This is a genomic window from Acinetobacter sp. YH12105 (assembly GCF_013419095.1).
GTDB lineage: Bacteria > Pseudomonadota > Gammaproteobacteria > Pseudomonadales > Moraxellaceae > Acinetobacter > Acinetobacter pseudolwoffii.
Genome location: NZ_VPAU01000015.1, coordinates 1 through 57,671, shown reverse-complemented (window position 1 = coordinate 57,671; position 57,671 = coordinate 1). Strand labels below are relative to the sequence as shown.

Sequence of the window (57,671 nt, the reverse complement as noted above, 5' to 3'; positions counted from 1 at the left end):
GCACAGTAGTGTTGCAGCAATGTCCCCTTGATCGAGTGGGCATTACTTTTAAAGCCATGCAAATAAATAATATTCATGAACTACCAACAAAAAACCCATTCATCATCAAAATTTAATTTAAAAAATGTGAAGTACACTACAATATCAGACCCGTTAATTACTTAAATTGTCTGACAAAAAAGCCAGAAGTATTCTGTAATTCTCGCTATTTTAGAATGAAGGCCTCAATATCTGGAAACTCGACAAGAAAAAGAATTTATACCGCGAAGTTCTTTAAAAAGAAAGATGACAAATCATGCGGCTCATTGAAAGGACAGCATCAGATGCCAAGTTTGACACCGTTACATGAAACCTATTGTCGCTGGGACCGAACCCCACCGAGTCAGGCCGATGTACTGGAAGGTCTGGCGCAGCTGGTGACGACGCGCTTTAACGACGTGATTCAGGAACTGATCAAGAGTATTCAACGTGAAATTTTAATGAGTATTTTTGGTTTAAGTGAAAATAATTCACAAAAAATTCAGAATATTCCATCGATTGCCCGGCTCTATCAAATGTCCTATGACATGCTGTTTCATTATGGCAATACCCTGATTGCACCCGGTCTACGCCAGATTATTGAACGTTTTCCCAAACTGCATAATAAGCCGCTGACGCCCTCCTTGCATTTTCTGGTCAGTGCCTTAAATGGCATTATTGGGGATTATCTGCTGAAATATCAAAACCCTTTGGCCTTGCCCATGGTGATCTATGATCATTATGGCTCATTGCAAAATGGTGAGCTGAGCGGACGGATTACCCTGTTTGTACATGGCTTATGCATGAACCATTTAGACTGGTCAAATCGAAAATATGAAGGGATTGGAGAAAAATTACTGGCCCAGCGCGACCGCAATACCATGCTGTATCTGAATTACAATACTGGTCGGCGAATTTCAGCCAATGGCCGCAGTCTGGCCAATACCTTGCAGGATCTGGTCGCTCGCAATCCGAGAATTACCAGTATTGACCTGATCGGGCATAGCATGGGAGGTCTGGTCTCTCGTAGTGCGCTGTTTTATGGCAAGCAGAATATGTATGGCTGGATCAATATGGTGGAGAATCTGGTCTGTCTCGGCTCACCACATCATGGTGCTGTTCTGGAACGTTTTGGGTTTAGCTTGCAGGACAAACTTGGACATTTCCCGCTGATCCGGCTGATTGGTCATCTGGTCAATATTCGCAGTAACGGAATTCTGGATTTACGCCATGGCAGCGTCCGTGATGATGACTGGGAGCATAATGCGCTTCGGATCGGCTTTATGGATGACAACCGTAAACCTGCCCCGATCCCGTCGCATATCGACACCTATCTGGTTGCAGGTACGATCGAATTTGAAAACCGCAAAAACAAGACCCTGCACGTGATTGGCGACTATCTGGTCAGTATCAAAAGCGCTTTGGGCGAGCATCCCAATCCGCGTTTCCAGCTCAAAGTTCCGGATGCCCACAAGGCTATTTTCTATGGCTTGAACCATTTCGAGATTCAATATCATCCGCTGGTCGCCGAACAGGTGGCACGCTGGTTCTATCCAAGTGTAGAAGATGAAGCCTTTGATCAAATTCGTGAATATACAATTGATCTGGAAAGTCTGGAAGGTATTGCCCTGACTTAACTTTCAGCGCATTAACAAGCCCTCAATTGAGAACTTGTTAATGCGAACTTATTAATATTTATCTCTGAGCCGTTTAACCGGTGCAGTTTTATATTTGCGCAGCAGTTGCCATAGACTGACCAGCAATAAAATACTAAAGAAGATCAGAGACCAGACCGGCAAAGATTGCCCCAAGAAAATCCAGTCAATGGTGGCACACTCGCCAGAACCATTGAGTACCTGTTGCAATACCGACTGCATTGGCAAGGTTTCCAGCCAGTATTCCAGGCCAGGACCACAGCTCGGCACCTGATCCGGTGGCAGATTCTGTAACCAGACATGCCGGGCAGCGACGCCCACAGACCATAAAATACTCAGCGAACCTAGCAAGGCATAGAGCCGCTTCATGATATTGGATTTAGGGTTATGCAGACATGCGATGAGTGAAATGATCCCCAGTCCAATTAATCCCACACGCTGAAACACACAGAGTGGACAAGGCGCCAGGCCCTGTACATGCTCAAGATATAAGGCAAATGCCATTCCAATGACAGCAGCCAAAAATAACATACCACTCACGAAGCGATAACCCCATTGCATGGTGAATCCTCTTATTTTTTATCGATATTGGGCTAAATAATCAGCAAAACTGACGCTGCTATCTTGCTCGAGTTGCTGTTGTTGCTGCAATGACTTTTGTGACATTTCTTCAAAATAAGCCAGTGTTTCCGGGCTAAGCTGGTGTGCTTCATAAACACTGCTATGTTGCTGAGCCAGATGCTGGCCAAAGTGCCACATACTGCCTTGAGTGCGTGTATCGCCCACCACCAGGGCAGATAAAGTTGCATCAACTTCATCGACCCGGATCTGCATCATCTTCATGGCATTGCTATACAGGTCGGTTGCATAGGTCTGATTGAGCAGCTCGGCCAGAGGCTGCATGCGTTGCAGATGTATGGCACACCAGTCTTCAATCGGATAGCATTGACCATCTGCCAGAATTGCAGCATTCGGCGCACGGCCACGATTTACCACTTCGGTCTGATTCTGCTCAATGATCTCCTGCTCCTCACCGAAAAGTGCTGGACTGTCCTGCAATAAACAATACAAGGCCACCACTTCCAGGAAGCCGGCGGTGTCTTCATTGATGCCAATCGGGCTATATGGATTGACATCGACTGCCCGCAGCTCGACATAGGCAATCCCGCGATTTTCCAGCGCTTGAGATGGGGTTTCACCCTCTTGTGGCACCTGCTTCGGACGTACCAGACTGTAATATTCATTTTCGATTTGCAGCACATGATCATTGATCTGAGTCGGCTGGCCATCTGCTGCATTTAGTCCAAGACGACTAAAGGGTTTATACGGCGTTTTGACTGCTTTTTGCAGTCCTTCTAGATAGTCTTGCAAGTTATTATAGTGAATGCCGAGCTGTTTCTGGGCTGAGTTCTGGTAGCCAAATCGTCCCATACGCAATGCTGTCGCATAAGGGGTATACAGGGTGCCTTTTACCAAGGGCAATAGATGATGATCACGACCGGTCATAAAGCACTGGCAGACTGCCGGACTGGCACCGACCAGGAACATCACCAGTGGGGTCAGACGAATAAAGTTACGGATCAGTCCCATATAGCGGTGGCTGCGATAATCCTGCAGGCTTAAGTCCTTGAGTGCTTCATCCTGCTCCTGCTGCTGTAAGGCTTCGAACAGATGATCCGGGAAAGACAGGTTATAATGCACCCCTGAAATGGTCTGCATACGGCGACCATAACGCACCCCCAAGCCATGACGATACAAGGTTTTAAATAAGCCGATATTCGAGCTGCCATACTGCGCCAACGGAATACTTTCATCGCGGCTATCCAGCATGCAGGGCATTGACATCGGCCAGAGTTTTTCCTCATTTTCCAGATGACGATGCACAATCGCGTGAATATCAGTGAGATAGTCCAAGGCTTTTTTGATCGTGTCCTGCGGCGGCGTAATAAACTCCATTAAGGCTTCAGAATAGTCTGTGGTGATATGTGGATGAGTCAAGGCTGAACCCAAGGCACGCGGATGCCCTGCCTGTGACAGGAAACCATCACTCTGCATACGTAAGCTTTCACGCTCAATACCACGCAGCATGCCTTTGATGAGTGACGACTCTACCCAGGTCGGTAACACATTTTGGGAAGTCGGTTCAGGTTGACTCATTACAATCTCGCTTAAAGGGGCTAAACTATTAAATTAAAATCATCAGTTTAATCAGTATACCGTGATTTCATGCCGGCACATGACAGGCCGCCTACTTTTCAGGCAAACTATTGATTTTTAATTTGGCAATTTTTTAACACAAACTTCCTCTATAAGACATGTGAAATTTGTGATTTTATAATTAAATGAGCAGAGGCAAACAATAAAGCATATGAATTATCAAGATTTTTTAGACTTCTGGTTTTCCCCGGCCGCAGAACCGAACTGGTTTGTTAAAAGCGCCGCCTTTGATGCCTTACTGGCTGAAAAGTTTAGTGTCTTGCATCGGCAGGCCGCACAAGGCGAATTATGGACCTGGCGAGAAACGCCAGCAGGCCGGGTGGCCGAAATCATTATCCTGGATCAGTTATCCCGTAATTTATATCGCAACGATCCACGTGCTTTTGCTCAAGATGGTATGGCTTTGGTCCTGGCGCAGGAAATGATCCAGTTAAAACTCGATCAAGCGCTTGATCCAGTCTACCGCCGTTTTTTATACATGCCCTTTATGCACAGTGAGTCAACACGTATCCATGAAGTGGCATTGCAGCTGTTTGAAGCGCTGGATAATCCAACTGTGTTGGACTATGAGCTAAGACATAAAGTGATTATTGACCGTTTCGGACGTTATCCGCATCGAAACCAGCTTTTAGGCCGGGAATCGACAGCGGAAGAATTAACTTTCCTGACCCAGCCAGACAGTAGTTTTTAAGAGTTTTTAAGCTCCGCTATCTGGACTGGATCATTGCATCAGGAGATCGAACATGAAATATACCCTCTGCGGGCTGGCTCTCATTGCGGTACTGGGTCTGAGTGGCTGTGCAACGACACCCTCAAAGCCTTTAAGCTTTGATCAGTTGGGCCGCTACAGTACCACGCCCCTCAACAGCAACACCTATCGGATTGGGTTTCAGGCCCGGCCCAATATGAGCTTTGGCACGGCTGAGGAAATTACCCTGCTCAAAGCCGCGCAGACCACTGTGCAAAATGGCTTTCAGTTCTTTAGAGTGCTGAATGATCCAAGTAATCGTACCCAGCAACCGCCACGTCAGGCGATCGTCTATCCGGCACCGAGCTATTATCCATATGGTTATTACCGTCGCTATCCGGGGTTCTGGCCAGACCCGTTCTATGACCGTCCTTATACTGTCACCCTGGATCCTGCTCAGGTGGCCTATACCATTGAATGCTTTAAAGCCGGTCAGGCACCTAGCGATGCTTTCGATGCGCGCTTGATTTTACAGTCACTTGGGACTAAATATGGTCTAAGTCCATCCGGCGCAGTGCTGCAACCGCAACCGGCCAATCCCTCTTGACAGGATGATCTATGCAGACAGAGCGTATCTCACCGAGCTTACAACGCAGTAAACGTTTTGCGACCATCGCGCTGGTGGTCGCGGTACTGATCTGGTTGGCACTCATGCTTGCTGCCAAGCTGCTGCCCGAATATGTCTGGCTGATTCATATCCTGATGCTCTCTGCAGAAGCCGGTGTGGTCGGTGGTCTGGCTGACTGGTATGCGATTACCGTACTGTTCCGTAATCCTTTTGGCCGCTTGCCGATCCCGAAATTTTTACGTGACCATACTGAAATTATTCCCCGCAACAAGGCCCGTATTGCAGAGTCGATGGGCCGTTTTGTGCAGGAAAATTTTCTTTCTCCGCAAATTGTACAGCGCAGTCTGGCCAGTACCGACCTGAGTCTGGCCGCGGGGCGTTGGCTGGCCAATCCGCAAAATAATGCGCAAGTGACTCAGGTCATTCAGCAAACAGTGCCTAAAATTTTTGAATTTGTCGGACAGCAACAGATTGCCGGCTTTATTCAGAGTAACAGCGTGCAATGGGTCAAAAATACCCAGATCAATACCCTGGCCAGCGAAATGTTGCGTGCGGTACTGGATAATGATTTCCATCAGGATGTGCTGCAGCGTGGCCTCGATGTGGTACATGCCTGGATGAGCTCACATCCGGAACAAACCCGGGAACTGACCCGCACCCTGTTTAAAGAAATGGGCGTCTGGCGTCTGGCCAAAGGTGCCAGCTGGATCGGCATTGATGTACAGCAACGCAGTATTGATTCTGTCATTCAACGGGTGGAAGCCATGCTGGCCGACCCGGATCATCCGTGGCGGCTGAAAATTGAGGAGATGGGACAAAACTGGATGTTGCAGCTGGCGGATAATGACAGTGAAGCAAGTCGTCGCCTGAATGAAACCAAAGATGCCTTACTGGACAGTCCACAAGTGCTGAATTTTATCAGTGGTGCGGTGGTGATTTTATGTGATGCGATCAAAACCGACTTGCAGAAAGCCGATTCCGGTATTGCTGAAAATCTCAGGATTGCCATTCAGCAAGTGGGAGAAAACATTATCTCGAATGCCTCAGTCCGTGAGCTGTTGAATAAACGCCTCAGCGCGATCGCGGTTGACCTGAGTGACCAGTACAGTGAAAAAGTGATTCGCTTTATCAGCGAACGCATTCACGAATGGGATTCCAGCGAGATGATCGACAAGATTGAAAATGAAGTCGGCGGTGACCTTCATATGATCCGGGTCAATGGCGTTGTGGTCGGTGCCTGCATCGGTCTGGTGTTGGGGATCATTCGTGCAGCGGTCGAACATCTGCTTTAAACAATAAGCCCTGCCTTAATCCATCATCCTTTAACCCGTGTGAAGCCCTTCAGCTTCGATCTGGCGATTCTGAAGGAAATTTATTTTGGTGCCTGAGGGCCGGACATATCGACCAGTAGCCCGGTAAACTTGCGTACAAAGGGCAATAAGGTCACCACAATCGGAAAGGCAATCGCCCAGGAAATCATCCAGTTATGGAACCAGAGTGCCATAAAGCCTTCAATCCAGCCCAGATTACGCAGCATATTGATCATGGAAATGATGCCACTCATCAGGCAAGACAGGATAAAAGGCACAATAATCAAGGCCCATTTTGCAGGAAGTTTAGGAATATCACCGATAATGGTCGGACGTTGTGGTGCAGCCACGGCATGCTCTTCTTACTATTCTCAGATGACTAATATAAGCCAAATATCGCACTGTGGCGCAGTGTTTTTTTTATGGGCATTTTTAAGCTAAAACTGCTTGTATTTTCATGAGATTCATCCAGTGATTCTGCATTTATTCAGCCCAAAATTTCCGACTAAGTGACCCGCTCCTTTTGATTCCCTAGAAATGCGTTTACCTAAAGAGCATGAAATTTGCTATATTTGCTGTTTTTCTGCGACATTTATTTTCGACTGATTATGAACACGGCAATCCAAGCAGCTCTAGAACATGCAGTGCAATCCCTTCAAGCTGAAGGTGTCCTCCCATCTGACTGGAAAAACAGCAGTAGTTTGACGCGTACCAAAGACCGAACACACGGTGATTTCGCCTCAAATATCGCGATGATTGCCTCTAAAGCTGCGGGTATGAAGCCGCGTGATTTAGCAGAAAAAATGCTTGCTGTTCTTCCTGAAGTGGCAGATATCAGCAAAGCGGAAATCGCAGGTCCTGGTTTTATTAACTTCTTCCTCAATGCAGACCAGCGCTTTGTGGTACTCGATCAAATTCAAGCACAGCAAGATGCTTATGGTCGCACCCAGGTCAATGCGGACAAACGCATTCAGGTTGAATTTGTCTCTGCCAATCCGACCTCTAGCCTGCACGTGGGTCATGGTCGTGGTGCCGCGTATGGCATGACCGTTGCCAATCTTTTAGAGGCGACTGGTGCCAAAGTAGATCGCGAATACTATGTCAATGATGCTGGCCGTCAAATGGACATTCTGGCCACTTCAACTTACCTGCGTTATTTAGAGTTAAATGGTCAGGAACTGGTCTTCCCGAAAAATGCTTACCAAGGCGACTATGTCAAAGAAATCGCGCAAAGCATTATTGACCAGGATGGCGATGCTTATGTCCGCCCGGTTGCGGATGTGTATAAAGATGTACCGGAAGATGTGCAATTCGCTGCTGAACTGGATGCAGATGGCAACAAAGTGGTGGTGTCTGGCGATAAAGAAAAACACATTGATGGTTTGATCTTTAATTCTCAGGCGTTGATTGGTACAGGCTACCGTGTCTTCCTACAGGCAGCACTCAAAGCGATTCTGGACGATATTAAAGATGACCTGGGCGAATTTGGTGTCACTTTCAACCAATGGTTCAGCGAAGAATCATTAACCGACAAAATTGAAGAAGCCTTACAGACCTTAGATCAACGTGGTTTCCTGTACGAAAAAGATGGCAATATCTGGTTCAAGTCGACTGAATTTGGTGATGAAAAAGACCGTGTAGTGAAACGCCGTAATGGCCAGACCACCTACTTTGCCTCTGACATTGCCTATCACCTGAATAAATTACAACGTGGCTATACCAATATTATTGATATCTGGGGTTCAGACCACCACGGTTATATCGCACGTGTAAAAGCAGCGATTGATGCGATGGGCTATGACTCGAAGAAATTAACAGTGCTTCTGGTTCAGTTTGTCAGCCTGTGGCGCGGTGGCGAGATGGTACAAATGTCATCTCGTTCAGGTCAGTTCGTGACCTTGCGTGATCTGCGTAAAGAAGTCGGCAACGATGCTGCACGTTTCTACTATGTGATGCGTAAATCTGAACAACACATCGATTTCGATCTAGACTTAGCGGTGTCGCAAAGCAAAGACAATGCTGTGTATTACATCCAGTATGCGCATGCCCGAATCTGCCGTATGTTAGAAAAAGCGGCCTCTACAGGTGTGAATTTTGACGCTGCGGCAGCGCGTAGTTTGGCTGCCCGACTTGAGCTGGATGCTGAAACCGAAGTTCTGGCTAAACTGGCTGCCTATCCAGAAATTCTGGTGCGTGCTGCAAACAGCCATGAGCCACATCAAATCGGCAACTACCTGAAAGAGCTGGCAGCCTTGTTCCACGGCTGGTACAACGACAATAAGGTACTCGGTGATGATGCTGAACTGACTCAGGCGCGCTTACTGTTATCAGTGAACGTACGTCAGGTATTGCGTAATGGCTTAGAACTTTTAGGTGTGTCTGCGCCTGAGAGCATGTAAGCAAAGCACCGCTTTGCATGCTCGCAAGGCGAAAGCTTCGCTTGAGTAAGCATGTATAGATTGTTTTGCATGCTCGCAAGACAAAAGCTCTACTCGAAGCCACAACGAAAACTGTTGTTTTAGCTGTTCAGAAAATACCTGGCTAGATTCTGCCAGCTATTTGAAAAAATAGCTCAAGTATAAATCTGGTGTGCAGTTTGATCTAAATAATGACATTTGGATCTTAATCACATAGGATGAAATAATAGTCAGGCATAACCACTGTTATGCCTTTTCTATGAGGCAACCCCATATAGAGGAAATCCCAAGTGTTTGGAAAAACGCAACGCGGTGTATCTGAAAGACCGAATAAGCCTAAAAAGCCACTGATTCCGACCTGGCTCGGCACACTCGTGATCATTTTAATCGTGTTGAGTTTTTTAATGGCACTGATGTTGTGGAAGCCATGGGAACCGGTTAAGCCTAAAACTCAAACGACTACAGCATCTGTCCAGGAAGAAGACACCAATAAGGATTACCGTTTTTACGATTTGTTGCCACAACAACAAGTAACTCCGATTCCTGAACAGGCGGTACCTGAAGCTAAAAGACAGGATACTGTGGTGATTGTAGAAGCACCTCGACCTGAAGTTCCTGAAGCTGCAGCAAGCACCGAACCTGGCTTGGAAGTCAGCGAAGCACCGGTTACAGCTCCGGTCAGCTATATTCTGCAAGTACGCAGCTTTGATGATCCGGATCAGGCCGATGCCCGCCGTGCGGAAATTATTCTGAATGGCCTGTCTGCTGATGTGGTCAGAAGCGTAGAAAATGGCAAAGTCTGGTATCGCGTGGTCTCAGGCCCTTATGACTCGGCTGATGCGGCACTGATTGCCCAGCAGACCTTGCAACACAGTGGCATTGATTCGATTGTGGTGAAACGCTAAAGATTTAAATGAGAAAAAGCGCCTGATGGCGCTTTTTTTGTATCCTTCCCTCTTTGGAAAAGGGTGAGGAGCATTGCTCCGCAAGGGAGGATTTATATCATTCAGGATTAATCCCCCTCGATCCCCCTTTGAAAAAGGGGGAGGATACAAGAGGCTAAAATCTTTAAACCGTATGCCCCAATGCTTCACCCATATTCACCAAAGAATTGGCCTTGAACGCGGCATCCCACTGCATTTTATGTTCTTCAAATAAAATCACTGCAGTTGAACCAAGGTAGAACCGGCCCAGTTCAGCACCCTTTTCCAAATATAAATTATGCTGGTTCAATTCAATACGACCAGATGGCTTCACTTTGCCGGTGGCAACAGTTTCAATACCGGCCACAATCATCGCGCCGACCAACACTACTGCCATACGGCCAATTTCCGTATCAAACAGGCAGACCATGCGTTCATTGCGGGCAAACAGGCCCGGAATATTTTCTGCAGTCACCTGATTCACCGAGAACAGCTCGCCTGGGACATACAATGTTTCCGTCAAGGTGCCGGCAAATGGCATATGCACCCGATGATAATCACGCGGCGATAAATACACGGTCGCGAACTCACCATTTTTGAAGGGTTCAGCCAGTTGCGGGTCAGCAATCAGCGCTTCTACAGTAAATTTCTGGCCTTTGGCCTGGAATACATCACCATTTTCAATTTTACCCAACTGGGAAATTGCACCATCTGCTGGCGAAACAATACTGCTAGTATCTGGATCAACTGCACGGACACCCTCTTTCAGGGCACGGGTAAAGAATTCATTAAATGATTTGAATTTCAGTGCATTAGCCTGTTCAGCAATCGACATATCAATGTCGTACTGTGCCTTAAAGGCGCTAATTACCGCTGTTTTGATAATCGGGTTTTCGCTGGCTGCAACTTTACCCACCACACGAGACAAGCGATGTTGCGGGACTAATCGTTGAGCTTTAATAAAAAACTGCTGTTTTAAACGTGATGTGATGCTCAAGATGGCAACTCCCCTGTGGCGATTGGACTATCGAGGCGGTTGCCCCATTCACTCCACGCACCATCATAGGCTCGAATTTTCCAGCCCAACAGGCGACCTAAAATATAGGCCAGACCTGAACGGTGATGGGACTGGCAGTACACCACAACTGGCTGATTTAAATCGAAACCGAGTTGTTCCAGACGCTGCTGGGTACGTGGTAAGGGGTGCAATTTTAAATGATTTTCACGGTTAAGGGCAGTACTCCATTCAAAATGACGAGCTCCCGGAATATGACCACCGCGTCGCGCTGCCAAACGCAGACCGGTATATTCATCTTCAGTCCGGCAATCCCAGAGTTGAACTCGTTCATTTTCAACAAGCTGGCGCAATTCAGCATAGTCAATCTGAAACGATGCTTTATTCTCAAGATTGACAGGAACCAAGTGACTCACCGGGTTAAATATTTCCTGATCGGAAGAGGTCGGCAAACCGGCACCAAGCCAGGCATGAATACCACCATTTAGCAAGCTGGTATTTTCGAAACCCAGACAATGTAGATTCCAGAGCAGACGCCCTGCCCATGCACCGCCCTCATCATCATAGGCCACGACATGATATTCAGGTGAAATATTCAGATAATTAATTAAGGCCTGCAAACCTTCCGCGTCCGGTAATAAGCCCATGCTATATTCATCCTGACGCACCAGCATTTTTGGCTTTAAATGAAGTGCATGCGGAATATGCAGCTGTTCATACACAGAAGCACGACTCAGGTCGACAATACGAAGTTTTTCATGACCCAAATAGGGAACTAAATCTTCTGCCTCAATCAGCAGGCCAAAATTAAAAGCTGCAGCGGTCATCGTTATCATGGCTATTATTAGACAAATCCTGTTGATCTTAGCACAGCTCGTTTTTACACTTATGCGCTTTCTTTTAAGACTGTTAGCAGAATTTTAGATAAACCACTGTTTAAAATCAGCAGATCTAAAAAAACCGCCTCTGGATAGAAGCGGTTTTTCAACATGCCTTAGGCCGGTTCGTTGATCTCGAATACCTGACGTAAATAGGCCAGAAAAGTATCATTATCAGTCATGGTTTTACCCGGACTATCCGAGATTTTTGCCACAGACTGACGGTTACATTCCACCAACTTCAGCACGATATTTAAGGGGGTTTGTCCCATATCATTGGTCAGGTTGGTGCCAATTCCGAAGCTGACCTGAAAGCGGTCTTTAAAGTACTGATGCAATTTCCAGGCTTTTTCCAGACTTAAACCGTCACTGAAAGTCAGCATCTTGGTTTTGCTGTCAATTTTCAGCTTTTTATAATGCGCATAAGCCTTGTCACCCCAAACATAGGGATCACCACTGTCATGACGCAGGCCGTCAAACAGTTTGGCAAAATACAGGTCAAAATCACGCAGGAAAGCATCCATACCGACCACATCAGTCAGGGCAATGCCTAAATCACCACGATATTCCTGTACCCAGGTTTCCAGTGCAGATTTCTGAAAATTACGCAGACGTACATCAAGCGCCTGGAAAGCTTGCAGGAATTCATGCGCCATGGTGCCAATCGGGGTAATTCCCAATTCTTTCGCCAATAACACATTACTGGTACCACGGAAGACATGTGGTGCAGCCTTGTTGAATTCTTCTACCACATGCTTTTGCCATTCGAAACTATAACGGCGACGTGTCCCAAAATCCGACACTAAAAATGGCGGATCATGTGGATGTTGCGATGCATCGTATTCTTTTAATAATTGTATTTTCGCCTGTAAACGGCGCTCACCTTCAGCCAGCACTTCAGGACTACGGATCCGGCTAAAATACAGTTCATTGACAATTGCCAGTACGAAGATTTCAAACATCATCGCCTGAACCATCGGGCCTTCAACTTTAATGTCTAAACGACTTTCGCTATCGATGCTGGCTTGAATAAAACGGCGTTTCAGTTGAAACAGTTCCAGATAATCGACGAAATCACTCTTGATAAAACGCAGACTTCTTAAATATTGCAACTCGTCTTCTTTGAAGTTGAGCTGACACAACAGATCAAGTTGATGATTGAGATCATCCAGAATATCCGTCAGTGGATAGACTGTATCTTCCAGATTACGACAACGAAAATGGTAGACACTATGCGTTTGCGGAAACTTGTGTAATACCACTTGTAACATGGTGAATTTGTACAAGTCAGTATCTAACAGGGAACGGATAATTGGAGCCATAACTAAGGAAATATCGCTGTGCTTATCTCAACATTAAAGCATAAAATTTTATGCAATATTGCAGGATTTACGTACAGCTAGCTGAATTCGCGACAAAAGTATCAGAGTATAAGGGGTATTATTTCGGCAACTGGCCTGGGGTTTTCCCCTGTTCTTGAATAATTTTCTGCAGCTGTTTTTCCTGACCAATCACCTTGGCAAATTCGGCTGTGGTCTTTTGCCCGGTCTGCTTGGCTTGGGCATCACAGTCGACCTGACGCAGCTGTTTGGCAATCGCAAATTCCATTTTAAACAGTGCCCCCATCAATGCGGTATTGCCTTTATTGTCGCGGGCGCAGCGATCAGCCCCATGATTGAGCAAGGTCGTCACAATAGTTTGATGGCCATAATAGGTCGCCATCATCAGTGGGGTAAAACCGGCACTATTGCGTACATCAACCGGAAAACCATACTTTAGAAATTCATGAATCACTTCGTCATTGCCGGTTTTGGCTGCGGCAAAAAACAATGCAACTAATTCCTGTTGTGAGCTCATCTGAACATTTTCCACAGTTTTAGCGGGGGAGGAGATCTCCTTGGCGGTGGCCACGTTTGCGAACATGGAACCTATCGCGAGAATACTGGCTAAAACTGCATGCTGCATAGCTTTCATGATGAACTCCAACAGAAATCAAATAGAGACATGAATCGAAAATGATTCTATTCAGATTAGATAAGATGAGTAAAACGTAGTGCCTGTAGAACTCCCCCTAGGGTGCAGGAAAGGTTTGGAGTTCTACAGGACTTTGCGGAGGTGAATTCTTAAACCCTAGTCACCAATCCTGATCGACCAATCAAAATCAGTCTTTGAGTTGTGCTGCTTTGGCTTTGACCGTTGCGATGTTGCCCTTCACCGCTTTGGTCATACGTGTACCGTAGTCGGTATCTGCCTTGTAGAAATAAGACAACATGATGTGCTTGGTTTCTGAATCTTTTACTGCACCTAAGTCCGCAGCCAGGTTCATAATCAAGTCATCTTTCTCTTTGGCAGTATACGAACGGTACAGCTCACCTGCCTGCTTGAAGTTCTGCTCTTTCACACCGATTTGCTGTACATGACCCGATAATGGTGTTTGTACCGCACGTGCTTTTGCAGTTGCAGCTTTTGGCTCTTTGCGGCTTGGCTCATAGTTCACATCCGAATCACGCTCAGACACGTTCATATAACCTTCCTGGTTGTTGTTATTTACAGCAACCACTGGACGGTTCACCGGAATTTGCTGGTGATTCACACCCAGACGATACATTTGCGTATCTGAGTAAGAGAAGATACGGCCTTGTAGCAGACGGTCTTCCGATGGCTCAATACCCGGAACCAGATTACCTGGTGCAAATGCCGACTGTTCAGTCTCATTGAAGAAATTCTTTGGCATGCGGTTCAGGGTCAATGTCCCCACTTTCACTTCTGGAACTAAGTCAGTTGGCCAGATCTTGGTGGGATCAAGTGGATCAAAATCAAACTTGCCGAGATCTTTTGGATCCAGTACCTGGATATACAGATCCCATTTCGGGAAGTTGCCGGCATAAATGTTGTTATAAAGATCATTGGTCAAGTGATTGAAGTCTTTGCCCTGTTGCACGGCAGCTTCTTTCACATTCAAACCCTTCACGCCTTGTTGCGAGCGGAAGTTGAATTTCACATATTTGTATTCGCCCTTGTCGTTATATAGCTTGTAAGCATGTACACCGAAACCGTCCTGTTCGCGGTAGCTGGTGGGCACACCTTGTTTGCCGTACACATAAGTCAGCATGTTGGTAGCCCATGGCTGGCTCGACAGGAAGTCAAATACACGGTTGGCATCTTGTACGTTTGTCACCGGGCTTGGCTTCATTGCATGAATGAAGTCCGGGAATTTGATCGCATCACGGATGAAGAATACCGGTGTCTGGTTACCGACCAGATCCCAATTCCCTTCTTGAGTATAAAACTTGATCGCGAAACCGTGCGGGTCACGCAGGGTTTCCGGTGAACCTTTACCATGAATTACCGTAGACATACGGACAAAAACTGGAGTTTTAGTACCAGTCTTGAATAGAGAAGCAATTGTTAAGTCAGACAGGTCTTTAGTTGCAACGAATTCACCATACGCCCCTGTACCACGCGCATGTACCACACGCTCCGGAATACGCTCACGACCAAAACGTTGTAGTTTTTGTACCAATTGAACGTCTTGAAGCAAGACTGAACCATTTGGGCCTGCTGTGATTGAGTTCTGGTTATCACCGACTGGCGCGCCATTGTCTTTAGTTAGAGGAGCAGCTTGTGTGGCTGTGACAGTTGCAAGCATTGCAACCAGTAATGAACGCTTAAACATTTCTAAATCTCTCAATTTATTACCTTTCCTGCAGGTGCTAAGATATATAAAAACTAAAAATTGTTAAAACAGATTATTTTTATCACTTCAATCGTTTTAATGAATTTATAAAAATTAATCAATTGATTTTCAAATATTTAAAATTCATAAAAATCAGTCTCTGATACTGCTTCAGGTTTTATTCTTGTTACAATCACGCCCATCTATCGTTATCAGTCAATATGTAAAATGCGTGCCTTATTACAAAGAGTTTTAGAAGCTAAAGTCGTGGTCGAGGGTGAAACTACGGGCGAAATAAATAAGGGAATTCTGGTTTTTCTGGGTCTGGGCAAGGACGACAATCTGGAAAAAGGTAAAAAGCTGATTGATAAGATATTGAAATACCGATTCTTTGATGATGAACAGGGCAAAATGGGCTGGAATATCAGCCAGGCTGGAGGCGGTTTACTGCTGGTTTCACAATTTACCCTGATGGCGCAAACCCAAAAAGGTTTACGTCCAGATTTTGGCCCTGCCATGCCACCTGCTGCTGCAAAAGAGCTGTATGAGCAACTGGTTGACTATGCAAAGTCACAATTTGAACATGTACAAACTGGTATTTTTGCGGCGGATATGAAAGTACATTTGGTCAATGATGGGCCGGTGACCTTTAATTTAGAAGTTGAATAGCGACATTATTTTCCACATTAAAAAGCCCTCAGATTCAGTAATCGAGATCAGGCAGGAAACTGTCTGGTTTTTTATTATTGTTATTCATAATGATATGGGGTAACTGGAAACCTCATCCCCAACGGTCTGGGGCATCAGGTGTATTGTACCGCAAGATTAGAAAATAATTGTTTCTGCAAAAGATTTAAAAAATTAAGGAGCTTAGATCTAAACTCCCTAACTGACTGGCATTACCCAGATTGAAACTGGCTGAATCCTGCCCTCAGCCCTCCTTGAAAAAGGAGAGGAAGTCAGGAGCAGAGTTTTATTTACCCGTTTTTTCTTTAATAAACGCCCGGGCAAATTTAATTTTTTCTTTGACCGGTTTGGGCAATTTGGGTGGAATCATCTTCGCCACCTGGTTAAACCAGACCAGCAGGCCAAAGTCACCTTCCATTTTGATGGTACCACTTTGCATACCGGTCATGAATGCTGTCGGGTCACCTTTGACCAAGGTCTTTACACCCTGCTCACTATCAGCAAACTGCAATACAAAATCTGCTTTCTCTGCATCACCTGAAACCGTATCAATCTGGCCATTATTGACAATGATCTGACGTGCCATACCTTCATCTGTGCCAATCTGGATCCGGAATTGACGCTCATGTACCAGTTCAATAAATTTTGGGCTGGTACGTGCCAATTGCTTCATACGTAAAGCCAGACCCGCGACCAACAAGTCCAGTGGATCTGTACTCATATCAATAAGAGGAAGTTTTAACACAGGAATGGACGACAGTTTCATGGAGGATGCCTATTCTAATTGTACGAAAATTGACAAATATCCTAGCATAATTCTTGGCTAGGTTGATTAAGCAGTTTGTATCATATTTCTAAGCTAAAAAATGCACCCGTGGGTGCATTTTTTCTTTGCGATTTTTAGACTTAACGGCTCGAAAGCTGCTGCTGATCATCTTCATAGACTGGCGTATGTTCGATACAACGGCGTTTTGCCAAGGCACGCTCTGCACGACGGTCTTCACGCAATAATAAGAAAGTGACCACCATCATGACTGCTGTCAATGCACTCAGATAACTATAGGTCATTGGCAGATCAAACCAGGCTTGTGTGCCTACACGAATCATCTCAATCAAGCCCCAGACCAACATCCCGGCTGCCATAAAACTCAACCAGCGACGATAAGGCGAGAAGAACACAGCAACTACAGCTGCAGCGACTAAACTGAAGCCCACGATCGTTGCTAAATTCGCTGTTACCATATAAACCCCTCCATCCAAATAGATAGTTTGCCTGTTTGATATTGCAACGGTTCTATCTATTGAATTTCGTTCAATCAATAAAATGGAATCTGTTGATTTGTATCTCTATGCCTGCATTATGCTGAGTTTTTTGCATAAAAAAAGTCCTGTGATCTGGTCTCACGACATACTTTGTCGCGATATTATATTGTCATTACATTTTTTGCTTTTGGCATTTTTGTGGATCAATGACTGTGTCAATGTTGGCGTGTCATTACAAAATTATCAGGGCTGTTATTGACTGAAAAAATTATTTTTCCGTTTAAGATGATCGATGTTTTTATAGTCAATCTTCTCTGCTGGCTTGGTCACCTTGGTCCAAAGGCAATCAAAAAACGCGACCCTGAGGTCGCGTTTATATCTATCCAAACGAGTGTTTATGCCTGATTCAGGTCTTTATCGTGTACCCCGAGCAGATACAGCACCCCATCCAGACCGACACTGGAAATCGCCTGCGTGGCATTTTGACGCACCAGTGGCTTGGCACGGAAAGCCACACCGAGTCCTGCAATCGATAACATTGGCAAGTCATTGGCACCATCACCGACTGCAATGGTCTGTTCCAGGGAAATTCCCATCTCTTTGGCAATTTCGCCAAGCAATAAAGCTTTACGCGCGCCATCGACAATATGACCTTTGACTTCACCCGTGACTACACCATCCTGAACATCAAGCGCATTGGCATGCACTTCATCAATATCCAGTTTGCCTTGCAGATATTCGGCAAAGTACTGAAAACCACCCGACAGAATTGCAGTACGGTAACCCAATGCTTTCAAAGTCGAAATCAGGCGTTCAGCACCCTCGGTAATGGTCAGGCGCTCGGCAATTTTCGGCAGTACCGATGCATCCATGCCTCTCAATAAAGCCACACGGGCACGGAAACTGGCCTGAAAATCAAGTTCACCTTGCATGGCGCGTTCGGTGATTTCAGCAACCTGCGCACCGACTCCTGCTTCAATCGCCAGTTCATCAATCACTTCCTGTTCGATCAGGGTCGAGTCCATATCAAAACAGACCAGACGGCGGTTACGGCGATAGGCATTGTCTTCCTGAACCGCAACATCGACATTCAGTTCACTGGACAAACGCAAACAGGCAGCACGCATGGCTGCGGCATCCAGCATTTGTCCTTTTAAACCAAATTCGATACAGGCACGTTTCGGACCGGTACTGCTGCCATCCAGGGCCGGACGGCCAGACAGACGGGTTACGGTTTCAATATTAAAACCCTGAGCCGAGACAATCTGGGTCACGGCCTGCAAATGAGAGGCATTTAATTCAGGGGCCAATGCCGTTACGATATAACGTGTGCGCCCACCCTCTTTGACCCACTGATCATATTCAGTCGCAGAGATCGGTTTAAAGCGCACAGTTAACCCGATATCATGTGCTAGAATCAGGATTTCCTTCATGGCTAATGCTGTCGCCGTTTGGTCATCAGACGCTACAACAATACCTAAGGTTAACTGATTATGAATAACCGCTTGCCCCACATCTAAAATCTGTAGGGAATGGGCGGACAAAACCTGCATTAATCGTGTAAATTGATTAGGCTGGTCAGGTCCTAAAAATGATATAAGAATGATTTCTCGCATGAATTGACTCGGGTCTGAGCTACAACTATTGTTAGAATCATAATCGAAATTGAACAGAATTGCCTTGGAAGTTTACGTTGAATGCGCCTAGACAAGGGCTATTTGCTAGCCTATTGATTGTAAGTTTTGCTCTGCATACCTTTTTACTGGTATTGGCAACCACTCACCAACTGAATGAAAACCGCACCAGTCAGGGGCAGCTGATCACCAGTCAACTGGTGACAGACAGCCTGTCCGAGCTGGAACCCGCCAATCGTGTTTCTCTGGCTTTGCTGGCAAATCGTTATGCGACCAACCCGAGTGTGGCTTCGATTCGAATTCTGGATGCGAAAGGTCAGGTTTTAGCCACCGGTGGACTGACCAAAACTCGTGATGGTGAAGTTTTTGTCCGTGATGCACTGCAAAACGAGAAAAAAGTCGGTCTGATTGAAATCACCCTGATTGAGCCAAGTATGGGTGAAATTCTGCGGACGCAATGGCTGGCGATTCTGTTCTCTTTCATTATTCATGCTTTGATTTGGGTGGCGTACCGCGCGATCGCGCGTCCTAGCCGAACCGAATATCTGGCACGCATTAACAATGAATCCCGTTTAAAATTCGAGATTCAGACCCTGACCCAAGCTCTGGAACAGGAAAAGCACAATGCTGCGCTGGCCATTGCCCAAGCCCAGCAGGCAGTAAAAAATAAAGCCAAAGAAAAAGAACATAAGCCAGCTGTACTGGAAAGCGATAGCCTGAGCTTGAATATCCAGTTCTATGATCCAAAACAGTTACTCGATAGCGTGAATAAAACCGTATCGGTGCCTTATTTCAACCTGTGTCAGATTTTCCTGAATAAAGCCACTGAACTCTGTGTGCAGCGCTACAAACTGAATGGCAGTGATATTAGTACTGTGCATAAATTTGATGAAAAAGGTGCCACTATCAGCATTGCGGCAGACAAGCCAAATGCCTTGGCCTGCCTGACCATGATCAGTGCGGTATTCCAGTTACTCTCGGAGGTACTGTATAAACGCTATCGTGAAGAAAAACGTTTTGTACTGCAAACCCGTAGTGCAATTGCGTCTAAAGTCGAGGAGATGCAGCTCAGCTCGGTGCAGGCCTCTGAGCGTCTTAGCCAGCACCTGGTCGCAAAAGAAAGTGCCTTACATGTCCCGAATAGCTTGCTGAAAGATGTGAGCGAACATTTCCAGCTGGTCAGTATGCCGAATCCAACCAATGTCCTGACCCGTCATGCCTTTGTGGTAAATGGCATGGATGCAGAAACGGCTGAACTGGCACAGACTTTTAGAACCGAGATTTTAAAATCCAAACAGTCCAAAGCCTCATAAAGGTTGTACAGTACAAAGCCCGACTTTAAATCGGGCTTTTTTATGCGTAGAATTTTTAAGCTGTTACTGGTCAAGTTCTATTATTCAGCGCCTTGCAGCAATTAAAATCACTGCCGCATTTTAAAACTCTAGCTGTCTGTATCCAGATTTTGCTTTGGCTCTAATGTCGTTACCCTGCTTTTGGCTGCCCAATAGGTGGCCAGAGCTGGCCCTGAAATATTGTGCCATAAGCTAAAGATTGCACTGGGCAAAGCCGTAAGTGGAGAAGCTGCAAAATGGGTCGCAGCCAAAGCCACACCCAGACCCGAATTCTGCATTCCCACCTCAATCGATACCGCACGACAGTCTATTTCCGCCAGCTTAAAGATACGACTGGCCCAATAACCCAGCAAATAACCGAGACCATTATGCAAGACCACAATCCCCAAGATCAGTAGTCCAGATTGCAAAATCTGAGCTTTGCTGCCGGCAATAATTGCTGCCACAATCGCGACAATGGCAATCACAGAAATCAGCGGCATCACCTGAATATAGGCATTTACTTTTTGCTTGAGCAGACTCCGTACAATCAAGCCCAGAAGAATTGGAAATAGCACCACTTGTAGAATCGACACCAGCATGGATAAGGCATTGATCTCGATCCATTGGCTGGCCAAGAGATAAAAAATCGCAGGGGTCAGAATCGGAGCCAATAAGGTTGAGACGGAAGTACAGGCCACAGACAGAGCAGTATTGCCTTTGGCCATATAGGTAATGACATTGGAGGCAGTACCACCCGGACAGCAACCGACCAGTATCACCCCGATCGCAATTTCCGGCGGCAACTGGAACAATTGACACAAGAGAAAAGCCAGACCCGGCATCACTACAAACTGGGCCACGACCCCAATCCCGACAGCTTTCGGACTTTGTAGCACACTTTTAAAATCGCCTACGGTCATGGTCATGCCCATACCAAACATGATGATGCCCAGCATCCATGGAATATAAGCGCGTAACCAGACAAAGCCCTCGGGCAGCATTAAGGCAATGCCGGAAAACAGCAGCACCCATAAAGCAAAGGTTTTTTGGACAAATTGGCTAAACTGGAGCAAGGCTGACATGGGGTTCATCCAGGGGTACAAAGGGAGAATAATAACAAGATAAAACAGGCATCTCTCAATACCAGAAATCTGAAGATTTAAATGCGCCGAAGATCAAATAAATATCCGAAGCGCATCATGATAAAATTTTAAACCGGCTGAACGATATCTTTGGTATAGATGCGTTTTACCCCATGCGCCAGCATATCTTGCCAGGCATGTTGCAAGGAACCATTCAGATCAATGCCCTTGCTGGCATCGGCAATGACATAGGTCTTAAAGCCCAGTTTGCAGGCATCGATGGCGGTCCAAGCCACACAGAAATCGGTAGCAATCCCAACCACAAATACCGTATCAATACCACGTTCACGCAGATAGCCGGCCAAACCGGTTGTGGTTTTCTGATCTGCTTCCATAAAGGCGGAATAACTGTCAATCCGGGAATCAAAACCCTTGCGGATAATCAGTTGCGCTTGCGGTAAATTTAAATCCGGATGCAACTCGGCATCTACTGTCCCCTGCACACAATGCTTTGGCCATAAAACCTGAGTGCCATAATCCAGCTGAATGCTGTCATAAGCCGCTTTAGCGGGGTGATTGTCTGCAAAAGAAATATGGTTTTCTGGATGCCAGTCCTGCGTCAGGATAATATTTTGAAAATACTGCCCCAATAAATTGATATTGGGGATAATCTGGTCAGCATTGGCCACTGCCAGATTACCCCCTGGGGTAAATCCTCTTTGTACATCTACGACCAGCAATGCGATATTATTTTGCATGTATTTTCATCCATTGAAATCTCGATTTATGTCCAAGCATAGCGCAAATTGTTATCGGATTTTTAGAGCGGCTGCTAAAAACCCTGTGACTGCATATTCTGATTCTGCCTGTTTTTAACCGCACTGCGGATCTGATTCCTTGAATTTTAAACACAAAAAAGCCTGCAAAAGCAGGCTTTTTCAAATCTTGGCCTATTACACTTTGGTACGGTTCACCAGGAATAGCATACACAGTGCAGAAATGATGATACATGGGATTGCGGCTGTAATTACCCCTGCGGCACCAAAACCTGCCACCAGGAGCTGACCTGCGATGACTGGGCCTAGCATGGCACCAATACGACCGACTGCAGAAGCAACACCGACACCGGTACCGCGCACTTCTGTTGGATACACGATACTACCGAAGGCATAAAGTACACCCTGACAGCCAATTACGAAGGCACCTGCCAATGCTGCTGCCATATACATCTGGTTCAGTGAGCTTGCACCATTTAGTGCCAATAGACCTGCAAGAATACCGCCGTACATCAACAGGATCACATACGCTTTTTTCCAGCGATCGGTCAGCATACCCAGGATAATTGTACCAATCGTCGCCGTGACCATGAAGTAGAACTGTGCGGTTGAACCATCCTTACGGCTAAAGCCAAGTTCCATAAACAATGAGGGTAACCAGCTCAACATGATGTAAACCACCATCAGCGTAAAGAAGTAGCTGATCCAGATGCACATGGTACGTAACAGGTTGTCCGAATTAAACAGGTCCTTAAATGAACCTTGTGGTGCAACGGCAAGTTCTGCTGCAGTTTTGTTCTGTGTTTTCAGATATTCCTTCGATTCAGGCAAAAATAGCATCATCAATGGAATTGCAAAAATCGGTAACAAGCCGCCCAGATAGAAAACATTTTTCCAGTTGGCACCAAATTCAGTCGCAGCAATTAAAGATAAAATCGCAGCACCCACAGGCATACCGCAATACATCAAGCCGACTGCACGACCACGATTTTGCGGCGATACCGCTTCAGAAGCGAGTGTGATGAGAATCGGCATCGCACCGCCCAGACCTGCTCCGGCCAGAAAACGTACTGCCAGCAGACTGTTAAAGCTATTGACCCAGACTGTACATAAAGTGAATATGGCAAATGTTGCTGTCGACCAGATCAACACTTTCTTACGGCCGATACGGTCTGCAAATCGACCGCCGATCAGTGCACCGGGTAATAAACCCAGAATCCCTGCACTAAAAAACACACCCAACTGGGAACTATCGAGACCGAAGTGCTCACGCACACCGGCTGCAGCAATACCAGCAGCCTGAATATCCAAGCCTTCAATCACCGCTATCAGAAAACAGATCGCGACCGTGACGATAGCATGCTTATTGTCTGATTTTTCCATTGGATTATCCTTGTTCAATCAGCGTTACAAAAGAAAGACCATCATCTATGAGCCTGAGCGCAGAAATAACTATCAATAAGTTGAACGTTTTACTTGGATATCCCCACAGCAGCTGAAGCAGCTCCATCTAACAGACCTTGCGATAAAGTCGCAAAAGCAATTAATCAAAAAGTTTTAAAATTCAAAATTTATACTTTAAGACTTATACATCAAGTTAAAAAACCAACCGATTAGAAAAATATCATGCAATTCATTGATATTAAAAAAAGATTAATCGATTCAATTTTTTAATCTGTTTACATCAGCTTAGCCCCCAGACAAAGATGTTTTACATATAGGTTCATTCAATAAAAATATTAATTTAGCAGCTAAAAACAACGAAATTCACGACTTGGCCGAGATTTTTACTCAAATCGAGCTAATTTTGCAGACAAAATTCAACAATATCTCGCTGAGCCGGGACTTAAGTCGCAGTTTGACCGCGGTATTTCGCCGGATAAATCATCTAATTTATTACTTGATTGTTTTCAAAAGGCTTTGTATAAAGAATTGAGTGGCTTTGACTAAAGCATATTGTTCTTATGCGTTTGATCAGTCATAATTTGCATAAGCAATCTTCAATTCAGCGCAAGTCCATTGAATTTGCTATAAATCAAAATACAAATCCATCCCAATTTATGTTTTCTCATTCCTTTCGGATGGACAAATAGGATAGTTTTTTAAAATGACTCAGCAAGCACAGACCATTCAAGGTTCCATAGTCGCAATCGTCACCCCTATGTTTGAAGATGGCAACGTAGATTGGAAGGGTCTCGAGAAGCTGGTTGAATGGCATATTGCAGAGGGCACCAACAGTATTGTTGCCGTTGGAACGACAGGCGAAGCCTCGACCCTGAGCATGAGTGAACACACCCAGGTGATCAAAGAAATCATTCGTGTGGCCAACAAACGTATTCCTATTATTGCCGGCACAGGCGCAAACTCGACCCGTGAAGCCATCCAACTTACCCGTGAAGCCAAAGAACTCGGCGCCGATGCTGCTCTTCTGGTGACGCCTTATTATAACAAACCGACCCAGGAAGGCCTGTACCAGCATTATAAAGCTGTGGCTGAAGCGGTCGATCTTCCGCAGATTCTGTATAATGTCCCTGGCCGTACCGGTGTCGACATGCTGAATGAAACCGTGATTCGTCTGGCCGATATTCCACAAATCGTCGGGATTAAAGATGCGACTGGCGATGTACCGCGTGGTGCTGAACTCTTGCAAGGTCTGAAAGACAAAGACATGGTGGTCTACTCAGGTGATGATGCAACGGCATATCAGCTGATGAGTCATGGCGCCAAAGGCAATATCTCGGTCACAGCGAATGTGGCTCCGAAAGCCATGAGTGAAGTGTGTGCCGCTGCCATTACAGGTAATGCTACAGACGCTGAACAGTTAAATGCTCAGGTTGCAAATTTACACAATATTTTATTTTGCGAATCAAACCCAATTCCTGTGAAATGGGCACTCCATGACATGGGCTTAATTGGTACTGGCATTCGCCTTCCATTAACACCACTTGCAGAACAATATCGCGCTCCGCTTCATGAAGCACTGGTCGAAGCGGGCGTTATTAAATAAAAGAGCACAAGATTATGCAATTACGTTTAGGACTTAGCCTTACACTTTCAGTATTCAGTTTGGCAGGTTGTAGTTCAATGGCCTTTAATAACGGCACTTTAGACTATAAAGAAACTACAACTCTGGACGCTTTACAATATCCTGAAGGCGCCATGGTACGTCCTGCAACGCCATTGTATCCTGCTCCAACAGTCGATCCGCTTGCAATTGAAAATGCACCGAAGCTTGAAAACCAGCGTGGCAACCGTTTTGCCTTGCCACGCCCTCAGGCCCAGACTGAAAACACCGCTCAAGCTGAGCTGACTGAAAGCAATGCTGTTGGTAAACCACAGTTGGTCACAGACGGAAATCTTAATCCGCTGCTTAAAATTGACGGAAATTCTGCTACAATTTGGCAATATACGCTTGCCACCCTCAGCAGCCTGAATCATAGCATCGTTGCGCAGAACAAAAACCGTTACGAAGTCACGATTCGGGTCGACCAGCAAACCTATCTATTAAGATTATCTTCTGTCGGTTCAAGTAATAACCTCGCTGTGTTCAATGCCGATAACAGTTTTGCCGACCGTGAAAAAGCCGCAGAACTGCTCAACCAGATTTACCAAAATTGGCCAGCCTAGACATTTCTAGGCATTTTTTTTTGTAAAAGGTTCCCTCATGTTAAAACAAACCTTGCTCTATACTGGTAAAGCGAAATCTGTCTACACCACAGACAGTTCAGACCATCTGATTTTAGTCTTTCGAGATGATGCCTCTGCATTCAATGGCGAAAAAATCGAGCAACTAGATCGTAAAGGCAAGGTGAACAACCGTTTTAACGCCTTCATCATGGAAAAGCTGGCAGAAGCGGGTATTGAAACTCACTTTGAAAAACTGCTGACTCCAAATGAAGTGCTGGTGAAAAAACTGGATATGATCCCGGTTGAATGTGTGATTCGTAACTATGCAGCTGGTTCTTTATGCCGCCGTTTAGGTGTTGAAGAAGGTAAAGAACTGACTCCATCTACATTCGAATTGTTCTTTAAAGACGATGCGCTTGGCGATCCAATGGTCAATGAATCGCAAGCGATTGCTTTAGGTTGGGCGACTGCTGAGCAACTGGAAAAAATGAAAGAATTGACTTATCAAGTCAATGATGTGCTAAAAGCATTGTTTGATGCCGGCAACATGATTCTGGTCGACTTCAAACTTGAATTCGGTGTATTCCATGACCGTATCGTTTTGGGTGATGAATTCTCTCCAGACGGTTGCCGTCTATGGGACAAAGACACCAAGAAAAAACTCGACAAAGATCGTTTCCGTCAAGGTTTAGGCGGTGTGGTTGAAGCCTATGAAGAAGTTGCGGGCCGTTTAGGTATTAACCTCGACAACATTTAATGGCGTAGTCCATTGCTTCAAAAAAACCGAGCTCAACAGCTCGGTTTTTTTATCCCTGATTTTTTGTGGCTGGGCCAGATTGACCTTTTAAGCTTTAATCGAAAAAACAAATATTACAGATGAAAATGATCGTTTTTACATTGGAAAGCCTATGGCTTAATATCATCACATACCAGGCAAATCAGTGAGCTGATTGATTTAACTCAAGGTTTGCCGACCAGATTGATCGCCTACCCTCTAGGATGTTCTCTCCCTTGAAAAAACATCCTAATTTATGCCCAATTCGCCTTGAATTGGGCTTTTTTTTGCCTGAGTTTAATCTGTTTGTGTACTGATATTATTGCTGCTGTTGCTGTTGTTGCCAACGGCGTTGCTGTAAGCGCTCTCCTTCAACTTCACGTTTATTGCGTGCCGACTCATACAGTTTGGTATCTTTCAGTTCTGGCGGCATATAGTCTTGCAGCACAAAATGCTCAGGATAATGATGCGGATACAGATAATCCACCCCGTAGCCCTGTTCTTTCATCAGCTTGGTCGGTGCATTTCTCAAATGCAAAGGCACCGGCAAATTCGAGGTTTTATCTGCAAGCTCCATCGCCTTGTTAATTGCCAGATAGGTGCTGTTACTTTTGGCACTGGTGGCTAAATACACCGCACATTGTCCTAAAATAATCCGGCATTCCGGCATGCCGACGGCCTGCACCGAACGGAAACATTCACCCGCCAGCAATAAGGCATTCGGATTGGAATTACCGATATCTTCAGAAGCTGCAATCAGCATACGGCGGGCAATAAATACCGGATCTTCACCGCCTTTGAGCATGCGTGCCATCCAGTACAGCGCTGCATCGGGATCACTGCCGCGAATTGATTTTATAAAAGCCGAGACCAGATCATAATGCTGTTCACCGGACTTGTCATAACGGGCAATATTTTGCTGTGCCACTTTCACCACCCCTGCATTGGTGATGATATTTTCCATATCCGGTTCAAAAGTACTGGCAATCAGATCAAGTAAATTCAATGCTTTACGGGCATCACCTGCTGCGAACTGCACCAAGGCATCAAATTCTTCAATCAGGATATGTCGTTCCTGCAAAAAACGGTCATTTTGCAAGGCTTGTGTGAGCAGAGTCTGAATCGATTCCGCACTCAACGCATTCAGGCTATACACCTGACAACGTGACAATAAGGCACTATTCACTTCAAAAGACGGGTTTTCGGTAGTGGCACCAATTAAGGTAATTTTCCCTTTTTCGACCGCATTTAACAGTGCATCCTGCTGGGATTTATTAAAGCGGTGAATTTCATCAATAAACACCACTGGCGTCAGCAGATCACCACCATCGGCAATCACTTCACGCAGCTCTTTCACTCCGGTATTCAGGGCAGACAGACTGATAAAAGGCCGATCTACCGCTTGTGCCAACAGTAAGGCAATGGTAGTTTTTCCAACGCCGGGTGGTCCCCAGAAAATAATCGACGGTAGATGACCCTGATCAATCATCTGGCGTAAGGGCGCCTGTTCCCCAAGCAAATGTTCCTGCCCGATAATCTCTGCAAGGTCACGTGGTCTTAAGCGTTCTGGAAGCGGGATATGACTATCTGACATGTTATTATTGGCTCAAACTAAATTCTGATCTCATTCTAACACCAGCAGTTTTGATTCCAAGATTGCAAACATAAAGCATAAAAAATTAATTTATGTAGAAATCCTCTATTTTTTTAATTCTGAATGAATTAATCTTCATAAAAGCAAGTAATTTGAACATGATTAATTGTGAATTAATTACAGTGTAATTTTCATATTGTTTATTCTAATTAAAAGAAACTTATGTCGCCCTTTGGGTATTTTTTGGGTTGTATTGGTGAATGCATGAAGCATGATAAATTTGAACAGGGAGCTGTGAGCCAGTCGGAACCTCTGCTGGCAACATCACTGAGTTCAACCCCTGTTCATCTGTCTGAATTAATTCAGCTTCAAAAACTGATTGATGCCTTACCCCAACCTCTCTGGGTCAGTAGCAAAACACATCTGCACTATTTTAACGCCGCCATGACCGATTATCTTGGTGTGAACCTGAATGAACCGGGCAATATATCGTGGCAGAGTTTCATTCATACCGAGGACTTACAGCTGTTTTCGAAGCTGTGGCATGCGGCACTGGATCAGCATCAGAATTTTGAAACCCAATGCCGGATTAAACGCAGCGATACACATTATCGCATGTGTACGCTGGCGGTAAAATTTCATCATGAACCTGAACATCTGTTGCAGTGGGCGGTTTCACTGACCGATGTACATGATTATTTTGAAATCCAGCAACAACTGTCCCAAATCGTTTCAACCCAGGAAAATATGCTGGATGCCAGCGCAGACTGCATCCATATTATCAGTCCTGAAGGTCAAATTCGGCATAGTAACCAGTGCTGTGGCCTGATTGCGGAAACCGAAACCGTCGCGCAGGCTCAGGACAGTTCATTGTCCTGGTTGAACCGTTTAGCACCTGAAGCCCGAAAATCCGGACAACGCGCACTGAAACAGGCAGCCCTAGGCTTAAATAGCCGTTTTTCTAGTAAAACTCAGAGCAAAGACCAGCCGATCCAATATTGGGATCATCTGCTGACCCCAATTCTGGATCAGCACAATATTACCCAAAGCATCCTCTGTGTCTCACGCAATATCAGTCAGCAAAAAATTGCAGAAACCCGCTTAAAAGAAGCCATTAAACGAGATGAACTGACTGGTCTGTATAATCGCAGTACCTTCTATAAAACCTTTAAACAGGTGCTATTGAAAGCGCAACAACAGCAGACCAAGGCGGGTCTACTGCTGATTGATCTGGATTATTTCCGGCACATCAATGACACCCTAGGTCATATTGCTGGCGATCATCTACTCCATGTTCTGGGTCAGCGTTTCCAGGCCTGTTTCGGCCCGAATACCATTGTGGCCCGTTTGGGTGGAGATGAATTTGCAGTTCTGGTGAAAAATCTGGAAAGTGAAGAACAGCTGCTGGCCACGGCACAACTGGCCTATAGCCAGCTGGATCAACCGATCAATTATATTGGCGACAGTATCAGCAGTGCCATGAGTATTGGCTGTGCTATCTATCCACGTGATGCATTAAATACTTCGAACCTGTTGAAATGTGCCGATATTGCTCTAAATGATCTGAAAAATAGTGGTCGTGGCGGCATCCGCATGTTTAATCAGGACATGTGTGGTTCGCTGGAAAATATGACCAAGCAGCTGACTTTGGCCCGCAAGATTATTCTGGCCGATCAGATCATTCCCTACTATCAACCCAAAGTCCGTCTGTCTGATGGTGTGGTGATTGGTTTTGAAGCACTGTTACGCTGGCAAGATCAGGATCAGCAGGTGCAACTGCCTTCCGAGATTTTTGGTGCCTTTCAGGACTATGAGCTGGCCTCACGTATCAGTGAAACCATGCAACTGAAAGTCTTTGCCGATATGAGTCGCTGGCAGGCCCAAGGACTGGATCTGTTACCGATTTCAATCAATGCTGCACCGGTTGAATTTTTGCGCGATGACTATGCTGAAAAAATGTTGGCCCGCCTGTCCAATTTTGATATTCCTGCGCATAAGGTGGAACTGGAAATTACTGAACAGAGTCTGTCCGAGCATGGTGCCAATTATGTGATCCGGGCCCTGAACCTGCTGAAACAGGCCGGAATCCAGATCTCACTGGATGATTTCGGCACCGGACATTCTTCACTAACCCGTTTACAAGACTATCCGGTGGATTGCATCAAAATTGACCGCAACTTCGTCGAGCGTATGAACAGTGACCCGTCCGCCTTGGCGATTGTCAAAGCCATTACCCAGATTGGTTCCAGTATTGCTTTGGATGTTCTGGTCGAAGGCATCGAAAATACCGAACAACTCGATACCCTGATCCATTGTGACTGTCAGATTGGACAAGGCTTTTATTTCTATCGTCCGATGGCCGGTGCTTCGGCTCAGGCCCTACTGCAGCCGGCAAATCAATAGCTACTTATCGCGGCAAATTAACGCACCCAACGCACGATATAGTCTTCGATGTCGTCTTCAGGAATGTCGGCTTCACTCAGGCAGCGCCCTGCTGCCGACTTGCGTGCCTGAATCACACTTTCCCGTGAACCGCTGATCAGATAATGCCAGGATGGCAGGCTTTTGCCCTGCTCGACCCGGCGATAAGCACAGCTTGAAGGCAACCAGTGAATCGTTTCCAATTTTTCTGGCGTGAGCTGAATACAGTCTGGCACATAGTGCAAACGCTCTGGATAATTGGAGCAACGCGCAGTCGTACAATCCAGCAGTTTGCAGGCCACTTTGGTATAAGCGACTTCCTGGGTATCTTCATCTTCCAGTTTAATCAGGCAACAGAGTCCGCAACCATCACACAAGGCTTCCCACTCGGCTTGCGTGAGTTCGGCAAGGCCATAGTTTTTCCAAAATTCGGGACGTAAAGTATCGGTCATGATCAGGTCGGCGCACTCAAAAATCAGCTGATTATAGCAGCCCAAACCGCGCAGACCTACCGCTCAAATTCTTATTACCATCACGTAAACTATTGTTAAATCATAGACAGTTCGTCAACAAAACACTAACAGTCGCTGGAATCGTTTATTTCTATACTAAATTTGAAAATAAAAACACATGGAGAATATATATGTTTCGCTGGGCTATTATTTTTGCTGTTATTGCATTAATTGCGAGTCTACTTGGTTTCGGTGGAGTAGCAGGCTTATCTAAGGATTTTGCAATTATCTTGTTAGTAATTGCGGTGATTCTTGCGATCGTTGGATTTCTTTCCCGCGGTAAGGTCTAGATTCAGTTTAGATTGAGTCGAAGCAAGTATGATCCTTCGAAAAAAACAAGAGCCTTCTGGCTCTTGTTTTTTTATAGCTTTATTAAGCGAATATCAAGTTCAATATTCACTTAAGGTTTTAAATGACGCGGTCTAAAACCTGCCGCCAGCAAGGCCGCCAGATAGGCCACCACACCAATGACACACAAGATGAGTACTTCTGCGACACGCATCCATTGCGACACATCGGCATTGTACCAACTTAAGGCATAAGCCAAAGCTGCGATCATCACCACATTGGCAAACATGAATTGCAGGAAGATTTTTTTCCAGTGCGGGCCGAAGCGGAAAATATGACGCTTATGCAGATAGTAATAAAGCAGGCCGGCATTCACCATGGCTGAACCGGTCGATGCCAGTGCCAGTGCCATATGTTCTGCTTCCCAATCAATCAGCTTGAAAATACCGATAAAAATCACGTTCAGGATTGCATTGGCAGCCACAGCCATCAGACCGACACGCACCGGTGTTTTGGTATCCTGCTGTGCATAGAAACCCGGGGCAAAGACTTTAATCAACATAAAGGCAATCACACCACCACTCATACATTGCAGCGCCAGAGCCGTCATTTGGGTATCTTCAAAGCTGAACTGACCACGTTCAAACAGGGCCTGAATGATCGGGGTCGACAGCATAAACAAGGCAATACTGGCCGGTAAACCTGCCATTACAATCACTTTAGCGGCCCAGTCCATCATGCCACGGAATTTTTCTGGATTCTGCTCGGTATGTCGTGCCGATAAAGATGGCAAAATGACAGTACCAATCGCTACACCAATCAGGCCAAGCGGCAACTCGGTCATGCGCTCGGCACTATACAGCCAGGACACCGAACCATCCTGCATAAATGAAGCCCAGATGGTATTCAGCAGCAGGTTAATTTGCGTGACGGATACACCAAATAAAGCCGGCAGCATCAACTTCATGATGCGATCCACGCCTTCATGCTTGAAGTCAATTTTAGGTGGAATCAGCAGATTTTTACGCCACAGTTCAGGAATCTGAATCGCCAGCTGTAAAATACCGGCAATGATGACTGCCCAGCCCAGTGCCATAATCGGCTCTGCCATATGCGGAGTCAGCCAGAGCGCGCCAGCAATCATGGCCACATTGAGCAAGACCGGTGCAAAGGCCGGTGTACTAAAAGAACCATAACTGTTCAGAATACTGCTGGCAAAAGCCGTCAGTGACATGAACAGTAAATAAGGAATGGTCAGGCGGAACATGTCAGTCGCCAAGGCAAATTTTTCAGGATCGCTATGGAAACCGGGCGCATAGATATACATGATCAACGGTGCAGCAATCACTGCGAACATGGTCAGCAGACTCATTACCGTTGCCAGACAGCCAAATACCCGGCTAATCAGAATCTGCACTTCGGCATGGGTACGACTGGTTTTGTATTCGGTCAAAACCGGAATAAAGGCCTGTGAAAATGCCCCTTCAGCAAATAATCGCCTGAAAAAGTTTGGGATACGAAATGCGACCACGAAGGTATCGAAGTCCTTACCCGCACCAAAGACATTCAGTAAAACAATATCTCGAACCAATCCCAGTACACGTGACAACATGGTCATCGCACTGACAATGACGGTCGAACGCCAAAGCGCCATCCTATTCACCTAATGTATAAATTTGTGGCTATTGTAATGAAACCTCTGTCAGAAGTTCATTGCTTAATTGCATCCCTCAAGCGAAGTTGAGGTATTTTTATAATGCTGTAACTGGCAACGAAAATCAGCCCAGTTAAAATACGGTCCCGGATCGGTCTTACGGCCCGGGGCAATATCCGAATGTCCGGCAATATGCTGCTGAATTTTAGGATAATAATCTTGCAAACAGGCAGTGACTTTGATCAAGGCGGCATACTGTACCGGTTCAAAAGGCAAGTCGTCACTGCCTTCCAGCTCGATGCCAATCGAATAATCATTACATTCTTTTTTACCCAAATAGGTCGAACGTCCAGCATGCCAGGCACGGTCATTAAAATTGACGAATTGCAGTACCTCACCAGAACGTAAAATCAGCAGATGGGTCGAAACCTGCATCCCTTCAATGCTTTGAAAATAGGGATGGACTGACCAATCCAGTTGATTTTGAAAAAACTGTTCAATATAACCGCCGCCAAACTGTGAGGGTGGCAGACTGATGTTATGCACTACAATGAGCTGAATCTCGGTATTGTCCGGACGCTGGTTAAAATTGGGAGAGGGAATGTGACGTGCGCCCATCAGTTGTCCATTCTTAACCTGAAACTCGGCTGCCTGTTGCATAAAACCATTCTCTCCAAAAATAAAATCTGCACGATCAGGGTTGCAGCCGGCTTCATGCTAAAACTTTCAGGCATAAATCTCAATTCATCCCGGCAGACTGTAGGAAAAATCGCTCATTTTTTATGTAACAGTGCTAAGATAATGCGCAATTTTCACGGCTTAAAAGATACGGAAATACTCATGCGCATATCTCAAGCGTTGCTAGACCAGTCGATTCAGATCAATATCCAACAGGCACTTTCAGAAGATATTGGTGACGGTGATATTACTGCCCTGCTGACCCCTGAAGATGAACAGGCCACTGCCACGATCATCAGCCGTGAAGATATGGTACTGGCCGGGCAACCTTGGGTGAATGCCTTGATTCAGGCCTATGATCCAAGTGTTGAAGTGATCTGGCTAAAAAATGAGGGGGATCAGGTTCAAGCCAATGAAACTTTCCTGAAACTGGCCGGTTCTGCACGCAGTTTATTGACTGTGGAACGTCCTGCGCTGAATTTTGTCCAGACACTGTCTGCCGTTGCGACCAAAACAGCGCATTATGTCAAACAATTGGATGGCTTAAATACCAAGCTGCTGGATACCCGTAAAACCCTTCCTGGCCTGCGTATTGCACAAAAATATGCCGTTGCCATTGGTGGTGGGCAGAATCATCGTCTGGGTTTATTCGATGCCTTTTTGATTAAAGAAAATCATATTATGGCCGCTGGCGGAATTGTTCAGGCGATTGCCAAGGCACACCAGATTGCGCCGGGCAAACCGGTCGAAGTGGAAGTGGAAACCTGGGATGAGTTGAATCAGGCCTTAGAGGCCAATGCGGATATCGTGATGCTGGATAATTTCAGCCAGCAGCAAATGATTGAGGCAGTACAGCATGTGGCCGGCCGCTGCAAACTGGAAGCATCTGGCAATATCACCATTGATAATTTACGTGAAGTTGCCAGTAGCGGTGTCGATTATATTTCGATGGGTGTTTTGACCAAAGATGTCAAAGCTGTGGATTTATCGATGCGATTTAATGCTGAAGCCTAAATTCGATAGATGACCATTGAGGGTGCGAAGCACCCTTTTCTGATTTTTAGAAATTTTTTTGCATATATTTTGCTCAATTTTCTATTTTAGACCTTAATCATCATCGTCGTCCCGATTACCTCGACGATCGCGGTCATCATCGTCACCATCACGGTCGTTATATCTCCCATTATCCTCATCACGATCCTGATTTAACACTGAACGCTCGTCATCTTCACGATTATTGCCCCAGTCACAGGCGCTTAGTCCAAACATTCCCAGCAAAGACATTGCACAAATCCACTGTTTCATCTCGCATTCCTCATGGTGATATCGTTTGAATATCGGGGTAAAATAGCTCTGGATCTAGCCGATTCATGTCGGAATTTTGTCAGGAAGTTTTGTGCTGCATTTTCAATGGAGCTGTATTCTGAAATTTCCGGCATAAAAAAACGCATCCTGAGATGCGTTTTATATTTGGCAGGAATGAATTACCAGCCCAAAGCTTGTTGCTGTTTTTTTACCAGCTCCTGAATGCCTTTCTCGGCCATTTCCAGCATGGCATCCGATTGGGCACGGGTAAATGGTTTGTCTTCCGCAGTGCCCTGAATTTCAATAAATTCACCGGCCTGTGTCATCACCACGTTCAAATCGGTTTGACAGTTCGAATCTTCTTCATAGCAAAGATCCAGTAATACTTCATCTTTGAAAATACCAACAGAAACCGCAGCCACCAGACCTTTTAATGGATCATGTTTGATTTTCTTTCTTTCCAGCAAAACATTCATGGCATCGACCAGCGCCACCGCAGCACCGGTAATCGCTGCAGTACGGGTACCGCCATCAGCCTGAATCACATCACAGTCAATGGTAATGGTATTTTCACCCAGCTTTTTCAGGTCAACCATTGAGCGCAAGCTACGACCGATCAGACGCTGGATTTCCTGGGTACGGCCACTCTGTTTGCCACGTGCCGCTTCGCGGTCGCTACGGGTATGGGTTGAACGTGGCAACATGCCATATTCAGCCGTCACCCAGCCCTGGCCCTGACCTTTCAGGAAACGTGGAACAGAACTCTCTACACTGGCAGTGCACAGTACTTTGGTATGACCAAACTCAACCAATACCGAGCCTTCCGCATAACGTGTATAGTTACGGGTAATTTTCACTTCACGTAATTGATCTAATGCTCGTTGGTCGATACGCATGATAAGTCCTGTATAGGCTAAAAATAATTGCGGCTCAGTATAACAGAAGCCTTTGCCAAGATTGGTCAGCCGGATGATTGATTTACAAAATCGATGCATCAGAGTGCGGTTAAATATCGAAATTCTGCCGACCTGTGGCGCTACGATTTGCCTTAATTTTTGCTAGACTAAATCTCCCCTTGAGGAAACCCATTTATGTCCTTACGTGAAGATCGCAAGCAGCAAAGCCATCAGGCGCTACTGGATGCCACACTGGCCTTGAGCAGTCAGGGTCGCGCTTTTAGCACCATCAGTCTGCGTGAAGTCGCGCATGCCGTTGGACTGGTGCCCACGGCATTTTATCGGCATTTTCAGGATATGGAGCAGTTGGGACTAGAGCTGCTGGATCAGGTCGCGATTCATCTCAAGGGAGTGCTGAATCAACTGGGACAGGCCTATCTGTATCAGCCCAATACCCGGACTAAAACCGGAATTGAGCTATTTTTTCAGGCAGTCGAATATCACCCTGAACCCTGGATTTTTTTTGTTGCAGAACGCTGGGGGGGCTCGGCAGTGTTACGTGCAGGAATAGAACGGGAAATTCGTTTTTTGACTGAAGATGTCATGCATGAACTGGAAAAAATGCAAGCCGCCCAGCATATCCAGTCTTCGCAAGATTTGCAGGCACTGGCACAGATGCTGATTGATCTGTCGCTGAACTGGGCCATGGGCTGGATTCATCTGCAACATCAGGCTGATCCAGAGCTACGCCGCACCCAATCCAATGTCTTTAAAACCCAAAGCGTGCTACAGATGCAGCTTTTATTGCGAGGGATTTTGCACTGGCATCGAATTCCGACAAAAACAGCAGATCCCTCAATCAGTACAGAAACAAGTACTCCCCCCATCTGAATAAAAAAACCTGCATTATTGATGCAGGTTTTTTACGGATACTCGGTTATTTCTTATTTGGCTTTACGCTCTTTTTCAATCAGGTAATTCACCACCTGAATTACTTTGGCATCATTGCCCTGCACAATATATTTACCATTGACAGTCACCGCCGGTACGCCGCTTAACTGATATTGAGCAGCCAGATTTTTGGCCTGCGCAATTTTTGACGAAATCGGGAATGATTTATAAGTCGTGTTAAATTTTGCTTCAGAAATACCATAACGGGTATAGAACTTGGCCAGTTGTGCCTGTTCTAAAATTGGACGCTGCTTGTCATGAATATCATGGAATAACTGCAAATGGGCTTTTTGACGCACACCCAAGGCTTCAGACACATAATAAGCACGCGCTGCCTGTTCCCAGAGTGGATTCATTGCAGCAGGCGTACGCACAAAACGCACATCTTTTGGTAATTTTTTCAACCAGCTTTGCATATGTGGCTCAAGCGTGAAACAGTGGCCACAGCCATACCAGAAGAATTCACGTACTTCAATTTTGCCCGGTTTTTCGACTTTGACTGGTTTTGCGACCACCTGATAGTCCTGACCTGCCACAAAATTGGCCATCGCACTGCCAGAAAAGGCCAAAACAGATGCGGCAACAGCGCCTAAAAGGAATTTTTTCATTGGGATTATCGTCCTCTAAATCATTATGTTTAGTGTATGGGTTCACTATAAATCAATTATGCCGATTTCGTTTTCATTCTGTGAACTTTTTTGCTGCTTTTATCGCTTTTTCTGCCAGAAACGCTACACTAAAGCATCGGACTGATTTTCAAGGTTAAATCAGTTTCTCTGGCCATTTGGCCTCTATATTTTTAGCTAATCACAACTGATTGAGGTGACCACGATGTCGCAATTGAATGTTGATCCACAAGAAATTGCCAAGTTTGAAGCATTTGCAGCTATATGGTGGGATCAGCATTCCGAGTTCCGCCCCTTGCACATGATTAATCCACTACGTTTAAACTGGATTGATGAACATGCGGGTGGCCTGAGCGGCAAGAAAATCCTCGATGTTGGTTGTGGCGGTGGCATTCTGGCCGAAAGCATGGCGCGTCGCGGTGCCGATGTACTGGGGATTGATATGGGTGCTGCGCCGCTGAATGTGGCGCGGATTCATGCCGAACAGGAAGGCGTGACCAATATCGAATATCGTCAGATCCCGGTTGAACAACTGGCCGATGAACAGGCTGGCCAATACGACATCGTGACCTGTATGGAAATGCTGGAGCACGTACCCGATCCGGCCTCGATCATTCAGGCCTGTCACAAGCTGGTCAAGCCAGGCGGCCATGTGTTCTTCTCGACCATTAACCGCAATCCAAAATCGTATTTATTTGCCATTATTGGTGCAGAATATGTGCTGCGGATGCTGGCCAAAGGCACGCATGATTACAGCAAATTTATCAAGCCCTCCGAGCTGGCGCACGATATTCGCAATGCCGGCTTGAAACTCAAAGACATGACCGGTCTGCACTACAATCCGCTGACCAAACGCTACTGGCTGGCACCGAATGTCGATGTCAACTATATGGTCTATACCGTGAAAGATAGCGCAGCAGAGACCACAGCATGAAGGCCGTTCTGTTTGACCTCGATGGTACCCTGATTGATACCGCGGCCGATTTTATCCGGATTATCCAGCAGATGTGCCGTGAAGAAGGCCGGATGCCGGTCGAACCCGAGCTGATCCGGACGCAGGTCTCCGAAGGCGCGCGCGCCATGGTGAAACTGGTCTATCCGGAACTGGAACTGGAAGATCCGGTATTTCTGCAACATCGTCAGCGCTTTCTGGACATGTACGGCGCAGACATTGCAGTCGATACCGATCTGTTTAAGGGCATGTATCCGTTACTGGAACAGCTGGAAGCACAGGATGTTCCCTGGGGTATCGTCACCAATAAACCACGCTGGCTCAGTGAGGCTTTACTGAAAGCACTGAATTTAAGTGAACGCTGTGCCGTGCTGGTCTGTCCGGAAGATGTCACCCGAACCAAGCCTGATCCTGAACCGATGTATCTGGCTGCCAAGCAACTGAATCTTGCGACTGAAGACTGTATTTATATCGGCGATCATCCGCGCGATATTGATGCGGGGCGTCATGCCAAGATGCCAACCGTTCTGGCAGCTTATGGTTATTTACCACTGCAATACAAAGATGACTTAACAGCCTGGCAAGCCGACTATATAGTGGATACTGTTGCAGAATTACATCAGCTGATTCAGACCTTGCTACTCAAACAGCCGACTGCGGTATCTTAAAAGCTTAAAACTGAACAATAAAAAATGAGGAGGTAGATAGTGAAATATTCAGCATATCAACCTCGCCCCGATCTGCTCAAAGATCGTATTATCCTGATCACAGGTGCGGGCGATGGCATTGGACGTGCAGCAGCAATCAGTTATGCCTTGCATGGCGCAACTGTGGTGCTGCATGGACGTACCTTAAACAAACTCGAAGTCATCTATGATGAAATTGAAAGTTTAGGTGCGCCGCAACCTGCCATCTTGCCGCTACAGCTTTCTAGCGCCTCGGAACGTGATTATGAACTTTTGCTGGATACCCTGAATCGTCAGTTTGGCCGTCTGGACGGAATTCTGCATAATGCCGGGATTTTAGGTGAACGGGTTCCGCTGGCGGATTATCCGGTGAATGTCTGGGATGATGTCATGGCGGTCAATCTGCGGGCACCTTTTATCATGACCCAGGCGCTGTTGCCCTTATTAGAAAAATCCGAGCATGCTTCGGTGGTGTTTGCCAGTTCAGGTGTAGGCCGCGAAGCCCGCGAACGCTGGGGCGCTTATTCGGTGTCTAAAATTGCCATTGAAGCGGTGAACCAGTTATTTGCCAAAGAGCAGGTGCATCCGAATATCCGCTATAACTGCATCAATCCCGGGGCAACACGGACTGCCATGCGTGCCAGGGCCTATCCCAATGAAGATCCCAAGACCCTGCCAACACCAGATTCGATTATGCCGGCCTATCTGTATCTGATGGGCGATGACAGCCTGCATATGAATGGTCAGAGTATCGATGCCCAGGATTAAGCTTATTCAGGTTGAACTAAGGGAGCGATAGCTCCCTTTTTCTATGCATGTACGTCTTAAACAGCGCCTCAATCTGGAGTAATGCTGGTCAGATCACATTGAATTTCACCCAAATTACCGCATACTAAGCCCCAACAAATTTCACTCGAGTGCATCATGACTGAATTAAACAATATTACGGTGACCAACTTAGACGATGGCATGGTGTCACTGCTGATCGATCAGCAGCCGATTTCAGAAAAATACGGTACCAAGTTTGAAGCCAGCATTGTGGAAGACCTCAAGGCACTCGAAAATGGTCATAAACTCAAATTATTCGAGCAGTTCGTTTTTTCACATACGGATCTGAATTTTGAACATGCCTATTATTATGTGACCGGAATTGAAAAATTAGACGATCGCTATCGTCTGGCCAAGCATTTTGTTTATCGCATTAAAATTGAAGGCCAACCCGAAATCGAGCATGTAATCAGCAATCAGGGGAAAGCCATGACTGCCGAAGATGTCCGTAGCTTTATTCAGGCACATGTACAGAAATCACTTAACGATTATACCGATCTGAATTACGCATATTAAAAGCCACGCAATTTATATATATGAGGGCACTTCTTAAAAAGTGCCTTTTTTTAGCCTGTGTTTTATCAGCCTGACAATCAATCGATTTTTTATATCAAATTTATAAAATTATTCGGTTTTTCAAATAAATTGTTCTGAGCTATGCTTTTCTGATCCCATATAGCTTAAATCAGGAACACAGCATGGCTGACCAAAAACGTAAAATTGACACCATTCGCCGCATCGAACATTTGCAGTTATCCGAGGCTCTCATTGTGGCACTCGATGATGCAGTTCAAGCTGAATCGGTGGCTGCAGCGATTCAGTCCTTGCAAGGTTTGACCGAGCAATGGAATTAATATCCAGAAAGTTTTTAGAATTTTCTGTGTTTTAAGCCGATCATAAATCGTTTCGGTGTGACTTCAATGCTGTTTTTTTGAGCTAAATCATCGATTTTAGCTTGCATGTTTGCCCTCACTTTGATGAGATAAGAACTAGGCTCAGCCTGTCGGGTCATCGGACAAATGCGCAGCCTAAGCTCATGTAAAATCATGACATAATCATAATATCTCTGCATTTGTTATAAAACTGGTGCCTGTTCTTCACAGTTTCTCTGTAATCTTTCCGTATATTAGACACAGTAGAACATGAACAATTTAATGAGGGTTCAACATGAAAAAGGTTTTGGTGGCATTAGCGATCTCCTGCAGTACATTCATGCTGAGTCATGTTGCAATAGCCTCCCCTCATTTCAATGCTGAATCACAAATGGATAGCCGTCATGGGCATGGCAAGAAAGGCCGTGAATTCCGTGAAAATGATCAAGGGCAACATGATAAACGCCGTATGCGTGAAGAACGCGGGGTCAAACGCCTGCAACAGCTCAGATGGCAGCCTGGCTATGTCATGCCGCAGCATTATCGTGGCAATGGCTATAAAGTCGAATATAAAGAGCATAACCTGCCTCGACCAGATCGCAAACAGCAGTGGTATAAAATTAATAATGACTATATTCTGGTCAATTCTGAAAATAACAGCATTATCCGGATTGTGGGGGATTAATTCACCATCCTGTTCAAGCTCCGATCCTCTTATCGACTCAACCATGTTTGGGTCTTTTTTATTTTCAGCAATTGAAATTTTTTGAATTAAAACTCCTGCTGATTTTCACACTTTTGGTTCAAGTGATTTATCTTCTAAATTTCTTCATGAATTTAACAATTTAACTAAATAGCCCTCACGCTTTCTATGTACTTATTCGCTAATTTAATCTCATCGAAATCAGATCTACATTTTAGGTGAGAGCCATGAAAAAAGTCCTAACTACAATTGCGTTATCCCTAAGTGCTTTGTTGGCTACTTCTGCAATGGCAGCACCACAGCATGACCCGCGTTATAACCATAATCCGCATAAACCGGCACCGCACTGGAATGCCAAAGACAGTAAAAAATGGAATGACGACCGTCGCTGGAATGATGACCGCCGCCATAACAACCGTATGGTTAATCCAAGCCGTGACTGGCGCGTAGGACAAAGCTTACCGCGTCAATACGATAACAAGCGTTTTGAAGTGAGTGATCGCGAAGCTCGCCGTTTACCGAATACCGGCCGTTTCCAGCAATGGTACAAAGTCAACAATGACTACGTTCTGGTCAATGAACGTAGCAATAGAATTGTACGAATCATCAATTAATTTTTCTCCATTGCTGCTCGTCTTGCAGACACCTGAAGTCCCCTTCAGGTGTTTTTTTATTTCTGCACTTCCACTTGCGTTTTTTTTCATTAGAATCAAAGCTGGATCTTCAATCATTGAAATAGGCACAGGCATGACTTCAGCAGAAACCTCACACAGCACAACATTGCAATATGTGCACTGGTTTCGCCATTCTGCGCCTTATATCAATGCGCACCGCAACAAAACCTTTGTGATCATGTTTGATGGTGAAGCGGTCTTAAATGACAATTTTCAACATATCATTCACGATATCGCCTTATTGCACTCTTTGGGCATTCGGCTGATTCTGGTACATGGTGCACGTCCACAAATTAACCAGAATCTGGCCCAGAGCCAGATCAGTACGCCCTTTCATCAGCAGCGCCGGGTAACCACACGTGAATCCTTAAGCTGTGTGATGAATGCGGTCGGTTCGATTCGTCTGCAAATTGAAGCCCTGCTGTCTATGGGACTGGCCAACTCACCGATGTATGGTGCCCGTATTGATACGGTTTCAGGAAATTTTGTGACGGCCAAACCTTATGGCATTCGTGATGGCATAGATTTTCAGCTCACTGGTGAAGTCCGCGCGGTCGATACCGATGCGATTCAGCGACATCTGGACAGCCATAATATTGTGGTGCTTGGCCCGACTGGTTATTCCACCACCGGCGAAGTTTTTAATCTATTGGCTGAAGAAGTTGCGACCAAAACTGCGATTCGACTGAAGGCAGATAAGCTGATTTTTCTGGGCAAGCAGCATGGTTTAATGGACAGTAACGGCCAGCTCAAACGCGAAGTCACCCCGAAACAGCTGGATGACTATATTCCGGCAGAACAAGATGGGCTTGAAAGAGGCTTGCAACTTAAGGCAGCACAAGAGGCCTCCATGAACGGCGTACATCGGGTGCACCTGATTTCCTATGCCTATGATGGTGCGCTACTTGAAGAGCTGTTTACCCGTGATGGTTCTGGCACCTTGGTCACTGACGCGCATTATGAAGAAGTGCGAATGGCAGATATTCAGGATGTCGGTGGCCTGATCGGCTTGCTGCGTCCATTAGAAGAAGAAGGGATTCTGGTCTATCGTTCCCGTGAACGTCTGGAAAATGAAATTAACCAGTTTGCCGTGATTGAACGGGATGGCATGATTCTGGCCTGTGCAGCCCTTTACCCGATTCCGACCACGGGCGATGAATTACGTTCTGCAGAAATTGCCTGTGTCGCAGTGCATCCAAGTTATCGCCAGTCCAATCGCGGTAGCCAGATCTTGCATTATCTTGAAGAAAAAGCCAAAAGCATGCAGATTCAGCAGCTGTTTATTTTAACCACGCGTACCGCGCACTGGTTTCTGGAACAGGGCTTTGAACCAGCTTCAGTCGATGACCTGCCGGATGCGCGTCAGGCATTTTATAATTATCAACGCAATTCAATCGTTTGTAAAAAGTCACTTTAAGGTGACTTTTTCTTTGAGTGCCTTAGCTTAATTTCAGATAAAGATATCTGACAATCCCAATTTAAATTTTAAAATGCCATTGCTGCTTTTTAGCTAAATATATCAGCAGATTGAATTTATAAAAATAAATATATATTTCATAAGCCTGATTGATTTTATTGGTAAATCTTCATTGTCATATAAATCACTTTTTTGCATAAGTTTTGCACTTTTTTATTTATCTTTTTTCTTCATTAGAAATTCCTGAATAGTTATTTTTTTAGAAAAACAAAAACGATTAGCGTATGTCTAGGTTTTTCATTCGCTATTTTCTATTTTCGGGAGCTTTACTTCATGCGCCAATCTAATATTCAGTTTTTAGCAAAAACTGCGGTACTCGGTACTGCAATGGCTGGCGTCATGATGCTTTCTGGCTGTTCAAAACAGGAAGATAGCACCACCCTGAATATTGGTTTTCAAAAATACGGCGTACTGCCAATTTTAAAAGAACGCGGCACGCTAGAAACCTCATTAAAAAAACAAGGCGTAAATGTGAAATGGGTGGAGTTTCCGGCTGGCCCACAGTTACTTGAAGGCCTGAATGTCGGCAGCGTGTCTTTTGGTGAAGCAGGTGAAGCACCCCCAATTTTTGCCCAGGCGGCCAACTCAAATCTGGTCTATGTCGCAAACCAGCCACCAGCGCCTAAAGCCGAAGCCCTAATTGTACCGAAAGACTCCCCGATTCAATCGATTCAGGATCTGAAAGGCAAACGTGTGGTCTTGAACAAAGGTTCCAACGTGCATTATTTACTGTTGAAAGTTCTTGAAGCCAACAATCTGAAACTCAGCGATATTGAAGTGATTTACCTGCCACCCTCTGATGCACGTGCAGCTTTTGAACGTGGTGCAGTGGACGCTTGGGTGATTTGGGATCCATTCTTTGCCGCTGCTGAACATCAAATTGGCGCGCGTGTGATTGCCACGGGTGAGAACATCGTGAGCAATCACCAATTTTATCTGGCAGATCGCAAGTTCGCAGAAAGCCATCCTCAGGTGGTACAGGCAGTCGTCAATGAACTGAATCTGACCACGGACTGGGTTGCAAAAAACCAGGATGCAGCAGCCAAACTTCTGCAACAACCGACCGGTCTGGCCGTTGATGTCTTAAAAACCTCGATTTCCCGTATGGGCTTTGGCGTTAAACCTCTCACGACTGACGTGATTCAAAAACAGCAACAGGTGGCAAATGCGTTTTATGCGCAGCAGCTGATTCCACAAAAGCTGAATATTGATGCAGCGATTATTAAATAACAACAGAATAATTCGGGAATACAGATGAGTCATTTAAAAACGGTTTCCTACCTCAGTTTAGCCTTATGCAGCTTGGCTCTGACTGCTTGCCGGAAACAGAAGCCACAGCAAAGCACTGCTGCAGAACATACAGCACGGCAACAGGTTCAAAGCATTGCGATGAGTTTTCAGAAATCAGCCTTGAATCTGCTGGTAGCACGCAATGACAAGCTGACCTGTTCCAGCGGGTTCAATTAATTCCTAATCACATTAGCGTCCAGCAACAGATTTGGTCGCCTACTACTCCACATTAATTTCTGAGCAATTTAATTTTAAGGATATCGAGCATGAAAATTTTCTGGTTTATCCCAACACATGGTGACAGTCGCTACTTGGGCACCAGCAAAGGTGCACGCCAAGTCGATCATGCCTATATGAAGCAGATTGCAGTTGCGGTCGATAACTTAGGTTATGAAGGTGTCCTGATTCCTACAGGTCGTTCATGTGAAGATCCTTGGTTAACAGCTGCCAGCCTGATTGATGCAACGAAAAAACTAAAATTCCTGGTGGCACTTCGTCCCGGGGTGACCACACCTGCGCTGGCGGCACGTATGGCTGCAACCTTTGACCGTTTATCCAATGGCCGGGTGCTGCTAAATCTGGTTACTGGTGGTGATGAGCAGGAGCTAAAAGGTGATGGCGTCTATGAAGATCACAAAACCCGCTATAAAACTGCCACTGAATACACCACCATCTGGCGTGAAATTCTGAAGCGTTCACATACTGGTGAAAGCTTCACTTTCCACGGCGAACGCTTAAGTGTCGATGATGCCAAACTCCTCTATCCACCTGTACAACAGCCACATCCGCCGCTCTGGTTCGGTGGTTCTTCAGATGATGCGGTTGAGCTGGCCACCGATCAGGTGGACACTTACCTGACCTGGGGTGAACCACCAGCAGCAGTCAAAGAAAAAATTGAAAATGTCCGTGCCAAGGCAGCCGCTAAGGGTCGTGAACTGAGCTACGGTATCCGCCTGCATGTGATTGTGCGTGAAACCAATGAACAGGCTTGGGCAGCAGCAGAAGAACTGATTCAATATGTCGATGATGCCACCATTGCAGCGGCCCAAGCCAAGTTCAAATCTATGGATTCGGTCGGTCAGCGTCGTATGGCTGAACTGCACAATGGTGACCGTAGCAAGCTGGAAGTATCGCCAAACCTCTGGGCCGGTGTAGGACTGGTGCGTGGTGGCGCAGGTACGGCACTGGTTGGTGACCCGGAAACTGTCGCAGCACGTATTCAGGAATATGCGGATTTAGGAATTGATACTTTCATTTTTTCTGGTTACCCGCATCTGGAAGAATCCATCCGTTTTGCTGAACTGGTGTTCCCATTCCTTCCACTGGAAACCCAGAAAAAATTGGCTCAACCGAACTTGACGGGTCCATTCGGTGAAATCGTAGCGAATAACTACACACCGGATGAGAACAAGCAGGCTGAGAAAATTCAGGAGTCTGCTTAATGTCGAAAGTCGTTTCCGTTGAAACCCTCTTAGAAAAGCAGGTTTCACGTGGAACAATTCTGGGGCGGCATTTGCTGCCCTGGCTGGTTCCAGTTGTATTGATTGCCATTTGGCAAATTGCTTCCAGCACAAGTCTACTGGAAAGCCGGATTTTGCCTGCACCCAGTGCAGTGATTTTGGCCTTCTGGAATTTATTGCTCAGCGGCGAGCTCCAGACCCATGTACAAGTCAGCGCAGGACGTGCCATCAGCGGCTTATTGGTCGGTGGTGGTTTGGGCCTGTTATTGGGTCTGTTAAATGGTTCATCCAAAATTGCTTCTACCCTGCTCGACACCACCTTGCAGATGATCCGCAACATTCCGGCGCTTGCGCTGATTCCATTGGTGATTCTCTGGTTCGGCATTGATGAATCCGCCAAACTGTTTTTAGTCGCGATCGGGGTATTTTTCCCGATTTATATCAATACCTATCACGGAATTCGCTCAGTCGATCCCCAATTGATCGAGATGGGTAAAAGCTACGGCCTCACGCGTTGGCAGCTGTATAAAGAGATTATTCTCCCGGGAGCAATGCCTTCCATTTTAGTCGGGCTACGCTTTTCTCTAGGGCTGGTCTGGGTGCTTTTGATTGTTGCCGAAACGATTTCTGCCCAGTCCGGTATTGGCTATATGACCATGAATGCACGCGAATTCCTGCAAACGGATATCGTCCTGGTCGGTATTTTACTCTATGCCCTGCTCGGTAAACTGGCCGATGTGCTGGCAGTCGCCTTAGAACGATTCCTGCTGCGCTGGCATGCCGGCTATCAAAAATAAATTGAAATGAGGAGCATGTAATGACTGATCTGAGTTTAGGGCGTCATGTCAATGACCCGATTGCACCACCCGAGCAACCTGCGAAAGATATCAATCCGAATGCAGCCCTTGGTGCCGAAATCATTATTGAACAATTGCACAAATTTTATGGTTCAGTCAAAGTTCTGGAAGATCTGGATCTGCATATTCAACCGGGCGAATTTCTAGCGATTGTCGGTCGTAGTGGTTGTGGTAAAAGTACCCTTTTGCGCCTGATTGCTGATCTGGAAAAACAGAGTTATGGCGAAATCAAGTTTAAATCCGCACGGCATATCCGTGAAGGAATTACTGCAGATGATATTCGGGTGATGTTTCAAGACCCGCGCCTGCTGCCATGGCGTAGCATCGAACAGAATGTACAATTAGGCCTCGGCAAAGAGCAACATGCCAAAGCTTCACACATGCTGGAAAAAGTGGGCTTAAAAGAAAAAGCCGGGCTGTGGCCATCACAGTTGTCTGGCGGTCAACGTCAACGGACGGCCCTAGCACGTGCATTATCGCATCAGCCCCGTATTCTGCTGCTGGATGAACCACTCGGCGCCCTGGATGCCCTGACACGTCTGGAGATGCAAAACCTGATCGAACGCTTATGGACCGAGCAAGGCTTTACCGCGATTCTGGTGACTCATGATGTCAGTGAGGCAGTGCAACTGGCAGACCGGATTATCCTGCTGGATAAGGGTCATATTGCCAAAGAGTTTCGGGTTGGCTTGCCACGTCCACGGCAAAAAAGTCTGAAATTTGCAGAACTGGAACAGCAAGTCTTACAGGCAGTTTTGGCCACCTAAATATCCGATGAAGCCCAGAATAGGGGAGTTTTGGGTTTCATCTTCAAGCCAAGTCCTGAGCTGAATTTAAAACTGCAGGCTAATCTGGGTCATAAAAGCATTCATTTTTTGACTCTATTTCAAAATAAAAATATTTCAATAATTTAAGTATTTTCATAAACTTGCATTTTTTGCTCTGGCTTGATGCATTTAAGCCATTTTAAATATTGATCTAGAGAATAAATCATCATTATTCAAAAAATTAGCCATGGACTGTGTGCACAAATCTGATGATTTGCCGTACAATTGAGGATTCCCATTTTTTCATTGTTTTTTATATTTGCTAATGGAACAAAAAAAGAGTACTCAAAAACGCAACCAGCTGCTGAATGCTGCACTAGATGTATTTTCCCTGTACGGTTTTAATGGGGCAAGTCTAGATGAAATTGCACAGATTGCAGAAATGCATAAGTCGAATATTTTCTATTATTATGAAAATAAAGAAGCCCTCTATGTAGAGGTATTGACCACCGTTCTACAAAAATGGCTGGCGCCTTTACAAACCCTTGAGGCCGAACTTGAGCCTGAAGAAGCGATTACCAACTATTTAATGCAAAAAATTGAAGTATCGCGTACCCAGCCTAAAGCATCTCGTTTGTTTGCTTTAGAGGTGATCCAAGGCGCACCGCATATACTGGAAATTTTAAAAGGCCCGCTAAAGAAACTGGTGAAGCGTAAGGCCAAAGTCATTTCTAACTGGCAGGAACAGGGCAAGATTTCAGCAGATATCGATCCTGAATTGCTGATTCTGAATATTTGGGCCCTTACCCAGAACTATGCGGATTTTTCGACCCAGATGGAAATGGTGACAGGGAAAACCTTGCGTAACCGCAGTATGCAGCAACGCATTATCCAGCATACGGTCAATATGATGTTATACGGCGTGATTCCACGTACGGATAAATAAGCAAGCGCTTCTGATTGGCATACGACCATAGCTGCTATGGTCGCCGAGCAAACTTACCCTTCTCTCTTATTTTACCATTCGATATAAATCTAATAACTTTTTCGCACCCAGTAACAGGTTTTCTTCCCAGTCCAGATGCGCAGTCTCATTGGCCCCATCCGTAATATACTTGACTGAAATCAGGCGAACACCGAGCTTCTTACACACTTTTGCCAAGGCATAACCTTCCATATCGACCAGATGACATGGCACTTTCGCACTACCGGTTTCAAAACTGTCGCCTGTCCCGCAAATTCCTTTGGGTAAATGTTCAAAGAAAGCCTCCAGTTCAATCGCGGCAGGATAATCCTGATCCATGGGTGTTACGCCGACTTCAAAACCGAGTGGTGAAACATCCATATCACGCTGTACAAACTGACTGACTTCAATCAGGTCATGAGCATTAAAATGCGAGCTGCCGGCTGTACCCAAATTCAGCAAGGTTGTGCAGCCCGTTTTTTGAATCACCTCGAAGGCTTTAAAGGCTGCGTTCACTTTACCAATCCCGCTGTAATGCACATTTATGCCTTGAGCTTCAAACAAGCCTTTTGATTCATTGGGTAGCGCCATGATGAGTGCCAGATTGGACATTTGAAATACCTGATACAAAGAAAAATACAAAGAAAAGCGCTGACATTAGAAAGCAAAATTCGCTGAATGAAAAGCAGGAATGCGCTGATCGGATCCATTTAAAGCGTCGAAAAACAATCTGATTTGATATTCAGGAAAATGAATTTTCAAGAAAAATATTGCATAAAAACACAACAACAAGACGAAACGGCGAGATTATGGCAATATATAGCCTCTCGATATTTCCAAGCACTTGATTTGCCCATGCAGCTGCTCCGTCTAAATGCTTTAGCATCTCATTCTGAACTACCCAAAACGGCCGTGACAATCGGCAATTTTGACGGCGTGCATTTAGGTCATCAGGCGATGATCCGTCAGCTGCAACAAGTGGCTGAAGCACAGGGCTTAAAATCTGTTGTAATGATTTTTGAGCCGCAACCGCTTGAATATTTTAAGGGTTATGAAGCCCCACCGCGGATTTCATCCTTACGTGAAAAAGTCGAATATCTGACTGAACTCGGTGTGGACTATATTGCGGTGGCAAAATTCGATCATACTTTTCGCAGCCTGACTGCAGAAGCCTTTGCCGACATTTTAAAAGAAAAACTCAATGCACAGCATCTGGTTTTAGGTGATGACTTTCACTTCGGTAAAAACCGTCAGGGCAATAGCGAATTCCTGCGCAATTATGGTTTCCAAGTCACCAATTTAAGCACCATTGCTTTAGAGGGTGAACGGGTCAGTTCAACCCGGATTCGTCAAACTTTACAAGCAGGCGATTTAGCCCTTGCTGCCAGATTACTCGGCCGACCCTATAGCATTACCGGACGGGTGCAATACGGCGATCAGATTGGCCGAACCATTGATTTCCCAACCATTAATGTACGACTAAACCGGCATAAGCCCTGTCTGAATGGCATTTATGGGGTTGAAGTCATCTGTGAAACTGAATCCCTCAGGGATAAAGTAAAACATGATCATGCTACTAAAACAGGCATTGCGGGTTATGACCCCACTGCCCTGTTTGGTGCGGGTCATGTGGGAACACGCCCAGCCATCAAACAAGCCCATCCAGAATGGCGATTAGAAGTACATTTTCCAGATGTTTCTGCTAATCTGTATGGCCTGTTAATGCGGGTGACGTTCTTAAACTATTTACATGGCGAAAAGGACTATCCTTCGCTTGAAGCGCTAAAAGCCGGAATTGATGATGATGTCGAGAAACTGCTGGAGTTTCGTCGAAATCATCCTACATTTCCCTTTTAATATCCCATATTTTTATTGTAAAACGTGTCAGTAACATAACTGATTAGATTGGAAGACGACTTGCATGAGCGATAAGCAAACTCCTGAAAATGCAGTGGACTATAAAGCCACGCTAAACCTCCCAGGTACTGAATTTGCAATGAAAGCAAATTTGGCAGTACGTGAAGCGAAATGGTTAGAAGAGTGGTATGCCGACAACATTTATCAGCAGATTCGTGCGTCGCGTATTGGCAAGAAAAAATATGTACTTCATGACGGCCCTCCCTATGCAAATGGTCAAATCCATTTGGGTCATGCGGTCAATAAAGTATTAAAAGACATCATCATCAAAAGCCGCGTGATGGATGGTTTTGATGCACCCTATGTACCGGGCTGGGACTGTCACGGTCTGCCAATCGAACTCAAAGTTGAAGAAAAAGTCGGTAAAGTCGGCGTCAAGGTAGATGCCTCTACCTTCCGTAAAGCCTGCCGTGAATATGCCTACACCCAAGTTGAACTGCAAAAGAAAGACTTCGTGCGTATGGGTGTATTCGGTGATTGGAACAACCCTTACCTGACCATGAACTTCAAACAGGAAGCGGACATCGTACGTTCATTGGGTGCAATCGCGAAAGCAGGTCATATCGAGCCGGGTCTGAAACCGGTGAACTGGTGTCTGGACTGTGGTTCATCTTTGGCTGAAGCTGAAGTTGAATATGAAGATAAAAAATCAGATGCCATTGATGTCGGTTTTACGGTGGTTGATTTAGCGGATTTATCTGCACGTTTGGGTGTAACTGTTAGTGATTCAACAGACATCGTCATCTGGACCACCACGCCTTGGACACTACCTGCCAACCAGGCCGTTGCTGTACATGCCGAAATTGAGTATCAACTGGTTAAAGCACGTGGTGACGAAAAAGCAGCACAAAACTTTATCCTGGCCAAAGATCTGGTGGAATCTGCAACTGAGCGTTATGGTTTTACTTCATTCGAAGTAATTGCAGGCTTTAGCGGTAGCAAACTTGAACACCTTGTTCTGCAACATCCTTTAATTAGCGATCGTCAGGTACCGGTCATTTTGGGCGAGCACGTGATTGCCACCAGTGGTACCGGTGCAGTACATACGGCTCCGGGTCATGGTGTGGACGACTATAAAGTGGGCTTATTGTACAACTTGAAGGTTGACAATCCAGTCGGCGGAAATGGGGTGTATTTACCGACTTCGCCACTGTTTGCGGGTGAGCACATTTATAAAGCCAATCCACAAATTATTGCGGCGCTGGGTGAAGCCAATAAGCTGTGGGCACATAAGCCAATCAAGCATAGCTACCCACATTGCTGGCGTCATAAAACCCCGATTATCTTCCGTGCCACACCACAATGGTTTATCAGCATGGATGCCAAAGGCCTGCGTCAGGGCGCGTTGAATGCGATTGAAAATGACATCCAATTCGTTCCAGATTGGGGTAAAAACCGAATTCAGGCCATGATCGAAGGTCGTCCGGACTGGTGTATTTCACGTCAACGTACTTGGGGCGTGCCAATTCCGTTCTTCGTACATAAAGACACCAATGAATTGCACCCACGTACACCTGAATTAATCGAAATCGTAGCAAAACTGATTGAACAAGAAGGCATTGATGGTTGGTACAACCGTGATGCATCTGAATTCATCGGTGCGGACGCGGAGCAATACAATGCTGTACGCGATACGCTAGACGTTTGGTTCGACTCTGGTACCACCCATTATGCGGTACTGCGTGAACGTGAAGACTTAACTGATCCTGCTGATTTGTATCTTGAAGGTTCAGACCAGCACCGTGGCTGGTTCCAGTCATCGTTATTGACCTCGATTGCCATCAATGAACGCGCACCGTATAAAGGCTTGCTGACTCACGGTTTCGTGGTCGATGAAAAAGGCCGCAAGATGTCGAAATCAATCGGTAATGTAATCACACCGCAAGACATCATTAAAGATATGGGAGCAGACGGCTTGCGTTTCTGGATCGCCTCTGCGGATTACCGTTATGAAATGACCGCGGGTAAAGAAATCTTTAGCCGTGCATCCGATGGTTATCGTCGTATCCGTAACACCTTGCGTTTCTTGTTAGCGAACTTGAATGGCTTCAAACCTTCAACAGATGCATTACCAGTCGATCAGTTGATTGCACTGGATCAATACATCCTGCAACGTGCAGCGGAAGTTCAGAAAACCGTTCAGCAAGCTTATGAAGATATGAACTTCCATATCGTGACCAGCGCATTAACTAACTTCTGTATCAACGACCTCGGTGGTTTCTACCTCGACATCATCAAAGACCGTCAATACACCACCAAAGCGGACTCAAAAGCGCGTCATTCTGCACAAACTGCGTTGTATCATTTGGTACAGGCCTTTGTGCGCTGGATGGCACCGATCCTGAGCTTTACTGCACAAGAAGCATGGCCACTGATTCCTGAGCAATCAGAGAAATATGTATTCACCACTGAATGGTATGACATTCCGGTCGCGTCTACAGCCAACGTGATTTCAGAAGCAGAATGGCAAACCCTGATTGCGGTGAAGTCGGCCGTGAATAAGTTTATTGAAACTGCACGTGGTGCCAAAACAGTCGGCTCGAACCTGTCGGCGAAAGTTGAACTGTGGGCAACAGCAGAACTGAAAACCGTACTTGACCGTCTCGATGATGAATTACGCTTCGTTCTGATTACCTCGCAAGTGATCGTGAACGAGTTTGAGGCTACACAAGGTGAAGCCTCAGATCTTGAAGGGCTTAACGTGAAAGTCTCTGCGGCAGATGGCGAGAAATGTGTACGCTGCTGGCACGTGCTTCCGGATGTAAATACACATAGCTCACATCCAGGACTCTGTGGCCGTTGTATTATTAACCTTCCTACAGGCCAAGGCGAAGAGAGAAAATATGCCTAATACCCAGACTAAAAAGGGCTTATTCCAGTTCTATCCACATAATTTATGGTGGATTGGGCTGGCCATTGTGGCGATCATTCTGGATCAATGGACCAAATGGATTGCAGTGACGAATCTGAACTATGCAGATCCTATCCCTGTGCTGCCCTTTTTAAATTGGACACTATTGCATAACTATGGCGCTGCCTTTAGTTTTCTGTCCGATGCGGGTGGTTGGCAACGTTATTTCTTTACTTCACTGGCAGGGATTGTGTCTGTGATCTTTGTTTTTTGGCTGATGCGTATGCCAAAAAACATGAAGGTTTTACCGCTAGCAATTGCCCTGATTTTGGGTGGTGCAATCGGTAATTTAATCGACCGGGTCAGTCTCGGCTATGTGGTCGATTTTATTCATGTGTATTACCAGAACAGCCACTTCCCTGCTTTCAATATCGCAGACAGTGCCATCACGCTTGGCACTATTCTGATGCTAATTGATACCTTTTTCTTAGAAAAATATCGAATTCAACGGGCGCAAGCACAACATGACTGATTTTATTCATCCTAATGAAGAAACCCGGGTTGCAGACGGCTCTAAGGTCGAGCTGCATTTTTCTGTCGCGATCGAAAATGGCGTAGAAATTGACAATACCCGTAGCCGTGAAGCCCCGGTCAGCCTCACGATTGGCGATGGTAATTTATTGCCAGGCTTTGAAAAAGCACTGTTTGGTTTACGTGCCGGTGACCGTCGTACTGTAAGTCTGCCTCCGGAAGATGCTTTTGGTCCGTGGAATCCGGAAAACATCCAGAAGTTCGATACGGTGAAGTTTGGAGAACGTCCGATCGAGGGTCACATGATCGAGTTTGAAGACAAAGCCAAGGCGACCTTGTATGGTGTGGTACGTTCAGTCAATGATGACATCACCGAAGTGGACTTTAACCATCCACTGGCAGGCAAGAACATCACCTTTGAAGTGGAAATCTTTAAAGTAACCCCTGCCGGTCAGCAAGGCCTAAAGTTGATGTAAAACATCTGCTAATCGCATGATTTTTAAAAGCTCCTTCGGGAGCTTTTTTATACTCAGGATACAAATCATCTCTAGTCACCTCTCTGAAATCTGATTAATTTAATTGGATGATAAGAAACCCAGAAAGGAATAGGTATGAAAATTTATATTGTGGTCGGCAGTGTACGTGAGGGGCGTACCGCGCTTAAAGTGGCGCACTGGGTACTACAGGAAATTAAAAGCTATGGTTTTAGTACGCTTGAAATTGAAATTGTCGATTTAAAAGAATGGGCTCTTCCACTCTTTAGCGGTGCTCATCCGCCACTGACCGGGATCTATGATCAGCCCAAACAGCAAGACTGGGCAGACAAAATTGCGCGCGGCGATGCCTTTATTTTTATCACACCTGAATATAATCATGGCTACAGCCCTGCGCTAAAAAATGCGCTGGATTACCTTGCCAAGGAATGGCAAGGCAAACCGGCAGCCTATATTGGTTATGGTGTCACCAACGGTTCACGTTCAATAGACCAGATTCGTCAGGTCGGGACTCAACTTGGACTGATCGATACCAATGCCGTGATTGAAATCCGTGACATCTTCGCAAGAAATAAGGATTATTCGTTCCAGGGCAATGAATTTGATACTAAAAATCTAAAAGTAGTGGTGGATAAATTAATTCAGTATGTCAGTGCTTGAGACTTTAGCCGACAGCATCGTAGGTTTTCGCCTACAGCGACCGCTGCATTTAGCGGCTATGTACTACGCTTAGTTAGGACTATAGTCACTACATAGACAGACAGGACGTCTGCAAAGCGATACGACAACAATAACAAGCGCAAATCAACAGGACGTTGACAGATTAGACAGGAGTCAGATCTGAGAAGCAAATCCAGAAAAGCCTCAACAGGATGTTGAGGCTTTTTTGTTTTTAAGCTTAGATCGTGCTCAAACTAAAATATTCAGGTTGGGTTTAATGATTCATTTAATAAAAATGATGGACTGCTGCTTTGGTTGAATAATCATTCTTTCACTGCTATTTTTGAAATTCACCTGTCAGCTTTGACCTACAATCGATGCAGTTAAATGCCCTATTGGGCTACACTACTTCGGGCTATATTCGAGTCATACCAAGACAGGCAGTCTTATCAGAAAAATAAAAATATTCACCAAGCAGGATGCTGATCGGTATAACAGACATTATACCTTTGCCAGAATATGAAAAGGCCTTCACAGGATGTCGAGGCCTTGTTCTTTCATATCAGGATCATCTTAAAAAATTTACTCAGGTCGTCAGCAAATCATGAGCATTCTGTCTCGCTCGATATTTCATGTTCAAATGCAGCCTTTCAAAAAAAGGATTAAGGTGCGGTCATTTTTAATAACTTGGCTTGCGTGCCATCCTGAATTATCCAAAGCGTACCATCACTGGCCTGAATCGCGCCACGAATCCGCTCCTTCATATCCACACGCTGGACTTCTTTGACCGGATTCTGTGTCGTATCCACAATCACAAGCGCCTTGGAAGACAAACCAGTCGTGATCGCTTTATTTTTCCATTGTGGAAATACATTTCCTGTATAAAACAACAGATCTGAAGGAGAAATGACCGGCGTCCAATCCAGTGCTGGCGCTTCAAATTCCGGGCGAGTAGCATGGTCGGGAATGGGCTTGCCATCATAATGATCACCATTTGACACCACTGGATAGCCATAATTTTTAGCTTTGATGATCTTATTCAGCTCATCCCCACCCTTCGGGCCCATTTCAATCACCCAGAACTGCCCCTGTGGATCAAAAGCCATGCCTAAAGGATTGCGGTGTCCAAGACTCCAGATCTGCTGGGCAATTTTACCCTGATTCATAAAAGGATTATCAGCAGGAATTGAACCGTCATCATTTAAACGAATAATTTTACCGGCATTGGACTGCATATCCTGTGCTGGAGTAAATTGCTGCCGTTCCCCTGAACCGATCCAGAGCTTACCATACGGTCCAAATACAATCCGGTGTGCATAATGTCCCTGCCCTGAAAATTTAGGGACTTGAGTCCAGATCCGTTCAATTTGAGTCAATTGAGGGGCAGTCTGGTTTAAATCCAGTTTGCCACGGATCACCACTGCGCCATAGCCACCCTGACCTTGTTCAGCATAGCTGAGATAGACCCACTGATTGTTTGCAAAATCCGGATGTAAAGCGACTTCACCCAAGCCTCCTTGGCCACCATAGGCAACTTGAGGAATACCTTTAACTTCGACTTTCTGCTTGGTGCGTGGATCAAAAAGTTGTAATTTTCCTTTACGTTCGGTAATCAGTAAACGGCCATCTTTGAGCGATGTAATTGCCCACGGCTCATTAAATTGTGCCACCTGTACGATCTTATATTTTTGTACATTTGAGGCTGTAGCTTCAGATTTAGAAGATGAGGTGGAAGCCTCTTGAATACTACCAGAAGATGAGTTATCGGCATGACAAGCAGTCAATGCCAAAGCACAACAACTGAGTAAAATTTTTATTTTAAATTGCGCTACCATCATTTTCTCCACGCTTCTTTCTTCTCTAAATTAATATTACAATATAGAAGTCTTCATAGAAATTCAGCATAGAAAAGTAAACAGATATGTTTGAGCAACAGCAGAGACTCGTTTTATAGTATTTGAATGGCTTTGATTTTACTTTTGGATCTAGGATTTAAATACCTGCCCCAATTTCATCTACTTATAATATTATCCCACGCACAAAAAAACACCCCCTGCATAAGCAGGGGGTGTTTCGAATAATGAGCTGGCGATGACTTACTCTCACATGGGTAACCCCACACTACCATCAGCGCAAAGAGGTTTCACTTCTGAGTTCGGG

General features: G+C 45.6%; 58 protein-coding genes (1 of these 58 running past the window's edge). 34 read left to right on the top strand and 24 right to left on the bottom strand.

The genetic code is table 11. The annotated features are described in order from the left end of the window. Positions 1–77: the 5' portion of a YqiA/YcfP family alpha/beta fold hydrolase gene (locus tag FTU44_RS11415; RefSeq protein ID WP_180050768.1), read on the bottom strand. 517 nt of this gene lie to the left of the window's left edge; the window shows 77 of its 594 coding nt (coding positions 1–77); the start codon lies at positions 75–77; its stop codon lies off the left edge, out of view. A 246-nt stretch (positions 78–323) separates the two neighbouring features. Between FTU44_RS11415 and FTU44_RS11410 the strand changes: the two genes are divergently transcribed. Next, positions 324–1,655 carry a hypothetical protein gene (locus FTU44_RS11410; protein ID WP_005173301.1) on the top strand — a complete coding sequence of 444 codons (1,332 nt, stop codon included), beginning with the start codon at positions 324–326 and terminating at the stop codon, positions 1,653–1,655. A gap of 51 nt (positions 1,656–1,706) precedes the next feature. On the opposite strand, the gene FTU44_RS11405 is transcribed toward FTU44_RS11410, so the two are convergent. Next, positions 1,707–2,234: a disulfide bond formation protein B gene (locus FTU44_RS11405; protein WP_159138399.1), complete on the bottom strand. Its 528-nt coding sequence runs from the start codon at positions 2,232–2,234 to the stop codon at positions 1,707–1,709. An 18-nt stretch (positions 2,235–2,252) separates the two neighbouring features. Next, positions 2,253–3,830 carry a glutamate--cysteine ligase gene (gene gshA / locus FTU44_RS11400; protein ID WP_074383841.1) on the bottom strand — a complete coding sequence of 526 codons (1,578 nt, stop codon included), beginning with the start codon at positions 3,828–3,830 and terminating at the stop codon, positions 2,253–2,255. 211 nt (positions 3,831–4,041) lie between these two features. Between gshA and FTU44_RS11395 the strand changes: the two genes are divergently transcribed. From FTU44_RS11395 to FTU44_RS11385, 3 genes are read left to right on the top strand one after another with little or no spacing between them, the layout of a single operon-like run. Next, positions 4,042–4,581: a DUF924 family protein gene (locus FTU44_RS11395; RefSeq protein ID WP_074383840.1), complete on the top strand. Its 540-nt coding sequence runs from the start codon at positions 4,042–4,044 to the stop codon at positions 4,579–4,581. Between the two features lie 52 nt (positions 4,582–4,633). Continuing rightward, positions 4,634–5,185 carry a hypothetical protein gene (locus FTU44_RS11390; RefSeq protein ID WP_159138400.1) on the top strand — a complete coding sequence of 184 codons (552 nt, stop codon included), beginning with the start codon at positions 4,634–4,636 and terminating at the stop codon, positions 5,183–5,185. A gap of 11 nt (positions 5,186–5,196) precedes the next feature. Then, positions 5,197–6,498 (top strand): DUF445 domain-containing protein, encoded by a 1,302-nt coding sequence (locus tag FTU44_RS11385; protein WP_159138401.1) that lies wholly within the window; start codon positions 5,197–5,199, stop codon positions 6,496–6,498. 80 nt (positions 6,499–6,578) lie between these two features. On the opposite strand, the gene FTU44_RS11380 is transcribed toward FTU44_RS11385, so the two are convergent. Next, positions 6,579–6,866 carry a DUF2798 domain-containing protein gene (locus FTU44_RS11380; protein WP_159138402.1) on the bottom strand — a complete coding sequence of 96 codons (288 nt, stop codon included), beginning with the start codon at positions 6,864–6,866 and terminating at the stop codon, positions 6,579–6,581. 258 nt (positions 6,867–7,124) lie between these two features. On the opposite strand from FTU44_RS11380, the gene argS reads away from it, so the two are divergent. Together argS and FTU44_RS11370 are read left to right on the top strand one after the other, a co-directional pair. Continuing rightward, a complete protein-coding gene (gene argS, locus FTU44_RS11375; protein ID WP_180050766.1) occupies positions 7,125–8,915 on the top strand; it encodes an arginine--tRNA ligase in 1,791 nt (596 codons plus the stop codon). Between the two features lie 308 nt (positions 8,916–9,223). Further along, positions 9,224–9,838, top strand: a complete 615-nt coding sequence (locus tag FTU44_RS11370; protein WP_180050764.1) for an SPOR domain-containing protein — start codon at positions 9,224–9,226, stop codon at positions 9,836–9,838. 163 nt (positions 9,839–10,001) lie between these two features. On the opposite strand, the gene asd is transcribed toward FTU44_RS11370, so the two are convergent. From asd to FTU44_RS11345, 5 genes are all read right to left on the bottom strand, one after another. Next, on the bottom strand, positions 10,002–10,853 hold the full coding sequence (asd, locus tag FTU44_RS11365) for an archaetidylserine decarboxylase (protein ID WP_180050761.1): 852 nt from the start codon (positions 10,851–10,853) through the stop codon (positions 10,002–10,004). Then, complete coding sequence (locus tag FTU44_RS11360) at positions 10,850–11,698, bottom strand: sulfurtransferase (RefSeq protein ID WP_180050759.1); 849 nt, start codon at positions 11,696–11,698, stop codon at positions 10,850–10,852. The genes asd and FTU44_RS11360 overlap by 4 nt, the downstream gene beginning before the upstream one ends. Before the next feature lie 167 nt (positions 11,699–11,865). Further along, entirely contained in the window at positions 11,866–13,071 is a 1,206-nt protein-coding gene (gene pncB / locus FTU44_RS11355) for a nicotinate phosphoribosyltransferase (RefSeq protein WP_180050757.1), read from the bottom strand. A 118-nt stretch (positions 13,072–13,189) separates the two neighbouring features. Then, positions 13,190–13,723 (bottom strand): ankyrin repeat domain-containing protein, encoded by a 534-nt coding sequence (locus FTU44_RS11350; RefSeq protein ID WP_180050754.1) that lies wholly within the window; start codon positions 13,721–13,723, stop codon positions 13,190–13,192. A 187-nt stretch (positions 13,724–13,910) separates the two neighbouring features. Next, positions 13,911–15,425 (bottom strand): catalase, encoded by a 1,515-nt coding sequence (locus FTU44_RS11345; protein WP_180050751.1) that lies wholly within the window; start codon positions 15,423–15,425, stop codon positions 13,911–13,913. Positions 15,426–15,653: 228 nt separating this feature from the next. On the opposite strand from FTU44_RS11345, the gene dtd reads away from it, so the two are divergent. Continuing rightward, positions 15,654–16,094 carry a D-aminoacyl-tRNA deacylase gene (gene dtd, locus FTU44_RS11340; protein WP_100534550.1) on the top strand — a complete coding sequence of 147 codons (441 nt, stop codon included), beginning with the start codon at positions 15,654–15,656 and terminating at the stop codon, positions 16,092–16,094. A 304-nt stretch (positions 16,095–16,398) separates the two neighbouring features. Here dtd and FTU44_RS11335 read toward each other — a convergent pair whose 3' ends face one another. The 3 genes from FTU44_RS11335 to serB form a co-directional block, all read right to left on the bottom strand. Continuing rightward, positions 16,399–16,878, bottom strand: coding sequence for an SCP2 sterol-binding domain-containing protein (locus FTU44_RS11335; RefSeq protein ID WP_100329538.1), 480 nt, complete (start codon positions 16,876–16,878; stop codon positions 16,399–16,401). A 140-nt stretch (positions 16,879–17,018) separates the two neighbouring features. Then, positions 17,019–17,354 carry a ciprofloxacin tolerance protein AciT gene (gene aciT / locus FTU44_RS11330; protein ID WP_074383829.1) on the bottom strand — a complete coding sequence of 112 codons (336 nt, stop codon included), beginning with the start codon at positions 17,352–17,354 and terminating at the stop codon, positions 17,019–17,021. Between the two features lie 416 nt (positions 17,355–17,770). Next, a complete protein-coding gene (serB, locus tag FTU44_RS11325) occupies positions 17,771–18,991 on the bottom strand; it encodes a phosphoserine phosphatase SerB (RefSeq protein ID WP_005173334.1) in 1,221 nt (406 codons plus the stop codon). Between the two features lie 77 nt (positions 18,992–19,068). On the opposite strand from serB, the gene FTU44_RS11320 reads away from it, so the two are divergent. Then, entirely contained in the window at positions 19,069–20,322 is a 1,254-nt protein-coding gene (locus tag FTU44_RS11320; protein ID WP_005173336.1) for a hypothetical protein, read from the top strand. 128 nt (positions 20,323–20,450) lie between these two features. On the opposite strand, the gene FTU44_RS11315 is transcribed toward FTU44_RS11320, so the two are convergent. From FTU44_RS11315 to mhpT, 3 genes are all read right to left on the bottom strand, one after another. Beyond that, positions 20,451–21,425: a bile acid:sodium symporter family protein gene (locus tag FTU44_RS11315; protein ID WP_005173337.1), complete on the bottom strand. Its 975-nt coding sequence runs from the start codon at positions 21,423–21,425 to the stop codon at positions 20,451–20,453. 128 nt (positions 21,426–21,553) lie between these two features. Beyond that, complete coding sequence (pncA, locus tag FTU44_RS11310) at positions 21,554–22,183, bottom strand: bifunctional nicotinamidase/pyrazinamidase (protein WP_005173338.1); 630 nt, start codon at positions 22,181–22,183, stop codon at positions 21,554–21,556. 195 nt (positions 22,184–22,378) lie between these two features. Next, a complete protein-coding gene (mhpT, locus tag FTU44_RS11305; protein ID WP_005173339.1) occupies positions 22,379–23,584 on the bottom strand; it encodes a 3-(3-hydroxy-phenyl)propionate transporter MhpT in 1,206 nt (401 codons plus the stop codon). Positions 23,585–24,308: 724 nt separating this feature from the next. Here mhpT and dapA point away from each other — a divergent pair. The 3 genes from dapA to purC are packed head-to-tail and all read left to right on the top strand — an operon-like array spanning position 24,309 to position 26,585. Further along, complete coding sequence (gene dapA / locus FTU44_RS11300; RefSeq protein WP_180050748.1) at positions 24,309–25,208, top strand: 4-hydroxy-tetrahydrodipicolinate synthase; 900 nt, start codon at positions 24,309–24,311, stop codon at positions 25,206–25,208. A 14-nt stretch (positions 25,209–25,222) separates the two neighbouring features. Further along, positions 25,223–25,828 carry a lipoprotein-34 precursor (NlpB) gene (locus FTU44_RS11295; RefSeq protein WP_180050745.1) on the top strand — a complete coding sequence of 202 codons (606 nt, stop codon included), beginning with the start codon at positions 25,223–25,225 and terminating at the stop codon, positions 25,826–25,828. Positions 25,829–25,865: 37 nt separating this feature from the next. After that, on the top strand, positions 25,866–26,585 hold the full coding sequence (gene purC / locus FTU44_RS11290; RefSeq protein WP_005173343.1) for a phosphoribosylaminoimidazolesuccinocarboxamide synthase: 720 nt from the start codon (positions 25,866–25,868) through the stop codon (positions 26,583–26,585). 337 nt (positions 26,586–26,922) lie between these two features. On the opposite strand, the gene FTU44_RS11285 is transcribed toward purC, so the two are convergent. Beyond that, positions 26,923–28,197 carry a replication-associated recombination protein A gene (locus FTU44_RS11285; RefSeq protein ID WP_005173345.1) on the bottom strand — a complete coding sequence of 425 codons (1,275 nt, stop codon included), beginning with the start codon at positions 28,195–28,197 and terminating at the stop codon, positions 26,923–26,925. Positions 28,198–28,461: 264 nt separating this feature from the next. On the opposite strand from FTU44_RS11285, the gene FTU44_RS11280 reads away from it, so the two are divergent. Beyond that, positions 28,462–30,600 (top strand): EAL domain-containing protein, encoded by a 2,139-nt coding sequence (locus FTU44_RS11280; RefSeq protein ID WP_180050742.1) that lies wholly within the window; start codon positions 28,462–28,464, stop codon positions 30,598–30,600. Between the two features lie 17 nt (positions 30,601–30,617). On the opposite strand, the gene FTU44_RS11275 is transcribed toward FTU44_RS11280, so the two are convergent. After that, entirely contained in the window at positions 30,618–31,073 is a 456-nt protein-coding gene (locus FTU44_RS11275) for a YcgN family cysteine cluster protein (protein WP_171063370.1), read from the bottom strand. A 188-nt stretch (positions 31,074–31,261) separates the two neighbouring features. Here FTU44_RS11275 and FTU44_RS11270 point away from each other — a divergent pair, with 188 nt between their 5' ends. After that, positions 31,262–31,420 carry a DUF1328 domain-containing protein gene (locus FTU44_RS11270; protein ID WP_004647174.1) on the top strand — a complete coding sequence of 53 codons (159 nt, stop codon included), beginning with the start codon at positions 31,262–31,264 and terminating at the stop codon, positions 31,418–31,420. 110 nt (positions 31,421–31,530) lie between these two features. Here the strand turns inward: FTU44_RS11270 and murJ are convergent, their stop codons facing one another. Both murJ and ampD read right to left on the bottom strand, forming a co-directional pair. Then, positions 31,531–33,081, bottom strand: a complete 1,551-nt coding sequence (gene murJ, locus FTU44_RS11265; RefSeq protein WP_171255753.1) for a murein biosynthesis integral membrane protein MurJ — start codon at positions 33,079–33,081, stop codon at positions 31,531–31,533. Between the two features lie 54 nt (positions 33,082–33,135). Beyond that, positions 33,136–33,732: a 1,6-anhydro-N-acetylmuramyl-L-alanine amidase AmpD gene (gene ampD / locus FTU44_RS11260; RefSeq protein ID WP_005173355.1), complete on the bottom strand. Its 597-nt coding sequence runs from the start codon at positions 33,730–33,732 to the stop codon at positions 33,136–33,138. A gap of 180 nt (positions 33,733–33,912) precedes the next feature. Between ampD and nadC the strand changes: the two genes are divergently transcribed. Continuing rightward, positions 33,913–34,764, top strand: coding sequence for a carboxylating nicotinate-nucleotide diphosphorylase (gene nadC / locus FTU44_RS11255; RefSeq protein WP_100534555.1), 852 nt, complete (start codon positions 33,913–33,915; stop codon positions 34,762–34,764). A gap of 93 nt (positions 34,765–34,857) precedes the next feature. Here nadC and FTU44_RS11250 read toward each other — a convergent pair whose 3' ends face one another. Beyond that, entirely contained in the window at positions 34,858–35,055 is a 198-nt protein-coding gene (locus FTU44_RS11250; protein ID WP_180050739.1) for a hypothetical protein, read from the bottom strand. 179 nt (positions 35,056–35,234) lie between these two features. Beyond that, on the bottom strand, positions 35,235–35,951 hold the full coding sequence (gene rph, locus FTU44_RS11245) for a ribonuclease PH (protein ID WP_005173362.1): 717 nt from the start codon (positions 35,949–35,951) through the stop codon (positions 35,235–35,237). 195 nt (positions 35,952–36,146) lie between these two features. On the opposite strand from rph, the gene FTU44_RS11240 reads away from it, so the two are divergent. After that, positions 36,147–36,842 carry a TetR family transcriptional regulator gene (locus FTU44_RS11240; RefSeq protein ID WP_180050736.1) on the top strand — a complete coding sequence of 232 codons (696 nt, stop codon included), beginning with the start codon at positions 36,147–36,149 and terminating at the stop codon, positions 36,840–36,842. Positions 36,843–36,895: 53 nt separating this feature from the next. On the opposite strand, the gene FTU44_RS11235 is transcribed toward FTU44_RS11240, so the two are convergent. After that, on the bottom strand, positions 36,896–37,510 hold the full coding sequence (locus FTU44_RS11235; protein ID WP_180040723.1) for a thiol:disulfide interchange protein DsbA/DsbL: 615 nt from the start codon (positions 37,508–37,510) through the stop codon (positions 36,896–36,898). Positions 37,511–37,733: 223 nt separating this feature from the next. Here FTU44_RS11235 and ubiG point away from each other — a divergent pair, with 223 nt between their 5' ends. From ubiG to FTU44_RS11165, 14 genes are all read left to right on the top strand, one after another. After that, positions 37,734–38,462, top strand: a complete 729-nt coding sequence (gene ubiG / locus FTU44_RS11230) for a bifunctional 2-polyprenyl-6-hydroxyphenol methylase/3-demethylubiquinol 3-O-methyltransferase UbiG (protein ID WP_180040721.1) — start codon at positions 37,734–37,736, stop codon at positions 38,460–38,462. Beyond that, the gene (locus tag FTU44_RS11225; protein ID WP_180050734.1) at positions 38,459–39,148 is read left to right on the top strand and encodes an HAD family hydrolase; all 690 of its coding nucleotides are present in this window, start codon (positions 38,459–38,461) and stop codon (positions 39,146–39,148) included. The genes ubiG and FTU44_RS11225 overlap by 4 nt, the downstream gene beginning before the upstream one ends. Before the next feature lie 39 nt (positions 39,149–39,187). Further along, positions 39,188–39,934 carry a YciK family oxidoreductase gene (locus FTU44_RS11220; protein WP_180050732.1) on the top strand — a complete coding sequence of 249 codons (747 nt, stop codon included), beginning with the start codon at positions 39,188–39,190 and terminating at the stop codon, positions 39,932–39,934. 156 nt (positions 39,935–40,090) lie between these two features. Next, positions 40,091–40,510, top strand: coding sequence for a hypothetical protein (locus FTU44_RS11215; protein ID WP_005173371.1), 420 nt, complete (start codon positions 40,091–40,093; stop codon positions 40,508–40,510). Between the two features lie 182 nt (positions 40,511–40,692). Next, positions 40,693–40,848 (top strand): hypothetical protein, encoded by a 156-nt coding sequence (locus tag FTU44_RS11210; protein WP_005173373.1) that lies wholly within the window; start codon positions 40,693–40,695, stop codon positions 40,846–40,848. Between the two features lie 313 nt (positions 40,849–41,161). Further along, positions 41,162–41,551 carry an RcnB family protein gene (locus FTU44_RS11205; RefSeq protein ID WP_005173376.1) on the top strand — a complete coding sequence of 130 codons (390 nt, stop codon included), beginning with the start codon at positions 41,162–41,164 and terminating at the stop codon, positions 41,549–41,551. Positions 41,552–41,796: 245 nt separating this feature from the next. Next, entirely contained in the window at positions 41,797–42,183 is a 387-nt protein-coding gene (locus FTU44_RS11200) for an RcnB family protein (protein WP_005173379.1), read from the top strand. 133 nt (positions 42,184–42,316) lie between these two features. Continuing rightward, the gene (argA, locus tag FTU44_RS11195; protein ID WP_180050730.1) at positions 42,317–43,660 is read left to right on the top strand and encodes an amino-acid N-acetyltransferase; all 1,344 of its coding nucleotides are present in this window, start codon (positions 42,317–42,319) and stop codon (positions 43,658–43,660) included. 333 nt (positions 43,661–43,993) lie between these two features. Continuing rightward, positions 43,994–44,950 (top strand): sulfonate ABC transporter substrate-binding protein, encoded by a 957-nt coding sequence (locus tag FTU44_RS11190; protein WP_159138955.1) that lies wholly within the window; start codon positions 43,994–43,996, stop codon positions 44,948–44,950. 24 nt (positions 44,951–44,974) lie between these two features. Then, a complete protein-coding gene (locus FTU44_RS11185) occupies positions 44,975–45,187 on the top strand; it encodes a hypothetical protein (RefSeq protein ID WP_005173391.1) in 213 nt (70 codons plus the stop codon). A gap of 89 nt (positions 45,188–45,276) precedes the next feature. After that, positions 45,277–46,452 (top strand): FMNH2-dependent alkanesulfonate monooxygenase, encoded by a 1,176-nt coding sequence (ssuD, locus tag FTU44_RS11180; RefSeq protein WP_159138954.1) that lies wholly within the window; start codon positions 45,277–45,279, stop codon positions 46,450–46,452. Continuing rightward, positions 46,452–47,267: an aliphatic sulfonate ABC transporter permease SsuC gene (ssuC, locus tag FTU44_RS11175; protein ID WP_180050728.1), complete on the top strand. Its 816-nt coding sequence runs from the start codon at positions 46,452–46,454 to the stop codon at positions 47,265–47,267. Before ssuD ends, ssuC begins: the two co-directional genes overlap by 1 nt. A gap of 20 nt (positions 47,268–47,287) precedes the next feature. Beyond that, entirely contained in the window at positions 47,288–48,094 is an 807-nt protein-coding gene (locus FTU44_RS11170) for an ABC transporter ATP-binding protein (RefSeq protein WP_100329557.1), read from the top strand. Between the two features lie 325 nt (positions 48,095–48,419). Further along, positions 48,420–49,040 carry a TetR family transcriptional regulator C-terminal domain-containing protein gene (locus FTU44_RS11165; RefSeq protein WP_005173402.1) on the top strand — a complete coding sequence of 207 codons (621 nt, stop codon included), beginning with the start codon at positions 48,420–48,422 and terminating at the stop codon, positions 49,038–49,040. A gap of 66 nt (positions 49,041–49,106) precedes the next feature. On the opposite strand, the gene FTU44_RS11160 is transcribed toward FTU44_RS11165, so the two are convergent. Then, positions 49,107–49,670: a 5'-methylthioadenosine/S-adenosylhomocysteine nucleosidase gene (locus tag FTU44_RS11160; protein ID WP_074383810.1), complete on the bottom strand. Its 564-nt coding sequence runs from the start codon at positions 49,668–49,670 to the stop codon at positions 49,107–49,109. A 243-nt stretch (positions 49,671–49,913) separates the two neighbouring features. Between FTU44_RS11160 and ribF the strand changes: the two genes are divergently transcribed. The 5 genes from ribF to FTU44_RS11135 all read left to right on the top strand — a co-directional run bounded on the left by ribF (position 49,914) and on the right by FTU44_RS11135 (position 55,511). Continuing rightward, a complete protein-coding gene (ribF, locus tag FTU44_RS11155; protein ID WP_034608880.1) occupies positions 49,914–50,915 on the top strand; it encodes a bifunctional riboflavin kinase/FAD synthetase in 1,002 nt (333 codons plus the stop codon). A gap of 64 nt (positions 50,916–50,979) precedes the next feature. Further along, positions 50,980–53,826 (top strand): isoleucine--tRNA ligase, encoded by a 2,847-nt coding sequence (gene ileS / locus FTU44_RS11150; RefSeq protein ID WP_100534571.1) that lies wholly within the window; start codon positions 50,980–50,982, stop codon positions 53,824–53,826. Beyond that, positions 53,819–54,358 carry a signal peptidase II gene (lspA, locus tag FTU44_RS11145; RefSeq protein WP_005173413.1) on the top strand — a complete coding sequence of 180 codons (540 nt, stop codon included), beginning with the start codon at positions 53,819–53,821 and terminating at the stop codon, positions 54,356–54,358. The genes ileS and lspA overlap by 8 nt, the downstream gene beginning before the upstream one ends. Continuing rightward, complete coding sequence (locus tag FTU44_RS11140) at positions 54,351–54,833, top strand: peptidylprolyl isomerase (RefSeq protein WP_100354970.1); 483 nt, start codon at positions 54,351–54,353, stop codon at positions 54,831–54,833. Before lspA ends, FTU44_RS11140 begins: the two co-directional genes overlap by 8 nt. A 135-nt stretch (positions 54,834–54,968) precedes the next feature. Then, the gene (locus FTU44_RS11135; RefSeq protein WP_100354971.1) at positions 54,969–55,511 is read left to right on the top strand and encodes an NADPH-dependent FMN reductase; all 543 of its coding nucleotides are present in this window, start codon (positions 54,969–54,971) and stop codon (positions 55,509–55,511) included. A 662-nt stretch (positions 55,512–56,173) separates the two neighbouring features. On the opposite strand, the gene FTU44_RS11130 is transcribed toward FTU44_RS11135, so the two are convergent. Beyond that, positions 56,174–57,346, bottom strand: coding sequence for a PQQ-dependent sugar dehydrogenase (locus tag FTU44_RS11130; RefSeq protein WP_180050726.1), 1,173 nt, complete (start codon positions 57,344–57,346; stop codon positions 56,174–56,176). Positions 57,347–57,671: the final 325 nt, after the last annotated feature.

Coding starts and splice junctions, on each gene's coding strand:
- FTU44_RS11410 (WP_005173301.1), top strand. CDS start 324: ATGCCAAGTTTGACACCGTTACATGAAACCTATTGTCGCTGGGACCGA.
- FTU44_RS11405 (WP_159138399.1), bottom strand. CDS start 2,234: ATGCAATGGGGTTATCGCTTCGTGAGTGGTATGTTATTTTTGGCTGCT.
- gshA (WP_074383841.1), bottom strand. CDS start 3,830: ATGAGTCAACCTGAACCGACTTCCCAAAATGTGTTACCGACCTGGGTA.
- FTU44_RS11395 (WP_074383840.1), top strand. CDS start 4,042: ATGAATTATCAAGATTTTTTAGACTTCTGGTTTTCCCCGGCCGCAGAA.
- FTU44_RS11390 (WP_159138400.1), top strand. CDS start 4,634: ATGAAATATACCCTCTGCGGGCTGGCTCTCATTGCGGTACTGGGTCTG.
- FTU44_RS11385 (WP_159138401.1), top strand. CDS start 5,197: ATGCAGACAGAGCGTATCTCACCGAGCTTACAACGCAGTAAACGTTTT.
- argS (WP_180050766.1), top strand. CDS start 7,125: ATGAACACGGCAATCCAAGCAGCTCTAGAACATGCAGTGCAATCCCTT.
- FTU44_RS11360 (WP_180050759.1), bottom strand. CDS start 11,698: ATGACCGCTGCAGCTTTTAATTTTGGCCTGCTGATTGAGGCAGAAGAT.
- pncB (WP_180050757.1), bottom strand. CDS start 13,071: ATGGCTCCAATTATCCGTTCCCTGTTAGATACTGACTTGTACAAATTC.
- FTU44_RS11350 (WP_180050754.1), bottom strand. CDS start 13,723: ATGAAAGCTATGCAGCATGCAGTTTTAGCCAGTATTCTCGCGATAGGT.
- FTU44_RS11345 (WP_180050751.1), bottom strand. CDS start 15,425: ATGTTTAAGCGTTCATTACTGGTTGCAATGCTTGCAACTGTCACAGCC.
- dtd (WP_100534550.1), top strand. CDS start 15,654: ATGCGTGCCTTATTACAAAGAGTTTTAGAAGCTAAAGTCGTGGTCGAG.
- FTU44_RS11335 (WP_100329538.1), bottom strand. CDS start 16,878: ATGAAACTGTCGTCCATTCCTGTGTTAAAACTTCCTCTTATTGATATG.
- aciT (WP_074383829.1), bottom strand. CDS start 17,354: ATGGTAACAGCGAATTTAGCAACGATCGTGGGCTTCAGTTTAGTCGCT.
- serB (WP_005173334.1), bottom strand. CDS start 18,991: ATGCGAGAAATCATTCTTATATCATTTTTAGGACCTGACCAGCCTAAT.
- FTU44_RS11315 (WP_005173337.1), bottom strand. CDS start 21,425: ATGTCAGCCTTGCTCCAGTTTAGCCAATTTGTCCAAAAAACCTTTGCT.
- pncA (WP_005173338.1), bottom strand. CDS start 22,183: ATGCAAAATAATATCGCATTGCTGGTCGTAGATGTACAAAGAGGATTT.
- mhpT (WP_005173339.1), bottom strand. CDS start 23,584: ATGGAAAAATCAGACAATAAGCATGCTATCGTCACGGTCGCGATCTGT.
- dapA (WP_180050748.1), top strand. CDS start 24,309: ATGACTCAGCAAGCACAGACCATTCAAGGTTCCATAGTCGCAATCGTC.
- FTU44_RS11295 (WP_180050745.1), top strand. CDS start 25,223: ATGCAATTACGTTTAGGACTTAGCCTTACACTTTCAGTATTCAGTTTG.
- purC (WP_005173343.1), top strand. CDS start 25,866: ATGTTAAAACAAACCTTGCTCTATACTGGTAAAGCGAAATCTGTCTAC.
- FTU44_RS11285 (WP_005173345.1), bottom strand. CDS start 28,197: ATGTCAGATAGTCATATCCCGCTTCCAGAACGCTTAAGACCACGTGAC.
- FTU44_RS11280 (WP_180050742.1), top strand. CDS start 28,462: ATGAAGCATGATAAATTTGAACAGGGAGCTGTGAGCCAGTCGGAACCT.
- FTU44_RS11270 (WP_004647174.1), top strand. CDS start 31,262: ATGTTTCGCTGGGCTATTATTTTTGCTGTTATTGCATTAATTGCGAGT.
- ampD (WP_005173355.1), bottom strand. CDS start 33,732: ATGCAACAGGCAGCCGAGTTTCAGGTTAAGAATGGACAACTGATGGGC.
- nadC (WP_100534555.1), top strand. CDS start 33,913: ATGCGCATATCTCAAGCGTTGCTAGACCAGTCGATTCAGATCAATATC.
- FTU44_RS11250 (WP_180050739.1), bottom strand. CDS start 35,055: ATGAAACAGTGGATTTGTGCAATGTCTTTGCTGGGAATGTTTGGACTA.
- rph (WP_005173362.1), bottom strand. CDS start 35,951: ATGCGTATCGACCAACGAGCATTAGATCAATTACGTGAAGTGAAAATT.
- FTU44_RS11240 (WP_180050736.1), top strand. CDS start 36,147: ATGTCCTTACGTGAAGATCGCAAGCAGCAAAGCCATCAGGCGCTACTG.
- FTU44_RS11235 (WP_180040723.1), bottom strand. CDS start 37,510: ATGAAAAAATTCCTTTTAGGCGCTGTTGCCGCATCTGTTTTGGCCTTT.
- ubiG (WP_180040721.1), top strand. CDS start 37,734: ATGTCGCAATTGAATGTTGATCCACAAGAAATTGCCAAGTTTGAAGCA.
- FTU44_RS11225 (WP_180050734.1), top strand. CDS start 38,459: ATGAAGGCCGTTCTGTTTGACCTCGATGGTACCCTGATTGATACCGCG.
- FTU44_RS11215 (WP_005173371.1), top strand. CDS start 40,091: ATGACTGAATTAAACAATATTACGGTGACCAACTTAGACGATGGCATG.
- FTU44_RS11210 (WP_005173373.1), top strand. CDS start 40,693: ATGGCTGACCAAAAACGTAAAATTGACACCATTCGCCGCATCGAACAT.
- FTU44_RS11205 (WP_005173376.1), top strand. CDS start 41,162: ATGAAAAAGGTTTTGGTGGCATTAGCGATCTCCTGCAGTACATTCATG.
- FTU44_RS11200 (WP_005173379.1), top strand. CDS start 41,797: ATGAAAAAAGTCCTAACTACAATTGCGTTATCCCTAAGTGCTTTGTTG.
- argA (WP_180050730.1), top strand. CDS start 42,317: ATGACTTCAGCAGAAACCTCACACAGCACAACATTGCAATATGTGCAC.
- FTU44_RS11190 (WP_159138955.1), top strand. CDS start 43,994: ATGCGCCAATCTAATATTCAGTTTTTAGCAAAAACTGCGGTACTCGGT.
- FTU44_RS11185 (WP_005173391.1), top strand. CDS start 44,975: ATGAGTCATTTAAAAACGGTTTCCTACCTCAGTTTAGCCTTATGCAGC.
- ssuD (WP_159138954.1), top strand. CDS start 45,277: ATGAAAATTTTCTGGTTTATCCCAACACATGGTGACAGTCGCTACTTG.
- ssuC (WP_180050728.1), top strand. CDS start 46,452: ATGTCGAAAGTCGTTTCCGTTGAAACCCTCTTAGAAAAGCAGGTTTCA.
- FTU44_RS11170 (WP_100329557.1), top strand. CDS start 47,288: ATGACTGATCTGAGTTTAGGGCGTCATGTCAATGACCCGATTGCACCA.
- FTU44_RS11165 (WP_005173402.1), top strand. CDS start 48,420: ATGGAACAAAAAAAGAGTACTCAAAAACGCAACCAGCTGCTGAATGCT.
- FTU44_RS11160 (WP_074383810.1), bottom strand. CDS start 49,670: ATGTCCAATCTGGCACTCATCATGGCGCTACCCAATGAATCAAAAGGC.
- ribF (WP_034608880.1), top strand. CDS start 49,914: ATGCAGCTGCTCCGTCTAAATGCTTTAGCATCTCATTCTGAACTACCC.
- ileS (WP_100534571.1), top strand. CDS start 50,980: ATGAGCGATAAGCAAACTCCTGAAAATGCAGTGGACTATAAAGCCACG.
- lspA (WP_005173413.1), top strand. CDS start 53,819: ATGCCTAATACCCAGACTAAAAAGGGCTTATTCCAGTTCTATCCACAT.
- FTU44_RS11140 (WP_100354970.1), top strand. CDS start 54,351: ATGACTGATTTTATTCATCCTAATGAAGAAACCCGGGTTGCAGACGGC.
- FTU44_RS11135 (WP_100354971.1), top strand. CDS start 54,969: ATGAAAATTTATATTGTGGTCGGCAGTGTACGTGAGGGGCGTACCGCG.
- FTU44_RS11130 (WP_180050726.1), bottom strand. CDS start 57,346: ATGGTAGCGCAATTTAAAATAAAAATTTTACTCAGTTGTTGTGCTTTG.